Origin of the sequence: Limosilactobacillus reuteri (assembly GCF_002254085.1) — a bacterium.
In the GTDB taxonomy this organism is placed as follows: domain Bacteria; phylum Bacillota; class Bacilli; order Lactobacillales; family Lactobacillaceae; genus Limosilactobacillus; species Limosilactobacillus reuteri_K.
In genome coordinates, this window is sequence record NZ_NGPY01000033.1 from 1 (window position 1) to 57,671 (window position 57,671).

Genomic DNA, 57,671 nt, shown 5'->3' on the forward strand with positions numbered 1-57,671 from the left:
GGAATGATAAAATAGTGGTGCCCATTAAGGTTCTTCTTTCTAATGGAATGTTGTGGTAACACCATTAAAGACCTTGATGGGTTTTTCTGTCCACTTAAATGTTCAACTTAAATTTTACAATCTGCCGTTCATATTTCTTTATTTGTTCTTCCCAGTTATTATGCGATAACATAAATTCACGTCCCCTCTTGTTAGGTAATTGACGAATAAATAATACAAATTAACAGTGCACCGTACAATACCCACATAACTTGTTTACATTTACTAATATATAGTTTCTAAGAAAAAAGGCAACCTATTTATTAAGAATTTAAAAAACGCGCTTTTGTTAATTCTGCTTATTTATCGATAAATCCTTGATATATCAACGTTTATCTTTTTGAAAAAAATCAGACTTTTTGTTAAACATTTTAAGAAGATATGAAGAAAATTTCATTCGATCACAAAGGTGAATTGTTCGTTTTTTATTTATCGCTAATAAAAATTATATTAATCACGTCGAGTCCATCATATCAAGCACGCTAAGAACTATTTTTAGAAATTTAGTCCCTTTTCTCTTTCAGCTTAGCCCTTATCCCCCTATCTCTCACTAATTATTTTATCGTTATATAAATAACAAAAGAAGTGCGGACACTCACCATTTTGATGAGCGTTCGCACTTCTTTAGTTCAGCGCTTTTAATTAAGTTATGTCTTTCAGGGGGAGAAATGATGTTATCTTAATTGTTTATCAGCTTTGCGTTTCTTATCGTGACCCGCGAAGCCAAAGAGACTTGCGAAAGCAGCAAGACTCAAGCCAGCTAATGCACTGAACTTAGAAGAATCATTACCAGTTTGTGGCAATGTCTTCGCTGGTTGCTGGCTAGTACTGTTAGTTGCACTATTTTGTGTTTGACCAGTTACGTTTTCGATTACTGAACCGTTATTAATTTCAGTACCGTTTTGATGATCAATTGAACCATTACCGGAGTTCGTGTTTCCGCCATTATCGGGGTTTATAGCATCTACATGAACATTAACAGTTACTTCATAGGTAGTTCCGTCTGGGAAGTGAACTTCAACTACACCAGTGTGATCACCAGGAGTAGAAACATCAGACTCTTGCTTCCAAGTGTAAGTTGTTCCATCTGGCATCTGATCTTTGTTCTTAATTGCATCTGCAGGGTTAGGGAGTTTACCTTGATCAGTTGTAATATTTTGTCCCTCAGGTGCGGGAACATTAACAGTTACTGTAACCGTATCTTCTGAACCGTCTGGATAACGAACAGTAATTGTTTCAGTATGTGAACCAGGCTTCTTGACATCTTGTGCTACTTGGTCTGGGTTTGTCCAAGTGTACTTGGTGCCATCGGGGAGATCAGCCTTGTTCTTAATACCGTCGGCTGGATCTGGAACCTTACCTTCCGGAGTAGTAATTGGTTGCGTTTCTGGTGTGTACTTGTCTGCATCGGTTGTTGGGTTGGTTACGTGGATGGTTACTGGTACTTCGTCCTTTGAGCCATCTGGGTAGCTTACAACAACAGTTGCTGGCTTGTCTCCGGCTGTCGTTACATCTGGGGTGTCCTTCCATGTGTACTTAGTGCCATCTGGTAAGTCACTCTTGTTCTTGATACCTTCTGCTGGATTTGGTACAACGCCGGTCTTGGTATTTACATCTTGACCTTCTGGTGTGTACTTGTCTGCATCAGTTGCTGGATTCGTAACGTGGATGGTTACTGGTACTTCGTCCTTTGAACCATCTGGGTAGCTTACAACAACAGTTGCTGGCTTGTCTCCTGCAGTAGTTACATCCGGCGTGTCTTTCCATGTGTACTTAGTGCCATCTGGTAAGTCACTCTTGTTCTTGATACCTTCTGCTGGATTTGGTACAACGCCAGTCTTGGTATTTACGTCTTGGCCTTCTGGAGTGTACTTGTCCGCATCAGTTGCTGGGTTGGTTACGTGGATGGTTACTGGTACTTCGTCCTTTGAGCCATCTGGGTAGCTTACAACAACAGTTGCTGGCTTGTCTCCTGCAGTAGTTACATCTGGAGTGTCCTTCCAAGTGTACTTAGTGCCATCTGGTAAGTCACTCTTGTTCTTGATGCCTTCTGCTGGATTTGGTACAACGCCAGTCTTGGTATTTACATCTTGACCTTCTGGTGTGTACTTGTCCGCATCAGTTGCTGGGTTGGTTACGTGGATGGTTACTGGTACTTCGTCCTTTGAGCCATCTGGGTAGCTTACAACAACAGTTGCTGGCTTGTCTCCTGCAGTAGTTACATCTGGAGTGTCCTTCCATGTGTACTTAGTGCCATCTGGTAAGTCACTCTTGTTCTTGATGCCTTCTGCTGGATTTGGTACAACGCCAGTCTTGGTATTTACATCTTGACCTTCTGGTGTGTACTTGTCCGCATCAGTTGCTGGGTTGGTTACGTGGATGGTTACTGGTACTTCGTCCTTTGAGCCATCTGGGTAGCTTACAACAACAGTTGCTGGCTTGTCTCCTGCAGTAGTTACATCTGGAGTGTCCTTCCATGTGTACTTAGTGCCATCTGGTAAGTCACTCTTGTTCTTGATACCTTCTGCTGGATTTGGTACAACGCCAGTCTTAGTGTTTACGTCTTGGCCTTCTGGTGTGTACTTGTCCGCATCAGTTGGGTTCTTAGTTACAGTTACGGTAACCGGAACTTCAACAGTTGAGCCACCTGGGTAAGTTACTACAACTACAGCTGGTTTATTACCTTCAGTAGTTACATCTGGAGTGTCTTTCCAGGTGTACTTAGTGCCATCTGGTAAATCACCCTTATTGGCAATTCCTTGTCCTGCATCTGGTACTTCGCCAACCTTAGTAGTTACATTTTGACCAGTTGGGGCTACTGGAGCATAGTTAATGTCAACAGTGACATTCTTAGTTTCAGCAGTAACTTCTTCAGCAGCTACTTTAGCTTGACTTGGAGTATATCCTTTAACTGTTGGTGCATTAAATTCTGCCCACGTACCATTTGCTTGGTTAAGGTCACCTGCCACATGCCATGCGTTCCAAGTAATCTTGCCAGTCACTGGATCAGTGTAACCGGCATTACCTTGAGCATCTTCACGAGTAAAGTGAACGGTTTGATCATGACTTACTGGATCTTGATCCGGTTCATGAACCACAATCGTACGAGTTACGTACTGGTTCATGTCATCGTTTACGCCTTCTTGACCTGGCTTGTATGGTACTGGAGTATCAGCTTGCTTTTGGTAACTTACGGTGACATTTGCACCATTTTGTGGTTCGCCATCTTTTTCTGTTACTGCAGCTGCTGGTACTTCGGTTGACTTTGTACCATCTACGTATGAATCATAACCTTTAATTTGTTCTACACTAGCTGAAGCAAATTCTGCTTTACCACTCTTAACGTGCCATGCGTTCCAAGTAATCTCGCCAGTCACTGGATCCTGGTAACCTGCGACGCCATTAACATCACGAGTGTAGTCTACGGTTTGCGTTACTGGGGCAATTGCTTCATGTCCTGCTGGTACTTCGTAGTTAATGGTACGAGTTACTGACATGTTCATATCCTTGTTTGAAGGATCATATGGTACTACCGTATCAGCTTGCTTTTGGTAACTTACTGTGACGTTTGCACCATTTTGTGGTACTCCATCTTTTTCTGTTACTGCAGCTGCTGAAACTTCAGTTGCCTTTGTACCATCTACGTATGAATCGTAACCCTTAATTTGTTCTACACTAGCTGAAGTAAATTCTGCTTTACCACTCTTAACGTGCCATGCGTTCCAAGTAATCTCGCCAGTTACTGGATCTTGGTAACCTGCGACACCGTTAACATCACGAGTGTATTCTACAGTTTGCGTTACTGGGGCAATTGCTTCATGCCCTGCTGGTACTTCGTAGTTAATGGTACGAGTTACTGACATGTTCATATCCTTGTTTGAAGGATCATACGGCACTGGAGTTGCAGCTTGTTTTACATAAGTAATGCTATCAGTAATATTGCTTGAATCCGGATTTACTGTTACTGCTGCTACTTCGGTTGCCTTAACACCATTTACATAGCTGTCATAGCCCTTTTGTTCTTTAATGTTGTAAACTGGGAAAGTTTCGCTGTTTGAGTTCCATGCGTTCCAAGTAATCTTCCCAGTTACTAAGTCCTTCACACCAGTACGTTCAAATTCAACTGAATCAGTTCTTACAACATGCATATCGGCATTAGTCTTACCAGCTGGTACTTCTTGAATGGTTTGGGTAATCTTCCGGTAAGTATCTTTGTTATTCTTGTCAACTGGAACAACTTCAGTTCCGTGTTCAACTTTGTAGTCTACAGGTTGTGGATCATTTGATCCGAACTTGTAAGATCCGATAACTTGTTGCTTTGGAACTAGTTTCCAGTTAGTTGGAACATGTCCAAGTACATCAACATTAACAGTTTCATTAGTCTTACCAGGAACATTGTAAGTACCTACCACAGTGCCATTACCGTCAACATAATTAATTACTAAAGTATGTTCGTTAGCAGTGTAAGTTACATTAACAGTTTCATTTGATGAATCTGGAGTAATTGGTGCTGAAGCTGGAACATATTGCTTACCATCAACAGTTTCAATAGTTGCACCAGTTGCAGTAGCAGTGTAGCCAGGTTTAGTTACTTCATATTGTGGGAAGTTCGTTACTGCTTGACCTTCACTATTCTTAGCAGCTGCCCAATCAGTGTAACTGATTTGTTGACCTGCTGGCTTAGAAAGATCAGTTATCTTAGCACGACTGTAAATTACGTGTTGAACAACTGGAGTACTTTCGCCTTCAACATTAATCGTACGAGTAATATCACGATAAATGTCGTGGTTAGTCTTATCATCAACACCTTGATCAACCTTGATTACATTTACAGCTACTGGAACATCAAGATAACTACCATCAGTGAAGTTAATTCGGACTGTTGCAGGAGCCTTAGCATTAGCTTCAGCAAGACTTGGTAAAGTTTGCCAGTTAACTGAACTAATTTCAGAATTATGATCAGCAGTTAAATCATTAGTGTTTACAAGCTTTGAAGCATCCCCTAAAGCAGCCTTCAAATCAGTAACGTCGGAGTTAACACTTGGAATAGTACCATTAGCTTCTGCACCATAAATATAAACTGATGGGAATGGATAAGTTGATACTGGACCTTTACCATAAATTGGCCAGTTTACACTCGAGCTGTTAACAACAGCTGAATACTTAGGATAACCAAATTGATTATTGACCCAGTTAGTATAAGTAATCGTCTTGGTTCCACCATTGTTGTCTGATACTAAGCTTGATGGTTGACCATTACCTTTGATTGCACCTAATGCATTATTGAATAGAACCTTGCCTGCTTCAGTCCAACTAATCTTAATGTCACTAGCATTAATAGTTTGTGGAGCATTAACAGTTACACCAGCCGGATTATCACCAGTTTGGGTAAGAACATATGCAGTCTTGTCGGCATTCAAAGTGTAAATGTATGGCTTACTGTAGTTTTGACCACCTTGGTAATAACTTAACTTGAAGTTTTCAATTACGGGCTCACCAATGATGTTCTTGTCAGAAGTCTTGTGAGTTACAACATTATTGGCATGAAGGCTGAAGACATGGCCATTATCGATAACAGTAACATCTCCTTGACCATTTACAGCAACCGGAATTGTTACTGTTTCAGTAGTACCATCTGGATAAGTTACAGTTGCCGTGCCAGTAGTTGCACCCAGTTTTGAAGTATCTGGTTTAGTAGTCCAAGTTGCGCTTGTTGGATAGCCATCAACTGGAGTAGTACCACCATTATTCAAGTTGGCAATTCCTTCAGTGGCAGCTGGATCCCCACCAACAGTAGTAGTAATCGTCTTAATTTCTGGCTTAGCATTAACAACTACATTAGTTGGAACTTCGTCCTTAGAACCATCTGGGTAAGTTACTACAATAACTGCTGGTTTCTTACCTGGAGTAGTAGTGTTTGGAGTATTTTGCCAAGTATAAGTTGTACCATTTGGTAAAGTATCTGGATTCTTAATGCCCTTTTTAGCATTAGGAACTTCTCCAACCTTAGTTGAAACATCTTGCCCTTGTGGGGTATTGGTTTCTGCATCAGTAGTTACCTTGATTGAACTTGCTGGAATGTTAACGTTCAAGTAAGTTGGATTACCATTAGCATCCTTATCATTAAAAGTAATCTTGATTACGCCGCCTTGACCTTGTTCATCAGGTTTAGTTGCCCAAGTAGTACTTGCAATTTCGTCAGTTGGGATCTTGTTTTCCACTAATTGATTAAATTGTTCATTAGTTAAGGCTGAGCCAAGTGCCACATTAACTGGAGTAGCGACATTTTTAGCACCTGCACCTTTAGCATCAATAGTAAATGGATTAGTAGTTACAACACCATTCTTTGAACCTAAGATGTTCTTTGCTGCATCGTTATTAGTGAAGTCAACAGTAACACTGGCAGTGATTTCCTTACCAGCTGCAGTTGCAGTCTCAACATTAGTATTTGGAGTTGTAGTCCAGCTAACAGTTGATGGATCAATCGTAATTGGCGTAGCAGTAGTTGAAATCTTACCATCTGTTAATTCGTAACCTTCTGCAGTTACAACAGTTGCTGGAGAAAGTACTTGTGAATTTTCAGTAGTTTCGTGAGCGTTAAGTTTAGAAGTATCAACGCTAGTTACAACTGCACCATTATCGCCCCAAGTTACTGTTTGGCCAGCTTTAGTGACAATTACTGGTACAGTAGTTTCATCAGTACTCTTGTCTGGGTAAGTTACCGTTACTGGAATATTGTAAGCACCAGGAGTTACATCGGTATTTGGTTTAACAGTTACAGCACCATTTGATGGATCAATAGTTGCCCAATCAGGTGTATCAGTACCCGTAGTAAATGTAGTTCCAGTTGGAGCAGTAGTATCCTTACCAGCTTGATCAGTAAATGCTGGATCATCAGTAGCAGTTTGACCTTGTTCAACAGTTACTGGTTTATATGATGGAGTGTAAAGCTTTGCCATTGGTTCAGTAATCTTCAATGGAATATTTGCAAAGTCAACAGAACCATCAGTATAGGTTACTTTTGCCCAAGCTGAAGTATCAGTAGTCTTAAGATTGCCGGTTGGGTTAGTTGGTTCTTTTTCGTCGCCCATTACGCTCTTCCACTCATTGGCATCAGTAGCTGCATCATACCAACCTACGCTCTTAACAGAAGAAAGATCAGTTGTTACAGTACCATTGCTAGAAAGCAAGCCCTTAATACCAGCTTTAGCAGTTAAATCCTTTAAAGTTTGGTTAGTATTACCATCAATAGTTTGAACTACTGGTTGATACTTTTCTGAATCAGTTGGTGTTACTTTAGTTTCTAGGTTAGTCCCCATAGAAATTTGTTGTGGTGTCCACCAATTAAAGTTATTCAAGAATTTATTTAAGTATGGCGTTTCATAATGTACACCAGGATTTGGTTGGGCTTTAGTAATTGTACCGTCAGTGTATTGATATTGGTTTAAACCTGCTTGGCTACCACCCATGGTAACAGTACCGTTGGAGTGAAGGAACTTAGCTTCCCCGGTCTTATTTGCACCAGCAGTTTGACCTTGTCCAGCAAAACCACTGATTGAATTGTTCCCCCAGTTGTTATGCGATGTAAGGTTATTAATGTACCAGTAGTATGATGGATTGTTGTAGTTACCTTCGTCCCATTGTGCCAGTGGTAACGGATTATCACCACCATTACTTTGAACAGTAACATGGTTAGTCAAGTTTTCAAGACGTATTAAAGTACCTGTTTGCTTACCAGTCCGTTGTAAATTGACATAAGCCGGATTAGTAATATTAATGTTATTTGCAGTCGATGAACTACCTGAACCCCACATAGTAATTAAACCATATTTAGGAGTATTAGTAGTGGCACCTGCCATTGAAGATTGAGCTGAATCCTGAAGGTCCAAAGTTGCACCATGGGTAACGTTTAAAGTAAATGTACCTTTTACAACGGCAGCAGCTCCACTACCAAAAGAAATTAATGGTGAAGTTGAAGTATTGTCTCCACTACGTACAATCGTTAGTTTACCTTGGTTATCTAAAGTATTTGCATCAGCGTTTTGAAGGTTAGCTGCAAAACCAACACCCAGCGAAATTGGTGCAAAGTGGTAACCATTATAATTAGTTACACCGTTTGCACCATTACCATCATTGCTCTGCTTAGTGTTAATGTTAACAACACCAGCCTTACCAATGTTTAAGTTACCAGCCCAAATAGCCATTGAGTGACCATCAGCCATGTTAGCATTTAAGTTACCATCAACTTGTACGGTACCCGTAATAGCATTATTTACGAGCATTCCCTTAACATCAGTGGACTTACCATTTAAGGTAACAGTTGCACCTTGTTGTACATCAATTGCTGGATCGGTGTCTGTGTCGTCTTCAATCTTAGCACGTAAGATGTTACCACCAGCATTTTGGTCATTGTTGGTTTTCGCACTGCTTACATTAAAGACAGTATTAGTACCCTTTGCAAAAATAATGTGTGAAGCCGAAACTGCACTGGAATAGTTATCCAATTGATTTCCAGCAACATTTACAGCTTCAACAGTAATGTTATTATTGCCCTTGAAAGTTACTGTAGTGTATGGATTATCAGTAACTTGTTGAGCCATAGTGGTGTTATAGAAAGCACCGTTCTTAACATCAGCAGTTACATTTTCAAATGTAACTTTGTTTTGAGCTAAAAGACTAGTGTCAATATCATCTCCGCCCATATAAATTGGACTAAACGCACCACCATAATTAGACCATGAATTATCATAGCCATCAGCATTAATAGTTAAATTCTTGAAAGCAATGTCCCAAGGATTACTATTCTTTTGATTATTAGTATCAAAGCTCAGATAATTAGCGCCAAAATTAATGGTATGATTTTGACCATCAATATCTAATCCCCCAGAAATGTTAGAGCCAGTTAAATTCATCTTTCCGCTGTTTACAACTGGATTAGGGCGCCTAATACCATTAATGTTAGTACCCTTGTTAGCAACGGTAATATCGCTAGTTAACTTAATGGTACCAACGCTAGAATCGTTCATAGCGTTAACAAAGCCTTGCCAATCTGATACATCTTGGGTTTGTGTACCCCGCAAAGTCTTTTGAGTTTCTTGCGTAGCAGCTACAGGTGTCGTTTGAACAAAAAAAGAAGCATTTAATAATGAAGCTTGGTTTTGTTCGTTAACATTGTCCGCATTAGCTTTAACATTAAAACTAGTCATCCGCTGATCACTTGCCGAACTTGCTGGAGAAGCAGAAGATGAAGTTGGCGTTGTTACTGAAGCGCCACCACTCTTTGCGGCAGCCTTAGTAGCTTGATCAATTGCATTAGAAACAGCATTTTCATACTTTTGTGCCGCTGTTTCTGAAGCAGGTGTAGAAGAAGCAGCTTGCTTATCGCTTGATTGAGTAGGGGTAGTCAATAATGCTTGACTGCTAGTTTGATTAGAAGCACTACTCTGCGCATCTGCTACTGGTTGACTCCCAGCTTCACTATTTGCTCCTGCAGTTGTACTAGCAGAAGCATCCATCCCCATGAATGTAAAACCAATAAGGACTGAAGCAACTCCGACAGTGAGCTTTTTAATTGCAAAACGTTGCTTTTTCGGCTCTTGTTTCCGGAATTGTTCCTTTCGATTATTCTTCGATAACATACAATTATCCCTCCTAATAATAAACTATAACTTAATTTATTAGTTTACGCCCTGAATTATATGCGTTTTTTTTTTTTTTTTTTTTTCGGCAAGCCTCGCAGATATTTATAGAACTATTGCGAGAGTAAGGAGGAGAAATTTTTAAAAATATTTTATTACATGAAAAACTAATCATGTAATAAGCAAAAAAGCGTAGGTAAACATTTCGTTTACCTACGCTTAAATGAAATTAAATTTTATTCAAAACCAACATTTACCATTGATTCATCATTATGAATAAAGATAGCGCCACGGTTACCAGGACGTGCTTCCCAGCCTGTGATTGGTTCACCATTGAAGAAGAGTCGCTTAGCCTCAATTTCACCCATTACCGATTGATCAGTAAAAACAGTCACGCTGCTCAAATCAGTCTCTAACGGATAGCCTGTTCGCGGATCTAGTAAATGGTGATAACGACGACCATTTTTGATCAAAAATCGTTCATAAATCCCAGATGTAACTGCCGAACAAGCCGGCTCGCGGACAGTTGCCAAATTTTCACCACGATGCAGTTGCGGATCCTGCACACCGATGATCCACTGCCCATCATCCCGCCGTGGTGACTTACCAACAAATAGGAGGTTACCCCCTAAGTCGATAATTCCCGCGGGAACTCCGGCTTCAATCCAAAGATCACGAATACGGTCCGCAATATAGCCCTTTGCAATCCCGCCAAGGTCTAATTCCATCCCCGGCTCTTCTAAATATACCGTCCGCGCATCTCGGTTTAGCAATACTTTATAAGGATCGATCAACTTTAACCGCTCCTTGATCTCGGCATCACTTGGCACGTGTGCTCCCACAAAGCCGATTTTCCATAGTTTTACTAACGGACCAATCAACGCATTAAAGCCGAAATTTTCGCGACTATATTTCACTGCCAGTTCAATTAGATCAAAAGTCGTTGACGATACCATTTTCGGGGTTTTACCTGCACCATGGTTCACCGACATTACTTCTGATTCATTACGGTTAACTGTTAGTTGATCCTCATAATGATCAATTAGGTCCATCGACTTCTTTAGCAACGAAAAATATTCGTTACCAAAAATCGTTAAATTTATGCAAGTTCCGAGAGCATGATGAGTCATCACATGCCGTTGCGCCATCAATTCATTATTCATAATTAGTTTTCGGATGCACCTGTTGTCGCATCTGCCTCGTCATCATTTGCGTCTACGCTGCCCGCATCGGATGCGCCTGTTGTAGCGTCCGCATCAGTATCGTCATTTGCTGCTGGTGCTGGGGTCGCAACCACTTCACTAGTATTGTCAGTGTTATCATCATCACTTGATTCTGAAGCACCAGTTGATGCGTCTACGCTGTCAGCTTCTTCACTGTTGTCGCTAGCATCTTCATGCTTAGAAGCACCAGTGTTACCATCAGTACTCCATGCACCATTTTCGAAGAGGTTAAGAATGTATTCCACACTACCAGTAAATTCGATGGTGCCAAGGTAATGACCATTAACATCACGTAAAGCGTAGTATTGAATCAATGAACGGTGACCATTCATCCATAATGGACGGGTAACAACGTCTTTTTCACCATTTCGGAAACTGTTAATAATCTTCATAACAGCCGGAACAGCCAACGGTGGATGACATTCTTGAACAGTTTCCCCGAGAGAAGCTACATTCCGAACGTGTTCCCGATTTGGCTTGTCAGAGAACCATGCGAAATGGTCGGTACTGTCAATTAAGTCAATTTCAAATGGGATTGTACTGAAGATTTGTTGAACTTCTTTTAATGTCAACCGACCAGTAGGGAAGTTAATGTAGGCTTCACTGATCGTTGGTTGTTTAATGGACATATCCAGTCCCTCCTTATTTACACTTTCAAAAATTTGAATGTATTCCACAAAATGGGTAAAGCAGTTTTCAAGGTTATCACGGGCTTCCGCATTAATTAACCGGCCATCCTTTGAGAAGGAATGGCTAGCATTACCAATCAAAACTTCATTTCCTGGCAACAAGTTAGCATCACAATCAGGAGAAACCAAAATCTGACGCATTTGAACTTGGGATCTTGCAGAAGCTTGACGTCCATAAGATACACCGACAACCATAACGGGCTTGTGCTTTAACACATCGGTCTTGTAGGAAAGCCATTCAACCGTACTCTTCAAGGCTGCCGGAATACCATGGTCATATTCAGGAGTAGAGAAGATAATCCCATCAGCAGCTTTAACCCTTTGCTTTAACTTCCATACCTCTGTTTGTTCAGAAAGAGGGGTATCAACGCTAAATGCGGGCAATTGGCTAATTTCAGCGATCTCAATATCAGCCATTTGACGGAAGTGCTTTTTCATGTATTTAAGCAAGATCCGGTTATATGAGAAATTGGCATTAGTTCCAACTAAAGCAAGGATTTTCATTACTTGTTCGCCTCCTTCTTTTCAGCAACCATGCGATTGATTGCCTTAGCGTAGCGTTTGAATTCACGCATACATTTTTCTAAGAAATGAATAGTCGTTTCGTTCGTGATGTCACCATCTTTATCAATGATATGAGCAGCATCACTCATAAAGAACTCTTCGTTTTGGAAAATATAAGCATTAACACCTGGTGAGATCAAAATATCTCGTAATTGAACTTGGGAGCGGGATGAGCCTTGGTCATGGGTAGAAGCCCCGATGATCATGACAGGCTTATTTTCTAATGGGTGAACTTCATAGGAAAGCCATTCGATTACACTCTTTAAAGCAGAGGTAACAGAGTGGTTGTATTCTGGGCTGGCAATAATAACAGCGTCGGCGCTTGAAACACGACGATCAATATCAGCAACAACCTCAGGAATCTTTCCCTTATAATTTTCATTAAACATTGGCACTTGACGAATATCAATCACATCAATATCATCATCACTAAAATGACGGGCAATAAATTCTAATAACATCCGATTGTATGAATGATTAGCATTTGACCCGGCAATTGCAGCAATTTTCAAACGTGTCACTTCCTTTAAGTTATTTATGCAACATTTCACATTGTTATTCTACTATATTTTACTCGTTCAAAAAACATATTATTAGTAATATGCACACTTAATTGACTATTCCCATAACAATTGATTATAAGTTGGGCTAAGTTATCATTCCGAGAATTAATTATGCGATTCTTCACCCCCGACATATTTATCCAGTAGTATTTGGAGATGTGCTAAAATATTAAACACATTGAATTAATAGAACGGAGAAATAATATGACACAAACTAAACAACATGAACAAGATGTTGATGTATGGGTTGGGAAACGCTTCCCCCTCACAATTCGTCGCCTAGGCGTTAACGGACACGGGATCGGCTACTATAAGCACAAGGTATGTTTTGTCCCTGGTGCTCTGCCAAATGAAGTCGTAGTCGCTGAAGTTACACGCGTTCTCCCACGCTATCTTGAAGCGAAAATTCACCGGATCCGGAAAAAGAGTCGGGATCGGGTAACGCCACGGGATGAGTATGCTGATATCGCTGGTGGTTTCGAACTTGAAAACCTCGCTTACCAACAACAATTAAAGTTTAAACGGCAAGTAATCATCGATAGTCTCGAAAAATTTCAACCATACGGCTACCGTAATTACGATGTTCGCCCAACTATTGCAGCCCCTGAAGAATACGGTTACCGTAACAAGGCCCAATTCCAGGTTCGGATGGTTAATGGCAAAGTAGCGGCCGGTCTTTACCAACCAAACAGTCATACCCTTGTTGATATGGAGACTTGTGCTGTTCAAATGCCCCGGATAATGGAGACGGTCCGAGCCGTTACGAAGATGATCGAAGACTTGCAGATTCCAGTTTATGACGAAAAGCACAATAGCGGCATCATTAAGACCTTAGCAGTTCGGGAATCATGGTCAACCGGGGAAGTCCAATTAACCTTCATTACTAATTCTGCTAAACTTCCTCACAAACGCGAACTGCTTGAACGCATCGAAAAAGAACTACCGGCAGTTGTTTCAGTTATGCAAAACGTTAACCCAGGTGATACACCCTTAGTTTGGGGTGATAAAATGATCCATCTCGCTGGAAAAGATTCAATTCTGGAAAGCTTGATGGGACTTGATTTTAAACTCTCAGCCCGTTCATTCTTACAACTAAATCCTGAACAAACAGAGGTATTGTACGAAGAAGCTTCTAAAGCCCTTGAATTGGACAAGGATGATACCTTAATCGATGCATATGCTGGAATCGGGACAATCGGTCTTTCCCTTGCATCGCGGGTGAAAGCTGTTCGCGGAATGGAAATCATCCCCGAGGCAGTTGCCGATGCTAACGAAAATGCCAAGCTAAATAATATTACTAACGCTAAATATGAAGTCGGCAAAGCAGAAGAAGTTCTTCCCCGCTGGCAAAAAGAAGGACTCAACTTTGATGCCCTTGTTGTTGATCCTCCACGAACCGGGTTAGATGACCAATTAATCAAGCAAATCTTAAAAGTTAAGCCGCGAAAGTTTGCCTACGTCTCATGTGGCATGGCTTCTCTCGCCCGTAACTTACGGCGGTTAACTAGTGTCTATCACGTTGACTACATTCAACCAATTGACATGATGCCCCAAACGGCTCGCTGTGAAGCAGTTGTAAAATTATCCTTACGAAACGGAAATAAATAGTAACTAGGTAGGCTGAAAGGAATTTTCTTTCGGCTTATTTTTGTTTTAAATAATAATTAAGCCCCATTTGAAAACGTTTACAAAGAGCTATTATTTTCTTATAATAGATTTAATAAGGAAAATAATAAAGGAAGCCCGATTATGAAGCCAACAATTAAAGATATTGCTCAACGGGCCCATGTTTCAACGGCCACTGTTTCTCGTGTTTTATCCAAAAAGGCGAAATCCTACCGTCCCGAAACTGCGGCTAAGATTGAAGCAATCGCTAAAGAACTAGGATACAAGAAAAACCTCGCAGCGGCTGAATTAGCAGCCAACAGTAGTATGTTAATTGCCGTCATCTTAAATAATACTCAAACGAATTTCTCAAATGATATCATCGCTGCTATTCAAGCAGAAACGGAGAAAGCTGGTTACCAAATGTTTATTCTTTATGCTGGGAACCATGATGCCCGACTGCTTAATCAAGCAATTAGCGTTGCCCTCGAACGACATGTTGCCGGCATTTTGCTAGTCGCAACCTCCCTCGACGAACAAGCAGCTCGCACCTTACAAGAAAGCAATACCCCTTGTCGGTTAGTATCGGTCTATGACGAAACGGATCCCCGATATATTGGATTTAAATTCACAAGTTCAAATAACGAGGAAATTGGTTATTCAGCCGCTAACTATTTAATTGAACGGGGACACTCCCGAATTGGATTAGCCGGCATTGATCGTTCTTCAACTGGAAAGCAGCGGCTTCATGGGTACCAACGGGCAATGACAGAACACGGCTTGATTCCTCATATGGAATGGGTTGAATATGGCGATTACAGTTTTGGTCCTCAACAAAACATGCTCAAAACACTAATGGATAAGGACCTCGATGCGATCATCACAGCTAGTGATATGGTGGCCGTTGGCATGATCAGAGAGGCTCATTTACTAGGCCTTGATATTCCGAAAGACCTATCATTTATTAGTATTGACGGAACCTTTCTCTGTGACATCACCATTCCAACCATTACAAGCGTAACCCAAGACTTTTATCAAATGGGGTTAATCGCGGTTAGGAGCCTATTGAACGATGATGACTCACAATTTATTCCAATCCATATCACACCGCGAAATAGCGTAAGATTCCTAGGCGAAAAATCATTAGAGCATTAAAAAGGTCGCGATCTTTTATTGAAACAAATCGCGGCTTTTTAATATTCTTTTTTTGCAAGCGGTTGCACAAAAATGATAAGTTTGTTATATTAATCGTGTAAGAGCTTACATTAGCTCAAACTGCAATTATTTTATACATTTTTCGTTAGGAGTTGTTTTTTCATGAGTCAAGATGAGTCTGTTGTTCTTAACCAAGACCAAGAAACTTCGACGAGTGGATTACCAATCTTACCAAAGAGTACCATCTGGATGATTAACTTTGGTTTCCTTGGTGTTCAAATCGCCTTTACATTACAAGGTTCGCAAATGAGCCGGATTTTCCAAACAATTGGTGCTAATCCTAATAATTTAGGATGGTTCTTCTTACTGCCACCGCTTGCAGGATTAATCGTGCAACCAATCATCGGTTATTATTCTGACCGAACATGGGCGCCAAAGCTTGGTGGTCGACGTCTTCCCTACCTGTTAATCGGGATGGTCATTGCCGTTATCGTTATGATTTTACTGCCTAATTCAGGAAGTTTCGGCTTTGGATACGGTTCGTTAGCGGCTCTCTGGTTTGGTGCTATTACCGTTGCCTTCCTTGATCTTTCATCAAATATGGCGATGCAGCCATTCAAGATGATGGTTGGTGATATGGTTAATGATGACCAAAAGAGTTACGCATATGGGATTCAAAGTTTAATCTGTAATACCGGTGCCGTTTTAGCAGCTATTTTCCCATTCCTCTTAACATGGTGGGGTGTATCAAATACTGCTAAAAAGGGTGTTGTTCCTCAATCAGTTGTAATTTCGTTCTATGTTGGCGCTGTTATTCTAGTTATCACCTGTCTCTTTACTATCTTCCGGGTTCACGAATATGATCCCGCAACATATGCTCGTTACCATGGCATTTCAGAGGAAGATAATAAAAAAGGCGGAAACTGGTTTACCCTCTTAAAGCACGCTCCACGGGTATTTTGGAATGTCGCATTAGTTCAATTCTTCTGCTGGTTCTCTTTCCAATACCTTTCAACTTATGCAGTTGGGGCCATCGCTAAGAATGTTTGGTTAACAACTGATGCTTCTTCAGCTGCCTACCAAGCTGCTGGTAACTGGTACGGTGTTATGACTGCGGTTCAATCAATTGCGGCCGTTGTATGGTCATATGTTCTGGCTAAAGTTCCTAATAACCACCACAAAGCTGGCTATGCTTTCAGCCTTTTGCTCGGGGCTATTGGGTACACATCAATCTTCTTTATCCATTCACAAAACGCCCTTATCTTCTCCTTCGTTTTGATCGGAATTGCTTGGGCTTCAATGAACACCTACCCATTAACAATGGTTACAAATGCCTTATCTGGTAAACACATGGGTACTTACCTTGGCCTATTTAATGGTTCAATCTGTGTACCACAAATGGTTGCCTCACTACTTAGTTTTGGTCTCTTCCCATTACTTGGTAGTTCCCAAGTCAACATGATGCTTGTTACTGGTATTTCTGTCCTCTTAGGTGCAATTTCAGTTCTCTTTATCAAGGAAACTTACCAAGCTTAATTATGGCCAACAAAATATCTATTCTAACATTTCTAATCTAATATCCACTTTTTGATGGGAGCTCAAACAAAGTAATCCGCGACTTCAGTTAAGCCTCCATAAGCAATAATAGACCTTCAGTGTTCGATTTATTTTACCGGGCAATGGAGGTCATTATTTTGTACTGCGTTATTCGCCTCTTGAAGTAACCGACTTATTGACACAGCCCGTTTTTGTGATCCAAAGGAATTGATACATTGGAGCTCCGTTAATATAGTATATTGGGCGGGATGAAGAATAGCATAAATAATAACTGCCTTCTTTTTAACAATCAAATAATCATTAAAAGCGAGACCGGATAGATTTCCAGTCCCGCTTTTCAACTATTCTATATTTAAGGAGAGATTTAATTAGTGTTATGCTTCTTTAACCGTTACCCCTTCATGAATTGCTTGGACAGCTAAAGCCCCAATAAGAAGGGAGATCCCACCAAGTAAAAGCATCATTGGTTGATTGTGACCAACAAGGGGGAAGAGGAAGAAACTGCATAGAGATGCAACGATTTGCGGTACACAGATTCCAACGTTGAAGAGTCCGAGGTAGGCACCTTCATTTTTACCGTTCAAAGATGAAGTAAGGAGGGTAAATGGAATCGTGTTGATACTGAAGTTACCAATTCCAAACATGATCATTGCAATGATTGAAGTAGTCTTAGTTGTTACAAAGGTCATCCAGATTAACCCTAAACCACCGACGATCATTCCAAATGTGTACCACTTCTTCCGTGAGCCAGCCTTGGCATGGGCATAAATTAATCCCCAAACAATACCAGCAATACTATAAACAGCAGTTAAAATCCCGTACCAGTTACCGGCAGCTTGATAACCAGCAGAAGTTACATCAGACGTATGCCAAATATTACGAGCACAGGTACCAGTTGTATATGTCCAAACATACATAATCGCAAACCAACTAAATAATTGAACCAGGTTAATTTCCCAGAAAGCGCGCGGTGCCGTCTTGATCAATTTCCAAAGACTGACTGACTTATTTTGTTCTTCAGGATCAATGTGGTGGTATTTTGCATATGTTTCCGGATCATATTCCTTAACATTAAAGACCGTCCATAATCCAGTGAATAGGAGAACCGCCGCTGCACAAAGGTATGACCAGATAACGGTATTTGGTACTACCCCTCGTTTAGCAGTATTGGACATCCCAAACATCGTAAAGATAAATGGTAAGATCGTTGCTAAAATTCCCCCGCCATTGGAAAAGACTTGTTGCCATGACCAAGCAAAGTTCTTCTGCTTGTTATTAACCATGTCACCAACGATCATCCGTGATGGCTGCATACAAATATTACTAAATAAGTCCATCAAACATACCGCCGTCGCAGCATAAATCATCGCGGCCATTGAACCATAGCCGAAGCCGAGGGAACCGGAGAACGGTAACATGATCAAAACCAATGCCGCAATTGGTGTTCCAAATAATAGGTAGGGCAACCGACGACCAAAGCGATTCCATGTCCGATCTGACATCTTTCCCATAATCGGTTGTACAATCATCCCCATCAATGGTGGAAAAATGAAGAAGAAACCTAGATTGTTAGGATTTGCCCCAATTGTTTGACAGATCCGACTCATCTGGGAACTCTGCAGTGAGAAAGCCATGTTTATTCCCAGAAAATCAAATGTAATCGCAAATAGCTCTTTCTTTGGCAAATCTGGCATCCCTGTATCCAGATCAACCTGTTTCGTTTCAACTTTTTGTTTCGAATTCGAAAGTGATTTATCCATGATTATTCATCCCCACTCTAGTATTGATAAACCTTAGCTTCGTATGGTCGGATAGTATCATTTTGATCATCCTCATAGTTGCTAATTAGTAACTTCGCATTAGCTGGCACATTATAATGACGGTTAACAGTCTCATCAGTATAATTCAAGATTACCAACAAAGTAGTGTCATCATCTTGCCGAGTGTATGCAAAGATCTGTTCATCTTCTTCATTACCAGGAACTAATGCATATCTTCCATTAGTAATTACTGGCATCGTGTGTCGTAGTTCAATCAATTTTTGATAGTAATAGAAAATCGAATTCTTATCAGCTAATGCATTTTTGACATTAATCTGCTTGTAATTCGGGTTAACCTTTTCCCATGGGGTATGGTCGGAAAATCCTGCATATTCGCTATCATCCCATTGCATTGGTGTCCGCGCATTATCACGTGAATGGATCGCAATATACTTCATCATCGTCTTGCCATCAAGTAAATGCTGGTCATCAACAAGTTGGTGATAGGCATTAATCGATTCAAGGTCGACGTAATCTTCAAGCTTTGGGAAATAGGCGTTAGTCATACCAATTTCTTCCCCTTCATAGATATATGGCGTTCCTTGCATCATATGAGTCATGGTTGCTAACATCTTGGCAGATTTAACTCGATAATCTTCGGTCTGGTCATTACCAAATCTTGATACAACGCGTGGTTGATCATGGTTATTCCAATAAAGCGAATTCCACGCCTTACCATACAATTTTTCTTGCCACTTCGTTAAGTTCGCCCGTAAGTCTTTGAGGCTCGTCTTGCGATCATCCCACTTACCAAGGGCTGGGTTAGGGTTACTATCAAGGCCCATATGTTCAAATTGGAAAATCATATTTAATTCTTTATTATCAAGGCTGGCATATTTCTCGGCATCTTCCGGTGTAGCACCGGGCGTTTCACCAACTGTCACCATTTTATGCTTACTCATAACATTCTTGTTCATTTCTTGTAAGAACTCATGAATGCGGTGACCGTTTGATACTAATGGTTCAACATTGGCGTATTTTTCATCTTCGTTCTTTTTAGCATCCGGCAATCCATCTGGCTTAGAAATGAGGTTAATAACATCCATCCGAAAACCATCGACACCTTTGGCAGCCCACCAGTTCATCATGTCATAAACAGAGTGCCGAACTTTAGGATTTTCCCAATTCAAATCTGGTTGTTCTGGAGCAAACAAATGAAGGTAATATTGGCCGGATTCATCATCGTATTTCCAAGCAGCTCCAGAGAAATACGACCCCCAATTATTGGGCTCTTCACCATCCTTACCGTTACGCCAAATATAATAATCACGGTACGGATTGTCTTTGCCTTTTCGTGATTCCTTAAACCAGTCATGTTGGTCAGATGTGTGGTTAACAACTAAATCCATGACTAATTTCATTCCACGTTCATGAATGCCATCAATCAATTCTTGAAAATCTTCCATGTTACCAAGAGTTGGATTAATTGCTTCATAATTACTAATATCATAACCATTATCAACTTGTGGCGACTCATAAATAGGGTTTAACCAAATAACATCAACGCCTAATTTTTTAATGTAATCAAGACGATCAATTATTCCACGAAGGTCACCAACCCCATCATGATTGGTATCTTGAAAACTTTTGGGATAAATTTGATAAACAACCGATTTATTCCACCAATGATTATTTTCCATAAAATAAAACCTCTCTCCATAAAGCTACTACACTTTTCCTTTTAGCCATCAATGTAAACGTTTACTTAACTTCAATTAAATATTAACACCTACATTTTTAATTGCAAGCATTTTATGTAAACGATTACATTTTAGTGGGAAATAAAATGCCAGGATAATCCCTCCTGACACTTTATTTTGCTATTAGAATCGCCGCAAATGACGCAACGAATGATTCGACCGGGTTGTATTTTGAAAACGACTGTGCCGGCGTGGTGGTCGTCGTCCCGGCATTGGTAGGGGTGCTGAGCTTGTCTCCTCTTCACTAACTTTAATTTCAACAGCATAGTCAGACGCTGCGGATTCTTCAGAGGTAGTAAGCTCCTCTTTCTCATCTGAAGATTCAGTTTCTTCTATAAGATCTTCGTTAGCCTCTGCTGGTGCCGCTTGAGGGGTGACGTCAAAGGAGATTGATAATTCATCCCCGCCGACTGCTGCATTGACTGCAGGAGCTTCCGCCTGATTTTCTTCTTGTTCAGTAGTAGCTACTGACTCTTCTTCATCAGCTGGTTCATCGTCTAAAATTGGACTTTGCGCGAAATCTTCTTGATATTCAACTTGCTTTTCTTCCTCAGCATCATTAAACGGGATATCCTCCAGATTTTCTTCGACCGGTGTTTCCTCTTCTTCCAATTGAGAACTAGATACCTGTTCCTGACTATCAGAAGCAAATGGAATATCAACTTCTTCTTTTGCTCCTTCAACTGCTGTAGATTCAAAAGGTTCTTCCACATTGACAAAATGTTCGTCTTGCTTCAAGTCTTCTGTTATGTCCACTGTCTCCTCCGCTAATTTCTCCTTAGAAATAGCATGACCACTTGCGATCATTGAAGTTCCAGTAGCTGTCGCAGCAGTAGAATTACTCATATAAACATTTTGCTGGTCCATCCCAAATAAACGAGCCCGCAATCGTACTGTTCCATCAAGTTCACCATTATATTGGCCAATTACCCTAATAATATAGGAGTCATTAGTGTGATCGGCGCCAAAATTCAAGCGTATCTTGTTATCAGCAAAGGACATTGTATAAGGTGTCTCGACAAGGTGATCACCTTCCACTACCGGGAATCGATTAGTAATATCCCGTAGTCGCTGAAGGTTTACCCCATATGATTGAGGTAATTTTAATCCCCGCGAATTACGATAAATCTCAATCCGCATTGTTGACGGTTTGACGATGGCATTAGATAATTCTTCCACTAGATCACTCGTATTAAAGACAATATAGGCATGATTAAGGTCTTTTTGTGCTGGATTAACATAGATAATGTCCTCAAAGAGCTGCTGATCCTTATCAAAATGCATCATCCGGCTAGAAATCCCGAGAAACATGTCGTTAGCAAGATCTGGATAGTCGATATCAATCGTAAAGTCTTTTCGGTAATCATCAATACTTATAAAACATTCCAAGCCAAATTCGTTCTCTGGAGTCGTTAGAGGATCAATTGCTAGTTCTCCCTCTAATTCACCAATTATTTGGCGATGCTCGGTTACGTAATTGGTAAAAGTATAGACAAGTTCGTGCTTATCCTGGTCATAAGCTCCCATTGCAATAACAGTCCCATTTTGATCACTAAAATCAGGAATTGGCTTTTCAGGATGACCATTAGGCGCAACCATCAAATTTGGCGATAGTTGAACAGTAAATTGATCGGCCGGACGGACATCTTTAGCAACCGTAAAACCAACATGCCACTTGACAGTATCTTCCCGGGTCGGATCGAGGAAAAAGTCTGATTGGGTATTAATTTTGACATTATGTAAAATATGACCATCTTCATAAAATGACCCAAATGCAACTTGATCACGATTTAATTGCTCATGGTCTTGGCTTAAATTCTCTTCTACAGTATGGTATGCCGTTGCTGATTGTTGATTTTTATCAGGTACGCTCTGTGCGATCGCCATTAGTATTTCGCATAAGTCAGCCTTAAAAAAACCGGCACGCAAATTAAGAAGTCCATAGTAAAAATTCATTGCTTGATAATTATCCATCATTCCGCCCTCATTTTCCGTCTTTAGATTATCAAAGGATAACGACCAAAGGCTTCAAAAACATTTGATTATTTTCTGCTTTTCGTCTTCTGAATATATTATAACCAATTTTGACTAAATAGCTGATAGTTGTTGCCATTGCTTCCAAGTTTTTTCTTCTGCCAATTGACCTAGGTTGTCATAGGCACCAGTGCTTAATCTTTGCAATTCATCTCGGTCTTGTAATAATTTGACAACGGTTTGAATAAACTGAGGTTGGTTATTTAAAGGAATGATCTCGCCATTTTTACCTGAAGTTACCATTTCACATGGTCCATAAAGGTAATCATAGGAAACAACTGGTACTCCATGGTTCAAGGCCTCGCCCATCGCTAATGGCTGTGCATCGATTCGACTTGCATCAACAAATAATTGAGCTTGATCATATGCCTCATCTAATGACACCTGATATCCGGCAAATTCAATTGTGCCCGCTAAGTTGAGATCCTTAACCTGCTTTTTATAGCTATCCATGTCTTCGCTAGTGCCATAGCCATAGAAAGTCAGTTTACTTTCAGGGACTTGTTGGTGAATCTGCGCAAACATATTGATTAGTTGACTAGTTTGCTTATCTTCTGCCAATCTTCCAACGTAAATCAATTGACCCGGTGTCCGATCAGCTTCATTAATCCGTGCATAGTTAGCAAGAACTGGGGCCCCATTAATTACATAGATTGGCACAGCATTGTGAATTTGTTGCTGGAGAATCTCCGCTTGCTTAGCAGTCATGACGATTACCCCATCCCAATTGGCCGCATCCGTAGTAACAGGGTCTTGTAGCATAGCATTTAAGGGACCATTTATTAAGTCCTGACCATCATTAACCTGGTTCATCGGCAGCCACAAGAATTTCTTTGCTTTTGTCATCATTGATTGAACTGGTTTGATCGCAACTGCTGGTCGATCAGCAATAAATATATTATCCTCACCATTCGCCTTATTCAATTCATCTAAAAAGAAGATAAAGAGGTCCTCTAAAGAATCAAAGAAGCGATCCTGTCCCTGATAATTACGTAAAACATTCAGCGAATTAATTGGGGTATTTTCAACTGATTTTACAAAATACCGTTCAAGATACGTTTCTCCATTGGGGCGATAATAACGCGCGTAGTATTCCTGTCCATCTTCACCAAAGAATTCGTCAGCTGCCTTAAAGCCACGAATATCATATTGTTGGCGAAGAGTCATATTACCAGCAATATCAAAGTAATCAACATGGTTAACTTGCCCAATCGTTCCAGCCGCAAAGTGAACTTCGCAAACGAGGCGGTCACCGTCTTTTACTTCACGATAGTTATTTCCAGTTCCTACTTGATAGTCAATTGGTAAAGGCAAATCCTCAGTGTGGAGCTTTTCGCCTTGGTAATCAGTCGTGTTTGCAAAAAAATCATACATATTAACAATCTGGTCGTTAGTTAAGCCGAATTTTTTGATTGTATCATGAAGAACAAGGTCAAAGTCACGGGTCACTAATTTAGCTTTTCCACCATGCTTTTTAAATAGGGCTAGTCGTTTTAATTCAGCATGTTCAACACTGGAATTGCTGCTTAACAAGTATTGATTTACAAAAAAGAACACTTTACTCTTCCCCCTTTTCCTTCATGTCATTAACTAGTTCATTCCATAGCTTCATCACGTTTGGTTCAGAATAACGCTCACTATCAGCATACGCATTTTCGCTCATCTGTGCTAATTGCTTTTGATCTTGCAATAAGCGAACGATCGCTTGAGCTAATCCATCAATATCGCCGTTCTTAGTCAGCAACCCATCCTGTTGATCAATCACCACATCTGATGGCCCATATTTTATGTCATTAGCAATAATCGGCAACCCATGGGACTGAGCCTCCACTAAAGATAGTGGTAACCCTTCAGCCCGACTTGGCAAAATGAGTAATTGCGCATCTTCGTAAACCGAATTGACATCATCCGTATACCCATGGAAGGTTACTGAGTTACTGATTTGTTCATCCTTTACAATCTTATTAAGCGTCTTGTCAAAGTCATCATTAGCATAACCCCAAAAATCGAGTTTGGCATCTGGAACAGCCGCTAGTACTTGTGGCCATGCTTTTAATAGGTGATCTTGCTGTTTTTCAGGAGACAAGCGGGCAACCATGACAACTTGTTTCTTCGTTCGTTTTTTAAATGGAATATGACGCTTATTAATAACTGCCGCCGGAACAATCGGGCCAGGGATCCGATAGATTTTTACGCCAAACTTACCAAACCGGTCTTGAAGATCTTCTTGTTGCTGCGGAGTTAGGGCAATAACCCCATCCCAATCTTGGAGGTGCTTAAGTCCCCAATCATAGTTATAATTAAGGGTAGAATGAAGCATATCATTAGGATTATTGACATGGTCATTATGCAGTTGAAGAACCCGAAAGACCCGGTGCTTCATGTGCAGAACCGCCCAGCCTAGTTCATACACCCGATCAACGACAAAGCCAACCGGACCTTCACCACAGATTTGCTTGTCAGTGACCAACTCATCGAGGAAAAACCGGGTTAACTGGTCAAAACCGCTGAATTGATAGTCACGACCATGGTAATTAAAAAGATGGTAAGTTTTAATTTCCTTTCCCCGCTTATCCTGCTGGTGGGCTAGCTGGATTGCTAGGGTTCCATCTGGACGGTAATAGTTTTCCGTTGCCATTTTTCCATCCCAGTCATAAAGTTGTTCGACCGAGATAAAACCGCGGCTGTCAAACCAACTAACTTTGAGAAGCTTTCCATAATGATCAAAATATTGAATATTAATTACCCGCCGATCAGCATCACTGCGCCGACGAATATAGAGAACACGTTTGCCATTTTGATAATAATTATAATTAATCCCATCAACCTTACGTTCCCAGTGGGGGTTAACCGGAATATCTTTAATCCGAATATCCTTTTGCGGAACCTCACAAGCCTCCTGAAAATAATCAAACAAGTTAATAAAGTTACGATCATCAATCCCTGCTTCTGCTGTTACCAAGTGTAATTCATTGGAATATTGCCGGGTAACAATCTTAGCCGGTTGATGATATTTTTCAAACAGATGCAGACGCTTAATTTGCGCATGCTCAATTCCTGATTTATTTCGTTGAATATTATCGTTTAGGAAAAAAAGCATTCTCTATTTCCCCTTTCATGGTTATCACTTTGAGTTTACCATATAATTGTTAATATTCCTTGAAAGCCTGGTAGAGACGTTTCCTATCCCTTGCGCAATGTGTTAATATTAATATTTATAGAAAGAAGTGGACGAGATATGCAAAACCCATTTGGTAATAACAATAATGATAACCAAAATCCGTTTAACTTAAATAATCTCCCCCTCCCACCAAACTACGCTAAAATCGTTAATGACCAGGGGGATATCCGAATCGCCAAAGTTGGCTTTTCTTGGACAACTCTTTGGTTTGGGCCCCTGCCAGCACTTTTTCGCGCGGATTACTATAATTTCATTTTAATGATTGTATTAACCCTCGATTATGCTTTGGTAGCTCTTTTCTTTGGATTTAACAGCCTGCTCCAATTCCCATGGCCTTCTGTTTTCTTTGGCTTTTTCTATAATATGATGTACTTCCGACACCTATTTAATAAGGGATATCGACCAGCTGACCAACGTTCACGGGAGTTACTGACCAGAGCCCGGTATTGGAAGAATAAGTAACATTTCTTTTATTCTTTTTTACAATGTAAAAGGAAGTAAAATCTAATAAAAAAGTTGGTAAATAAAAAGCCTCATGCCAAGAGTGATTTGTTCTCTTGAAGTATGAGGTCTTTATTTTATCATGTGTTTTGAGAATCTGTTATCGGCTGATTACAATTAAATTTTCCTATTATCCTTTAAAAACGTTGCTTCATTTAAAAACAAAATAACTAAACTTACTATTGCTATTACAATGTAGTAGAGTGAATTAGATAGAAGATTTCCGCCATTTAAATATACAAACCAATAACATACACTAATCAGTTGAATAGGTCTTACACTTCTAGTTAACCGACCAAACATCTCACATAATAATACAGTGGCAACAGCAAACGACAAGTATATTCCAAACATTTGATTCTTAATAATAGCAGGCATTAAAATTACAATTGTAATAAGAAGAGCTGCAATTGTTTCAGCAAAAAATTGATTATTACGCGCTTTATTTATCGAGCCTATAAAATTGAATATCCCTGTATTTATAATTGTTGTTCCTAAATGATCATAGTATTTAAGCCCTAAAAGAAAAAGAAATGCTAAAACTTCCATTGTAGATTTTGCAGGAACACTCCACGCAATAACCCAAATAATTATTAAAATAGCTTTTCGAATAGTACTAGTTCCATACCATTCTCGTTTTAATTCACCTAAAATCATACCTAAAATACTGGATTTCTTTTTATAACTGCTATATTTTTTTGCTTTATTTACTTTAATTGATGAATTATAAACTTCTTCATGACCCTTTATAATAGGTTGTGAATTATATATTGTAAAATCATGTAACGTATAGTATACAATACCTAACACTACTACCGCTAATAGCAATTGCAAAAGAAACATTATAGTATCTTGTGTTGTCAGTGCAATTGGGGAAAAAGCCAAATTATGTTTCTCCAAATTAGCATGTGTACTTGTTCCTAAGACCGAAATGTTAGCATTTACCACATTATTTTTTTGAGCATCATTGTGTATTAAATTAATAATTATCGAACTATCTGAAAAGTTTAAAAAATTCCAGAGTGTACTCTTAAAAGTTGTAGTTGCATATATTACAAAGTAACCTACTATCCCAATTACTGTCCCAAAAGTACCTCTTAGAGATTTGAAATTTTCAAATAGTAAGGCACAAGCTGCAATTGCTATTATCCCTGGTAAAAAGATTAAAAAATTGGGCAATCGAGATATTAAAAGAGATAGTTCATCAGGAAATTTGATTATGCCTATAATAGCGGTAACAAAAACAATTGTCAGCCATAATGATAATAAGATTATAACGTTTGATATAAATTTACCTACAACATAACTTTGTTTGTTTAATGATGTCGAAAACATCCAAGTATATATTCGGTTAGACCTATCTATTTCCTCGGCATTCTTTATAAAAACCCATTCTATAGGTGGCATCAGGAAGCCAAAAACAGTCATAACGCTCATTATAATCCATGTAACGTTATTCATTTGAGCAAAATAATTCGGACTAACTAATAACGTATAGTAACTAGCATTCGGTAAATCAACTAAACATACTGCAAAAATTAGGAAGATTATCATCCAAAGATAATTTGATTGGCGTAATCTATCTTTTACATCTCCACAAATTATACTTTTCATGCCTTATCCCCCTCGCTCTCTAAAAATAGATAAGCATCTTCCAAATGAGGTTTTACATTTATAGAATTAGCCGTTGGCTTTTGATTTGCTATAATTCTCGCTTGAATACCATCCATAGTTTGTACTATAGAACTTACTTTCCCTAATTTTTCAATTTCTTTTATTGAGGTTTGAGTCGGAAATGTCATTGACCATACATTTTTAGAAGCTTTTGACATCAAATCAATAGCACTTCCATCATATTTAACTTTACCATCTTTCAAAACAATAATTTTATTAGCAACTGCTTCTATATCAGAAATAATATGAGTAGACATTATTACTAATTTTTCGGTTGCTAATTCACTTAAAATATTTCTAAGATTGATTCGCTCTTCCGGATCAAGCCCTGCTGTAGGTTCATCCACCACAATAATTTGAGGATTTCCCATTAGTGCCACACACATTCCAACTCGTTGAATCATTCCTCCTGAAAAATGAGAAAGTGTTTGTTTTTTGGGGACAGTTAATAAATTGAATTTCGTTATTAAACTTTCAATTTCCATTTTCGCATTACGAGCTGGGATACCTTTTATACCTGCAATATAGTTTAAATACTCTTTCAACGTTAAATTAGGCAAAAAAGGAACTTTTTGAGGCATAAACCCCATATTTTTCTGCATCAAACTTGGGTTCTTTACAATATCTTTGTTATTAAGAAAGATTTTCCCAGTAGTCGGTTTCTGTAAAGTCGTTAAAATATTAAATAGCGTTGACTTTCCTGCTCCATTCGGGCCAATTAAACCAATTAGTCCACCAGATTGCAAGTCTAGTGAAACATTATTTAATGCTTTTTTATTTTTAAAGTTTTTACTTAAATTCTCAACCTTAATTTCCATAGACTCTTTCCCTCATTTCATTTATAGACATATATAAGAATATCATTCTTTTTTTCGTTGTAAATATAACAAAGGAATTTTACTTTTATGGCTTAAGTGCTAAAGTAACATTACCGTTGGCATATTCTTCAACAGCTTTAAGTTTAGTTTTAACGCTAATTTTGGTCATATAAAATACCCCCAAAGTTGATTTCCAACTCTGGGGGGGGTACACGTCAGTCAAAAATAAGTCAATAACTTTTTAGTAATTATTCACTAATTTAAATACGATTTATAAAGTTGAATCAATTCCACTGGTGACTTCGTCTGAACCAAACCAGCGATCGATTTAATTTCGTTAATACTTAAAGAATCTGGTGCAGCACCCCATAGCATTAATAAACTAACAATTGTATTAATATAGAGGGTTTTAATAAATGCAAATGGCAATGGTGACTTTACATTAGCTTCTTTAATATTTATATCTCCAAATAGATATGGAACACGGGCATCAAATTCGGTATTTGCTAAGTCAACAATCATTTGATAAAACTGCATATCGCCATTTGAAGAAAGCAAATTTGACAACGCATGCTTATTCTCATTACAAAAAGCCAACGTATGATTAAACGCAACTTCTGCTAATTCCTTAATTTCATCTGCACCTGGTAAACGCTTGACATCTTTTAGCTTCTCCCGATCAATTACGAGAGCTTCTTTCAGACCTTCCAAGAGATCATTTTCAATTTCACGAAGAAGATCTTGTTTATTTTGGTAATAATTATAGAAAGTTTTCTTACTAATTTCAGCGCTATCTACAATATCATTAGTAGTACATTCTGATAACTTTTTAGTATCTAAAACAGTAATAAATCCTTCCTTAATTCTATTTAACGTATTAATTTTACGAATATCCATCTTTTTTCTCCTATATAAACTCCAAACTATATTATCTTAGTATAAACAATTAGTAAAAATATAGTAAAATAACACTCTTATTAGAACAAAGTATATTCTTGGTATCACTTGTACACAGTGAGTGCATAATCTCGTAAAACTATTAACTATTGATAAATTACTTGGTAAAATATCATCGAATTGAAGCTTTAACATCAAAAGCAATTCGTGAAGAGATCAATTTTATTGCTTAATGACTTCTAGAGTGTCCTTAACTTTTTCTCATTTTACTAAAGGACAAGTATCGAATAAACTCCCAAGATTAAATTGTTCTTTCTTCTAGGGTAGTGCCAATAATTGTTTTTAGTTATTCGCCTCAATTGGACTTAACATTTACTAGTAGCAGATAATGTGCGATATCGGCTACTATTATTCCCTAAAATAATACGTTCAATGATTTGTGCAGTCATTGAGCGTTTTTTCTATTCTCCTATTTTACTCGTTCGTCATTTTCAGCTCGCTCACGACGCGTTAACCAAAATAAAATTAACGGTAAAATCACGAAACCAAAGACCATTCCAAAAATTGCAAACCAGTTTGGCATTAGATGTCCTGCACGATTAATACTAAACTCACTAATCCAATCATACCGCATTAATAAGAATAGTGTAATTACAACGGAAAGAATTGGCAAAATTACATCAGTAAAGAAATTTTTATGAGCTGGTAAAATTTTCTCACGATTTGTTCCCCGATAAAACCGAATCACTCCAAGCGGAATAACAATAAATTCAAAGAACCGCACCGTTGCACTAATCACAATGATTGTTGGCAAGTTATATTGAAAAGCCATTGGGATTCCAACCGCTAATACTAAAGTAATGATAAAGGATACTAGCGGAAAGTTCCGTTTTGTCCGTCGCGCAATAAATTGGGGGACTTGATTTTCGTTAGCCATCGCTTCCAAAACTCGGGGAGTATGGAAGGATGATGCCACGTTAATTCCAAACATTGAAATAATGGCACCAACTAAAATCACATCTTGCAAAACTTTATTATGAAAAATTGCAACAAGGGCAACTACCTGCTTCGTCGTTACCATCGCAGCAGGATTAACCATCATCGCTACTGCAATCGTACAAATATAGACAATTGCAATGACTAGGATAGCAAGAGGAATAGCTCGTGGAAGGTTTTTTTCTGGATCTTTCATATCTTCAGAACCAGTTGCTACCGCTTCAAAGCCAGTAAAAGCATAGAATGCTGAAATAACGGCCATAACGAATCCAGACGTTGTAAACGCAGGAATCAAGGACTTTCCCGTACTATCAGTTAAATGATTAAGTTCGTTAAAATGATTTTCACCAGTCTTAAGAAGGATAATAACTCCAGCAATAATAATTAATGCCAAAGCTCCTAATTTCCCGACTGTCGATAGGTCATTGATGATTGTAAAAATCCGTCTTCCCATCATATTAATTACCATGATAATCAGCATTAACACCACAAATCCTAAGGTGATATTGCCAAACGATTGATTCCAGCCAAAAATTGAAAAGGTAGTCCGGATAACCCCAACGGCCATTACTCCCCACGCAACAGATGCTGAGAAGAATCGCACCACTCCCATGTAAAAGCCCATGTTTTCACCATATGCAGCCTTTGCATAAGAATAAGCTGCCCCGCTTTTGTTTACATATTTTGCTGCCGCCGCAAACGTAATGGCTAAGATTGAAGCAAAAATTGCCGCAAAAAAGTAAGTAAGTGGCGCCTTAGTTCCAACCATTGAAACAACCGAGCCCGGTGTCAGAAAAATCCCCGACCCAATGATTGAATTAATCGCTAATAATACGATTGACCAAAAACCTAATTTAGTTTTTGTCATGCTTGTTAACCTTCTTTCATCGATTTAGTTATTAAATCACTAAATAATTTATTCATTTTCTGATCACTAGAATGAAGCATTTCTGGATGCCATTGAACGCCAAGCACTGACCCATCCCCATTTTCAATTGCTTCAATTACTCCATCCTTCGCTTTAGCAACTGGATGAAGATCTTTCCCCACTGTTTTAATTAATTGGTGGTGGAAAGAATTAACGCTCAGCTGCTCTTCACCAAATAAGCTTGCAAGGTAACTGTCAGAAGCAAGGATGATTGTCTGGGTTTCAAGGTTAGTAGTGTGTCCCTGACTATGCTTAAGCGTTGGTTCGTCACGGTAACTAATGTCTTGATAAAGCGAACCACCATGAGCGACATTGAGCAATTGTGCTCCTCGGCAAATTCCTAGAACTGGCCTATGGCGTTTTTCCGCTTCTTTAAGCAATAAGAGGTCAAACGCATCCCGTTGTGGCCAAATCTCGCCAATCTGAGGCAATGATTCCTCACCATAAAGACGTGGATCGATATCATGGCCACCAGACAAGATAAGCCCGTCAACGGTTGCAACTTGTGCAATTGTCACTTCTGGATCTTCATTAAATGGAATAACATAAGGAATTCCACCATTTTGAATCACTGCATTAACATAATCTTCATTTACATAGCTCCGGCGATAACCAGGAAGTGGCCCTTGTTGATCAATAATCCGTGAGCCTGATATTCCAATAATCGGTTTTGTCATCATTTTTCTCCTTCCCTAATTTTTATAAGATTTATGATAAATGTTTATAAAAAATAAGTAAATAACGTTTTTCAATTGATCCCATTTACTGATATGATATACTATTTCCTAAACAGATGTTCGATTAGAGGCTTTTATATGCGAAATATAATTCTTAATCCAACGAAGCGCCAAGTTCACAAAATCAATAAGCGGATCGAAAAGGTTTATCGTCCGCGACAGAAACAAGCATTAATAGTATTCACTACCAATATCTGTCATCATCCAATCTACAAGATTAGCCTTGATACATTTCCTGCACTGGGGACAGGGATTTCAATGACCATGGTTAGTGAGATTCCGGTAGATGATATTAGCAAGGAACAATACATCCTTCTTCTCTATGCCCTTTATTCTCACTGGAAAAACTTACCATTAGTATTCCGAGGATTTACTCCCAAACAAGTCCGGTGGTTTCAGAAAAAGTTTGGTACCCGAGTATTTAATGAGCATTCAACGGTGGATTGGTGGCGGAGGATAAGATAAAAGTGCAGTACATTAATGGCCTCCACCGCTCGGTAAAACCGAACGATGGAGGCCTGTTGTTACTTACGGGAGCTTTGCGTGGCTCCCTTTCTTTTAATTATGTTCAATTGTTACATCTTCATGGCCATCATATTCTTCAACTGCTACATGGACAGTTTCATTCATTGCAGTTGGAATATTTTTCCCGACAAAATCTGGCCGAATTGGTAATTCACGGTGTCCCCGATCAACAAGGACTGCTAATGAAATTCGGTTTGGCCGTCCCATATCCATTAAAGCATCTAAGGCCGCCCGAACTGTCCGTCCAGTGAAGAGCACATCATCAACCAAAATAACATGTTTGTTAGTAATATCAATATCTAATTGATCAGTTTTTACGGTTGGTTCTTGAGTATAGTCTGGTACATGACGGTCATCACGGTAAAGAGAAACGTCAAGTGCTGCCACGGGAATTTCTACATTTTCCAACTGATTTAGTCGCTTGGCGAGGCGCTTTGCTAAATATACTCCTCGCGTCTTAATTCCAACAAATACTAAGTTATCGACACCCTTATTTTGTTCGATAATCTCATAAGTAATCCGGGTCAATGCACGTTGCATACTTGAGCCGTCTAAGATCTCATGAGCCATCATGTCACTTCCTTAATTAATTTAAAATCTTTCAAAAGAATAAGACCCTCCGCTAATCTAAGGAAGGATCCAGCATTCACTTGAGTCTTTCCCTCATCCCTAACAATTTAACGGGAAAGCTCGCTAATTATTATTACCATTTTAAGGGTCTATCTTGTCGCTGTCAAACTCACTAATTGGCAAATTCATCTAGCCACTTCTGGACTTCTTGGCTAATGTTTCCCCAGATTTCTTGAAAATCACCCTTATTCTTTAAGTTATTGACAATCTTCGTCCCATTATCTGGGTTTTCCCGTACTTCATTAACGGTTTCATTAACTTGATTTAAATCTTGTTTTACGCTGCTGCTTTGCACTTGATCTTGCAAGTCTTGAGTTTGGCTTTGAATCTTATCAAGGCGACTTTCTAATGCCTGTTGATCGTGGTCTTTTTGATATTGTTGAGTTGCCCCTTTAAGTTCTGCCACTTGGTTAGCGAGACGTTGATTATCTTTTGTTAAATCGCTGATACTGCTTGAATTATTGCTTATTTGACTACTTTGCTGGCTATCAGTGGCCGCTTGGTTGGCTGCTTGCCGGTTATGAGAACTAATTGCCCACCATGCACATAAGATAACCACGATTACGATAATAACCCATAACCATCCCCGTCTTGACTTTTGGGGCGTTGCAGTTTTCTGAGTTGCATTCTGTGTCCGCATCGGTTGAATATTTAGGGTGATACTTACCTGAGTACTTTGCCCGTTATTATCCATTACACTTAACATCACAGGGTATTCTCCTGCTTTGTTAACATCTACTTGAGTTAGGTTCATCATCACCTTACTCGTTAAATCTTGGCCATTTTCATCGGATGCATGCACACCCAACTCATGCATTATGTCAACTTGATTTAAAGGACGGTTAAGTGGCCAGTTTAAATAATGTTTTTCTACTGTTAGTGTTGGCTGTGTCATCATCTTGCCTCCTATAACGTTTATTTGCCTCGATTATACCATAGAGGAGACAAGGAAAATAAAAAGCTCCCCATGCTTAAAGATTATTCAAACATTAGAAGCTTTCATCTATTTTATTTATGTGCTAATTTCCAAGGGTCTTTAACAATAATCGTTTGAATCCGGTCAGCACCAACAGAAACAGTTGCAAGTGGTGATTCCGACAATTCACTTACCCGCTTCAAGTAGTTTTGTGCATTAATTGGTAAGTCTTCAAACTTCTTTGCACCAGTAATATCTTCGTTCCATCCTGGAAGTTCTTCATAAACTGGTTCACAACGTTCAAGTTCCTTCAAACTAGCTGGGTAGTAATCAATTTGCTTACCATCAAGCTTGTATGAGGTGCAAATCTTAACGGTCTTCAAACCAGTCAAAACATCAAGCAAGTTAAGACTAAGGCAGCTAATTCCGGAAACCCGTCGTGCATGACGCATTGCAACACTATCAAACCAACCAACGCGCCGTGGTCGACCCGTAACAGTTCCATATTCATGACCTGTTTCACGAATCTGATCACCAATCTCATCAGTTAATTCAGTTGGGAATGGACCAGCACCAACCCGCGTAGAGTAAGCCTTGCAAATTCCAACAACTGTTTCGATCTTATTAGGGCCAACGCCAACACCAGTACATACTCCCCCCGCGATTGGGTTAGAGGCAGTAACATATGGATAGGTTCCTTGGTCAACATCAAGCATAACCCCCTGTGCCCCTTCAAAGAGGACCTTCTTATCTTGATCAAGGGCATCATTGACAATTTGAGCTGTATCAGTAACGTATTGCTTTAATTCTTGACCATATTCGTAGTAACTTTCAAAAATATCGTCAAAGCTAATTGGGTCAACGTGGTATAACTTAGTGAATAATTCGTTCTTTTCAGCGAGGTTACGTTCAAGTTTTTCCTTAAAAGTATCTTTTTCAAGCAAGTCACACATCCGAATACCAACTCGGGAAACCTTATCCATGTAAGTAGGGCCGATCCCATTCTTGGTTGTTCCCACCTTGTGATCACCTTTTGCCTCTTCTTGACATTTATCAAGAAGAATATGGTATGGGAAGGTAATGTGTGAACGACTTGAAATTCGTAAACCAGATATGTCGATCCCGTTGTCTTGAAGATAATGCAATTCTTTTAATAATGCTGGTGGATTAATAACTACCCCATTACCAATCACTGCTAACTTATCTTTAGCAAAAATCCCTGATGGTACTAAACGGAGGGCAAACTTTTTACCATCAAACGCAATTGTATGACCGGCATTATTACCACCTTGTGAACGAACAACAACGTCCGCTTCTTGGCTTAGGTAATCGGTCATCTTACCCTTTCCTTCATCGCCCCATTGACTACCAACAATAACAACTGATGACATTTATTTTCACCTCATAGTTATATTTTCTAAAATTAACGTTTTTACTTCGCCATTTTACCGGATTAATTTCTTGTCGTCAACAGTTTATCGAACTATTTTTTGGTATCATTCAGCAAATGTACGCTATTTTCATTGACGCTTCATCTATTTTAGCGCATAATAATGACGGTAAATTTTTAAAAAGGAGCTGCCCTAATGAAAACATTCGATTATGATGATATTCAATTGGTCCCAAACAAATGCGTGATCAAGAGCCGTAAGGAGGCAGATACAAGCGTCAAGTTTGGACCGCGCACATTCAAGATTCCCGTTGTACCTGCAAACATGGAAAGTGTCATCGATGAAGGTTTAGCGATTTGGCTTGCCCAAAATGACTATTACTACGTGATGCACCGCTTTAATCCAACAACACGAGCAGCTTTCATTAAAATGATGCATGAAAAAGGATTATTTGCTTCGATTTCAGTCGGAATTAAAGATAATGAGTATAAGTTTATTGATCAACTAAAATCCGAACAATTAAATCCCGAGTATATTACGATTGATGTTGCCCACGGTCATTCTGATTTTGTGATCAAAATGATCGAATACATCAAAGAAAAGCTCCCAGATACCTTTGTAACCGCGGGGAACGTTGCAACTCCCGAAGCTGTTCGCGACCTCGAAAATGCAGGGGCAGATGCTACTAAGGTTGGGGTTGGTCCCGGTAAAGCCTGCATCACTAAGCTAAAGACTGGTTTCGGTACTGGCGGCTGGCAATTATCCGCTATTCGTTGGTGTGCTAAAGCTGCGCGGAAACCAATCATTGCTGACGGCGGCATTAGACATAATGGCGATATTGCTAAGTCTGTTCGTTTTGGCGCTTCAATGGTAATGATTGGCTCCATGCTTGCCGGTCACCTCGAATCACCGGGACATATTATCACCATTGATGGCAAGCAATACAAACAATACTGGGGTTCTGCATCTGAGGTTCAAAAAGGTGCTTATCGAAATGTCGAAGGAAAGCAGATGCTCGTTCCCTATCGTGGCTCCGTTAAAGATACTTTAAATGAAATGCAAGAAGATCTACAATCAGCTATTTCCTACTCGGGTGGCCGTGATCTTGAAGCGATTCGTAAAGTCGATTATATGATTGTAAAAGATTCAATTATGAATGGTGATTTTTAAAACGAAAAAGGCTCAGAGAAAAACTTCTGTTATCTCTGAGTCTTGTCTTTTTTACGATTATTTTTCTAATTCAGCCTGCTTCTTTACCGCAGCTTGACCAAGAATATTTACATAGTTAAATGGACGATCAAAGTGTGGTTGGAAAAGCATATCAACAAATGCTAGATAATCAATTGTGTGCTTATCCTGAATACATAAGGAAATAATGTTAGCAGATTGAGAAACATCATGCTTACTCATGAATTCTCCCCCAAGGATTTTCCGAGTCTTCTTATCCCAAACTAATGTCATTAATACAGGAGTTGTTGTCGGCATAAATTCTGGACGGTAGTTGTCCTCAACTGTTACCGCGGTGGCATCAAAGCCCGCTTCTTTGGCATTCTCCAAAGTTAAGCCAGATGATACCATCGTTGTTCCATATAAGTTTAAGCCAGAACTAGATTGGGTTCCCATATCGCGCATCGTATTACCAAAAAGATTGGTCCCTACGATCGTCCCCTGGCGAATAGCGTTAGTAGCTAATGGAATGTATGCATCCTTGCCAGTTGGGTTATAGTGAACAGCCGTTGAATCTCCGGCAGCGTAAATATCTGGATCAGATGATTGCATGTATTCGTTCGTAATAATTGCCCCGTTATCATGCATCTTAACCTTACCCTTTAAGAGGTCAGTATTTGGACGGAATCCAACACAGAGAATAGCAATATCTGCCTCGTAGTTGCCCTTATCCGTCTTAACGGTTACACCATTTTCGTGGTTTTCAAATCCGGTTACTCGTTGGTCAAAGGCAAAATTAGCTCCGTGATCAACAAATTCTTGTTGAATCCGCTCAGTGTACTCGCGATCAAAGTATTTATGGAGCATCCGTGGCGAACCATCAATCAATGTTACATCCTTGTTTTGACGAGTGTAAGCTTCTACTAATTCAACCCCAATATAGCCCCCACCAATTACAACAATTCGCTGTGCATCTTTAGCAACGTTGAATAATTCTTTAGCATGGTGGTAATTCTTACACAAATAAACATGAGGACCATCTACACCCTCAATTGGGGGAATTACCGGCCAAGAACCAGTAGTATCAACCAACTTATCGTAGTGGTCGGTCTTTGTTTCACCTGTCACAAGATCCGTCACTGTAACTGTTTTAGTCTTAGGATCAATATCAGTTACATTATGTTGCATATGAACTGTTGCACCCATGGCAGCAAGTTGTTCGGGGCTTGAATAAAACATCGCATCTGGATCACCAACATCCCCACTCAAGTAAACAGCAATCCCACAAGAGAGGAATGAGACGTTATCATTTCGTTCATAAATTGTGACTTCTGTTTCCGGATGATTTTGTAAAATTTGCGTAGCAGTGATCGTTCCCGCGTGTGTACAACCAACGATAATAACCTTCATAAAACACACCTCATATCATGTTCTGATTTTCACAATTAATTATACGCATAATTTTTATTTAATCAATATATAAAATAGGAATATTTGTTATCAATTGAAAATCAATTATCACCTTTATTACATAATGTTTCAATGCAATTACCATTACATAAGATATTATGTTGATTTTTGTTTATATCAACAGATAAATAACGGTATAATTTTTTCTGAATTTTTTAAAAAATTATTGTAAAATTACTTACAATTGATTATGTTAGGAGTCTTAATATGGAATCTACTTTTCGATTACGGCGCTCAATTATTGCCGCAATGTTACTAGCACTAACGCTTATCCTCGGCCGGTTCTTTCTTATCCCTATTCCATGGACACACGGTAACGTTAACTTGTGTGATGCCGGGGTGTTCATCGCAGCTATGCTTTTAGGTCCAGGAGCTGGAACAATTGTCGGTGGCTTTGGCGGGATGTTCCTTGACCTTATTTCCGGCTTTCCCCAAGATGCTTTGTTTTCCTTTGCCGCTCATGGTTTAGAAGGATTTATCAGCGGTTGGATTTATAAGAAATACGGCAACACCACCTGGGGCAAATGGACTGCAATCGTAGCAGGAACAATTATAATGACCGCCATCTACTTTATCTGCAATACCGTCATGTACCATGTAATTACCGGTTTTTTGAGTTTAGGCTCAAACTTTATCCAAGGAATGATCGGTGGAATAGTGGCGTTAATTGTTATTAGGCAACTAAAGAAGCATCATGTTGGATAAAAAACACTCGAGAACAGCTAAGCCACTAAGGCGATTAGTTCTCGAGTGTTTTTTACGGTTCAATTCCTCCGCTTGTAGGAACAACAATGATATAGTTTAAAATTCGATTAGCATAACTTTGCTTACCAGTAAAATCTTTAATGGCCGCATTTAATTCCCCTAAATTATCGGTAATTATCCCATCAGCATGGTTATACATTGCTTGTTTCATAATGCCTTCTTCATTAACGGTCCACGCATATACCGGCTGCCGCTGCCAGTGAGCCTGGGTAATGAAATCTTGGTTTAAAGTAGAATATTCCATCGAATACCCATCTGCTGCTCCCTGTGGATTCCCAAAATTATAAGGCTGAATATATAAAACTTTTAACTTTGGATTAATTTTCTTCAAGCTGGTCACTACACTATAGTCAAGCGAATGAATTTGATCATGGTCACGCAAGATGCGTTTTCCATAACGCGCATTAAAGTTTCGAAGCATTTCTTTAGAATCACGGGGAGTGGATTTTATTTCAATTAATAATTTTTGATGACGTTTTTCAGCAGCTGCAAGGTATTGGTCGAAACTCGCTACCTTAGCATGATAGCCATTTTCATGTGCTGTTAGCTGGGTTAATTGGTTAAGTGTTAATTCATGCGGTGTTTTATCTACTCCAGTAAGTTTTTTCAAATTTTCATCATGCATCACAACAAACTGGTGATCCTTTGTTTCATGCAAATCCATTTCAACATAATCAGGTCTAAGTTTACTCGTTTTTTCCATTGCTGGAATAGTATTCTGCACCCCGTTTTTTTCAGCGACTCCTCGGTGAGAGATAGTTACTGGTCGTCTTATTCCGTGGCCCATCAAGTAAAAAGTATTATTGGCAATTGTCGTTAGCCCAATTACAAGTAATATTAAAGTGAAAATTTCTATTAAGCCCCGTGACACATGCTCCGGAGCAATTGAAAGCTCACTTATTTTAACTAGCGGGTTAACGACCACCAATAAAATAATCGTCCCGGCCCAGATTGCAAGTAATTCGCCACCTAACTGTAAGAAGGATAGGTTGAAAATTGCAGTAAGAAGAGGTAATTTCCCGGGTAATAAATCTAATCCTAATTGAAACAGATAGATCAATGCATAGAAACAAACTGTAAAGATACTAGTAAAGATGGTTACAAAAATTATCTGCTCAAGAAGCGTTGCCCATTTGAACTTACTTGTCATTTGCCAACTGCGATGCATTGCAGTCCTTAAGTGAAGGTGTTGATAAGCCATCAACGGCATTGTTAAAATTAAGCGAATTCCGAGCACCGTCATCAACACATAGAACAACAATAGACCGCTAATTAACCATCCATTACGCGTCAAATAATCAATAATAAATTGTGGAATCTGAATCTTTGCCAATAACGGCGTACGAAAAATAATATCCGCGAATGGAATTACTAGCAGAAAGTACCCTAATAATAAAATTAATGATCCAAGATTTAGTAAGGATAACGTTTCACGAGTCTGCTTAAATATTCGTTGCCATCGAAAATTAGGCAAGCCTATTTCACGAAATCCCGTCAACAAGAGCATAAATTCCCCATAGATAATAATTAGTAAACATCCTAATTCAATCAACAAACTAATAACAACTAATGGGTGCTTCGTCAAAATAGTTATTAAGTTTTGATATGAAACAAACGGAATTTCTCCGGCTTGTAACACAAAGGTTGTTATCCAGCGAAAAAAGGGAATTACTGCAAATTGATTTACAATATCAAGACCACCAAATAATATTAAGTATTCCAGCCAATTTTTCCTGAATTGACGTGAATATTGTATAAACGCACGATAAGCATTCTTCATCTTTTTAACTCTCCCACCGAAACTAGTTAAGAAGATTATACCAAAAAAGCCTTATCCATTAGTAATGGTTAAAGGCTTCATTCAGTTAACTTTGCTATTTTAACTTTGATTTAATTACCATGACTTCGGTATCTTCAATTGCTTTTAAATAATGATGTTCATTAGGATGAAGTTGGACAATATCACCTGGTACTACCACTTCTTCACGTTTCTCGGTGACATCCCCAAAGATGGCCTTACCCTTAATTGGAACCACAATTACATCATAATCAACGAAGTGTTCCGGAACATTTTTTCCAGCAGGAATCACTAGATGAGTTACCACTTGGGATTCTGTTTCAATAATATTTTCAAAAAGGTTAACATCTGTATCAGTTTTAATAAATTTCATGTCTCTAATCCTCAATAATCAACCTCATCCGGGTCAGCACATTGTCCACCAAGATTTGGTAATAAACTAATTTTGCGCATATCCTCATCCGTTAATTCGAAATCAAATATATTTTGGTTGCTTATCATCCGTTCTTTATGGACAGACTTCGGTAATGGAAGAATCCCTTGTTGGAGAACCCAACGTAAGCAGACTTGTGCTGGCGTTTTTTGATACTTATCAGCGATTTGAATCATGGTTGGGTTAGTTAATACTTTAGCACCTTGACCACCTAAAGGAGCCCATGCCTCAACTAAGATATTGTGTGCTTGTAGGTATTTAACTTCTTCCGTATGTGGCCAACCTGGATGAACCTCAATTTGATCAACTGCTGGCGCTACTTTGGCCGTTTTCATTAATTCCGCAATATGGTGAGGCATAAAATTGCTTACCCCAATTGCCCGGATTTTACCTTCATTGTAAAGATCTTCCATTGCGCGCCATGTTTCAGCATTAATCTTAGCAGCATCATCTCCAAACTGCTTTTCATTAGCGGGCCAGTGAATTAAGTAAAGGTCTAAATAATCCATCTGTAAACGATCAAGCGTCTCTTGAAAAGCCTTCTTCGTTTGTTCATAGCCACGATTAGTATTCCATAACTTGCTAGTCACAAAAAGGTCTTCACGCTTAATTCCTGAATCCTTAATACCTTTACCTACTGCTTCTTCGTTTCCGTAAACAGCCGCAGTATCAATGTGTCGATAACCAGTTTCAATTGCTTCTTTCACGGCCTGTTCAGCTACATCTGCCGGAGTCCTAAATGTACCATATCCCACACAGGGAATCTTGACCCCATTATTTAAGTTGAACGTCGAGTTAATATTAGTTAATTCAAGCATCTTTACATTCCTTCTTTCATCTTCTATTATATCTTTTTTATTAAAAATATTGATTGCTATTCCAAATGAATTATGCTTTGATTATAATATCATGAGAACTAAATGAGGAGGGGTTATATGCATCCACGAATTGCTATTCCTGCAGATACATTAACTGAAGCTACAAACATCATTAACGAGCGAAATGCTGCCTTCGCACCTCGCCCATTAATAGAAGCCATTATCAAGTCAGGAGGATTGCCCGTTATTCTCCCTAGTGTTGCTGCTTCACTAGCACCATCCTACCTTGATCTTTTTGATGGGATTATCTTTGCTGGAGGAAGTGATGTCGATCCAACCTTTTTCAACGAAGAACCGCACCAAAAATTAGGTCCCACATATCTTAAACGAGATCAATTTGAAATTAGTCTTGCTACAGCTGCATTTAATGCTGGAAAACCAATGATGGGGATCTGCCGTGGAATGCAGGTATTAAATGTTGCGCTTGGCGGGACTTTATACCAAGATCTTTCGGAAAATCCCCATCAAACACTTAAGCATTCTCAAGATGCCCCAGGAAATTTTCCTTCCCACCACGTTAATACAGACAAGGCAAGTCGATTATTTAACTTAGTAGGACCCAGACCATATGTTAATTCACGTCATCATCAATCACTAAATCAGATTGCTGAACCACTTCATGTAACGGCATGGGCTGATGATCAGGTGCCAGAAGCCGTGGAAACCATTAACTCTGATCAAATCTTAGCAGTTCAATGGCATCCAGAAAACATGTTTAAACATTATGATTATTCACGCGCTATTTTTGCTGATTTAATTGCTAGAGCGAAAAAAGCGGTTAAATAAATAATGGATGGGCTGTGACATAAGTTAAGTTACTTTCAAAAAAACAAATAACGCAGTACAACAATAGGCCTCCAACACCCGGTAAAACCGAACGTTGGAGGCCTATTATTGCTTGCGGAGGCTAGCTTCTCCTTGAAAAGGTTACAATGTTAATTCTTTTCGAAGCTCATCAGCAGTATAGATTCGTCCATCTTCAAACCCTTTGAAAGGATGGATTGTTTCCTGTGCCGCTTGTTGGTAACGTTTAGCACGACGCAACGCATACTCGGTGAGCGAGCCATCCTTTACATAGTTTAAAAGTTTAGCACTCGGGGTAGTTAGTGGATTCTCTACCCGATCTTCTAAGTCTTCCAGAACTTCGGAATATTCTGGACCGAGTTGAATTTGATTGGCATACCGCTCTAAACTTTTGAGGACAGCACGAGCTTTGGCCTGATATCTACAAGTTGCTTGGGGATTTTCCTCGGCCACAACTTCATTCATTTTATCGGCAGTCACCAACATTTCTTCTACTTCGTTTTCTTTTAATGGCGGCTGCATGATCAAGTAGCTTGCTAACAAACGAATAAATCTTAGTGTACCAGTTCGAACCCCTACTGAACTGCTAGGATCTAAATCAAGCATTCGTAATTCTAAATACTCAATTCCATGTTCAGGCAACTTTTTTAAATCCGTGTTTCCTTTGAACCTCACTGGACCATGAAATTCGTAATCCGATGTTAAAATCCCTGCTTTAACTCCTTCTTCAATCCGTGCAATGTAACGATCGAGATTAGTAAAATCACCGGTAAATTTGGTTCCAAAGCCGTATTGACTTTGCCGCACGCTCCGAATCGGATGAGGCAACTCTTTTCCCGGTTCAAAATAATTTTCTTCAACAATTGGGCTTGCACCATAAAGGTACGTAAGAAGCCACCTATACCGGACAAACCCTTGTGCCAGGATAGTATATAGATAATTCCGCACCTCGCGCTCACTATTAAAGCGCTCCGGAAAAGCATTGAGTACTAACTTAATAATGTGCTGATCAATGCTCAAATTAATATGCGCTCCACAAGGTGTTCCTTGCGAGTATCCATGACGTTTTGCCCATTCCTTCAAATAGGCTTCTTTTTTTGGTCCCATTTTAGCTAACCGCAATTTAGTCTTATCTTTGGGAAGTCGCGGGGGCATTGATAACGGCCATAATAACTCGCCGGGAGCAAGAGCTGATCGCAATGTATTATTGATAACGTACAAATAATGCATTGCATCAAGCGCATGTTGGGCAGAAGGAGTTACCATTTCAGCCATTGTTTCTAAAAAATCATTGGTAATCCATGGATTAGTCTTCTCATCCCCAATCGCTGCCGGATATGGCTCAAGACTTAGGTTGCCATCTTCGTCTACTCGTTGCATCTCAATTTCAAGACCCATTGTAAAATCAGAAGTCTTTGCAACAGCTTCATTATCAAATATTAATTGACCAATTCTGCTAAACACATTATCGCCCCATTCTCTAATCGTTTTTTAATAAAGATACAGGATTTTTCTCATATAAACAACTAGATATTAATAAAACGAAATTTAAATAATTTTTCATGCTTAGCAAGTACTCGATCTTCCTTGTTATACAAAAGATATTAAAGATTTCCTATTCACTAGCAGGAAAAAGTTTAATAATCCTTCTCCTTAAAAAAACTGGCAAAAATGATTACAGGAGTTAGCCTAACCGCTCCTAATACAAGCCCTTACATGCTTATTTTCCCACTTCTTTTAGCGTCACGATAAAGTTTAATTTACCATTTGTATATTTCGCCGTAATTTTCCCCTTAAATTGTTTAATAATATATTGAGCCATGGAAAGCCCAATACCAAAGCCATCCTTTTTCCCTTGGGTATGCGATTCATCAACCCGATGAATTTTGGCCGTGGTTGTGGACTTGACTGTGTTTCATCTTGAACTGGCTGAGGGGAAGGCCGATTAAAGTTAATTGTAACTACTACCCATAAGCAACTAATTAAAATAATGATTGTTATAATTACTTTTCTTTTCATAACTTCACATAAAAAAGGCGCACCTAGATTATTCTAAGTACGTCTTTACGGATTGTTAAAAGAGAGAAATTGGATCTTAATCCATTTGCGCTTTAATAGCAGCTAAGGATACGTCGCCAGTCTTATCGAACTTAACATCAGCATCCTGCAAATCAGCACCAAAACCAATTGATAATTCACCAGCACGGTTAATTGATTCAATTCCGGCTTGGGCATCTTCAAGTCCTGCTACTTGGTCAGCTGGAAGATCCATTAATTTAGCTGCTTCTTGGTAAATTTCTGGATCTGGCTTACCATGGCTTAAGTTTGCTGGATTAACGATTCCTTCAAAGTAATCAGTTAATTGCAAATACTTAAGAACCTTTGGCGCATTTTTAGAAGCAGAAGCTAATACAATGTGATAACCATTAGCTTTCAATTCATCTAAGAAGTCTTTCATTCCTGGAAGAATATCGGCAGGTGTTAGAGTTTCAACTAATTTAATATAGTTATCATTTTTTTCAGTTGCCAAAGCTTCTTTTTCTTCTTGAGTATAGTCATTTTCATGGCCGCCAGCCTTCAAGATTAATTCCAAAGAATCCATCCGACTAACACCCTTTAATGCGTCAGCCAATTCTGGAGTCCATTCAGTTCCAACCTTGTCAGCTAATTGGTGCCATGCTTGACCATGAAAACGAGCAGTGTCAGCAATAACACCGTCAAGGTCAAATGCAAAACCTTTCAAATCTTCAAACTTCATCTCAAATGCCTCCAAGAATTACTTTAATTCAAGCTTCTTACCGTCAAGGTCGATAGTAATTGGGTCACCTGATACGAGATCGATCTTAGTACCATGCTTGTCAACCTTAACCTTCAAGATCCGACCACGGAACATTTGACGGAATTGGTATGAATCCCACTTCTTAGGTAAGAATGGTGCATAGTGCAATTGACCATCACGAACACGCATACCAGCAAATCCTTGAACAATATCAAGCCATGAACCAGTCATTGAAGTGATGTGAAGTCCATCAGAAGTATCGTTGTTGTAGTTATCAAGGTCAAGACGTGCTGAACGTTCATACAATTCAACGGCCTTGTCTTCGTAGCCAATATCAGCAGCGATAATTGAGTAAACGGAAGCAGAAAGACTTGATTCGTGAACAGTAAATTGTTCGTAGAAGTCGAAGTTGTTCTTCTTTTCTTCCTTAGTAAAGTCATCAATGAAGTCCCAGAGACCTTGGATAACGTCACCTTGTTTTACGTATGGTGAACGTAAGATCTTATCCCATGACCAGTGTTGGTTAAGTGGTAATTGGTCACTTGGAATTTCAGAAACTGGAGTTAAGTCCTTGTCCATGAAGCCATCGTTTTCTGGGAAGATGTCCTTTTCCTTGTCGTAAGGAAGGTACATGTTGTCTACAATTCCCTTCCACTTACGCTTTTCGTCTTCTGAAACATTAAGCTTCTTAGCTACCTTTTCATCTACTTGGTCTAAGATGTCAAGGGTGTATTGAAGAGTCCAACGACAAAGAAGGTTAGTGTACCAGTCGTTGTTTACGTTGTTGTCGTATTCGTCAGGACCAGTTACGGCATGAAGCATGTACTTGTTCTTGTTTTGGGAGTAGTGAACACGGTCTGCCCAGAAACGTGAAATTTCAGTAAGAACTTCTGCCCCTTCGTTAAGAACGTATGACTTGTCGCCAGTGTACTTAGTGTAAAGGTAAATAGCAAAAGCAATGTCCCCGTTACGGTGAATTTCTTCAAAGGTAATTTCCCATTCGTTGTGACATTCAATACCGTTGAAGGTAACCATTGGGAATAATGCACCATCAAGTCCTTGTTCCTTAGCGTTAACAAAGGCGCCGTCTAATTGCTTGTAACGGTACATTAATAAGTTACGAGCAACTTCTGGGTCTGCAACCCCAAGGTAAACTGGAATACAGTAAGCTTCAGTATCCCAGTAAGTAGCACCACCGTACTTTTCACCAGTGAATCCCTTTGGACTGATGTTAAGACGGTAATCTTGACCGTAGTAAGTGGAGAAGAGTTGGAAGAGGTTGAATCGAATACCCTGTTGAGCTCCTTCGTCACCTTCAATTTCAACGTCAGACTTAACCCAACGATCTGCCCATTCTTTAATATGTGGATCGAGTAAATCGTCAAAACTTTGATTATCAAGTTGGTCGCCCAATACATCCAAGTTCTTTTCAATATCTGCTTGGGAGTCGTAATCACGAGAGGTCATTACGATACTGCGCTTTTCAAAGTTAACTTCTTTACCAGCAGCTACAGTACCAGCAAATGTGTTGTAAGCGTGCTTTTCGTCAGTGCCGTCACCCACGTGGTCAAGGTTAGTCTTTGAAGTAGTCTTCATTCCAACGATGAATTGTGGAGTGCCAAAATCATTCTTCTTAGTCATAGAAGTTAATTCAGCATGTTCGCCATCAGCAGACTTGCCTAAAACGTTCCAGAATTGTTCATCGTAGTTAGCGTCTTCGTTGTATACATCAGCATCAATCATGCTAGTAATTTCAACCTTAGCATCACTGTCGCCACGGTTCTTAATGTGGAGACGTTGACCAACTAATTCTTTTTGGGTAACACTAACAAAACGTTCAAAATTGAAGTACATTTCAGTACCACCAATTTCAACAGTAAAGCGCCGTTCTAAGACACCACGCTTCATGTCAAGATCAAGCTTAAAGTCTTTTGGTGTTTGCTTTGCTAAGTCGAGCTGTTCACCATTAACCTTAATGATTAACTTCATGAAGTTGACAGCGTTGATCATCTTACCAAAGTACTTAGGATAACCATTCTTCCACCAACCAACACGAGTCTTGTCAGGGAACCAAACTCCACCGAGGTAGATACCTTCCATGTGGTCACCACTGTAACCTTCTTCAAAGAAGCCACGCATACCAAGATTTTCATTGGCTAAACTAGTCATTGATTCTTGTAAACGCTTGTCTTGTGGGTCCCATTTGTGAGTAGCAACATGCCAAGGGGCAATATCAAATGTACGTTTCATTGAAATCTCAATTCCTTTCATCTGAAATAAAGGTAGTCTTTAACCTGCCCTTATTATAACTTAATTAATTTATTTTATTAAATAACTCCTATTCAGCATAAGTTTCCTTGATTGTGGCAACTGAAAGAGCCCCAAGAGCCATTACAATACCAGCAAGGATAAACATGTGAACTTGTGAGTGTCCAAATAATGGGAATAAAGCAAAACTCAATAATGAAGCAACAATCTGTGGTAAACAAATTGAACCGTTGAATAATCCAAGGTATGTACCCATGTGCTTACCAGTCAATGCGTTTGTAACAATTGTTAATGGGTAAGTGTTCATCGCAGCCCAAGCAATTCCGACAAGGGTGTATGAAACAATCAACGTCCATTGATCATGAACAAAGAACACTGAAATGAACCCAAGAGCACCAAGAAGTAAACTACCACCGTAACCAAGCTTGTGGTACTTGTTTGGCACCTTAGCTAAAACGTATGACCAAATAACCGCAGCGATTGATTGAACAGCCGCAAGCACACCGTACCAGTTACCAGCAGCCTGATAACCAGCAGAGGTAGCATCAACAGTATTCCAAACGTTTTTGGCAATAGCCCCAGCTGAGTATGTCCAGAGGTATTGGAATGCAAACCAGCAGAAGAATTGAACAAGGGTAACTGTCCAGAATGCCTTTGGTGCATGCTTTAAGAGTGTGAACCAATTTCCACCCTCTTTGTTATCATCTTCAGAAATACCATGGTACTTTGCGTAAGTTGCTGGGTCATATTCATGAACCCGGAAAACTGTAAATAAACTAGTAACAACTAACAAGGCTGCCCCAACGTAGAAGGCGATAATAACTGAATCTGGAACAACGCCTCGTTTTGCAGTGTTACGAACCCCAAACCAAGCAGTTAAGATAAATGGGAAAACAGCAGCTAACACAGCACCTGTGTTAGATAAGAAACTTTGAATCCCATAGGCATAACTCTTTTGGTCATCATTAACCATATCACCAACCATCATCTTAAATGGCTGCATAGCCACATTTGATGAAAGGTCAAGCAAAGCAACAGTAATTGCACCGAACCAAAGCGCAGCAAGCGAACCATACCCGAAACCGAAACTTCCTGAATTAGGAAGTAAAATCATAACGATAACAGCCACAATCATTCCCAATAGCAAGTATGGTAACCGCCGACCACCTAATTTTGGTGCCCATGTACGGTCTGAATAATAACCAATGATTGGTTGAACAATCAAACCAGCTAATGGTGGTAAGATGAAGAACCAGCCAAGGTTGTTAGGGTCGGCCCCAATAGTTTGGAAAATCCGACTCATTTGAGAACTCTGCAGAGTAAAAGCTGTCTGAACACCAAGGAATCCAAAGTTGATCATCCAGATGGTACTCTTTGAGAGAGTAGGTAATCCAGCCCCCGTGGACTTTTCTTGACTCATTGCTAACAACTCCTTAACTTATAAAATAGTTCTAAAAGACACTTGTGATTATTGTAAGCGCTTCATACATTATTGCAATATTAATAATATCAAATTTGAAAAATTTGCGCAACCGCTTGCGCAAAATTTTAGAAAACGGTTGCAGATTTTTATAATTTAAAGTTCTTACTGTTTAGTTTCTGCAAAGCAGGTCCGTTATAGTTAATTATTTAAAACATATTCAGCTTAATAAAATAAAGAAGGCAAGTAATAGAGAAAAACTTCAAGTTTCCTCAATTACTTGCCTTTTACGATGAAAGTTATTCTTGGTACTAAATTTTCTTAAGCAGAACCGCTTCCCCCATTCCGCCCCCGACACACAGCGAAGCAATGCCGAGTTCATGATTATCCCTATGCATTTCATTAATCATCGTGACGATAATTCGTGCTCCTGAACACCCAACAGGATGGCCTAATGCAATTGCCCCACCCCAAGGATTGACAGCACTAGGATCAAGATGAAGCAAGTTCTGACAGACAAGGGCTTGGGTCGCAAACGCTTCATTAATTTCGTAAGTTTCTACGTCATCTGCCGCCATCTGCTGGTTTTTTAAGAGCTTATTGATTGCATAATATGGTCCCAGACCCATCAATGCTGGATCAAGACCAACCAGTGCAGATCCTTGCCACTCAGCCAATGGAGTTAATCCTAATCGGTTGACTGCACTTTCAGAAGCAAGAACTAAGGCAGCTCCACCATCATTAATTCCCGAGGCATTCCCTGCAGTCACACTTCCGTCAGATTTAAAAGCTGGTTTTAATTTTGCTAAAGCCGCTAGTGAAGTATCTGGTCGTGGAGCTTCGTCAACAGTTACAGTCACGGTTGTTCGTTTCTGCTTAACTTCAACTGGTACAATTTCTGAATCAAAATAGCCTGCTTTTTGAGCCTTTACCGCATGTTGGTGGCTCATCAAAGCAAATTCGTCTTGTTGGTGACGAGTAATCTGATACTTATCATTGATATTTTCAGCAGTAATTCCCATTGGATAACCGCCATAAACGTCATTTAAAGCATCACTTTGCATTGCATCAAGCAAGGTCCCGTTCCCAAACCGATAACCATTCCGTGCTTTAGGAAGAACATATGGGGCTTGGGACATACTTTCCATCCCCCCAGCAACAATTACATTAGCCTGTCCTGCGCGAATTAAACTTGCTGCCAGGTCAACACTGGACATTCCCGACGCACAGACGTCATTAATCGTTATTGCCGGAACCTGCTCACCTAATCCAGCGGCCATTGATGCTTGGCGCGCTGGATTTTGTCCAGTCCCTGCTTGGATAACATTCCCCATTAACACTTGGTCAATATCATTTCCACTGAGCTTTGCCTTTTCAACAGCTGCTTTAATTGCAATCGCTCCTAATTCAACTGCAGACTTTGAAGCTAACTGACCGTTAAACTTACCAATTGGTGTTCGCTGAGCAGCAACAATGTAAACCTTCTCCATTCCGATTTCCCTCCATGTAAAAATAAGAGAGGACCGTGGCAAGTAATTCCGTGGTCCTTTCTATCAACTATTTATTTTAAAATCAACAATCCGATACTGTTCTTCTGAATTAAAAAGCAATTCGACCGCTTGCTGACCCAATTTGCGGGGTTGTAAGTCAACCTTTTCTTCTTGATTAATTAACATCCCCATCAACCGACTATTGTTAAAACAAATAGTTGGTAAATTAAATTCTTGTAGTTGCCGTATTAATCGTACCAGCAACAAGTCATCAACACAAACAATCGAATCGATTTGCGGATGTTGTTTAATAAAATCTTTAACTGCGGTCCCCGTTGGTGAATATTGCCAGCTAAGAGCAGGAAGTTGGTGATTTTGCATACTCTGCTCATAACCTTGATGTCTATCTTGTTCAAATGCCCAATTACTTGCAGATTGAAGAAAGACGGGGTGGCTGACCTCCTGATGATTCATCAGATAATCAGTCGCCGCTTGCCCTGCCGCTACATTATCATTGTCGACAAAACGATCTTGAGCCTTATCCGGGTGACCGATTACCACAAAATTAAGGTTATTTTGGCGCAGGTAATTAGTAATGGGATCATCTTTAACCGTATAAAGTACTAAAAAGTTATGCACCTTCGACTGTTCGACCATCGATTTTACGCTTTGTAAAAGGTCGGTCGTAGTTGGCGCAATTGCCACAACCATTTCATAGTGAATCGGCTTTAATGCCATGCTAATTCCCCGTAATAAGTCAATATGGAAAGGGTTAGCAGGCGCAGTATCACTGGTTACCGGAAAAATAATTCCAACCATGTTTGATTCGCCCCGTGTTAGGTTCTGTGCATTGTAATTTGGTTGATAACCCAACTCTTTAGCAATCGTCGCTATTCGTTGTCGTGTTTTTTCACTAATTCGTGGATTATGGTTTAAAGCTCGAGAAGCAGTTGAAACCGATACCCCTGCTTTTTGTGCAATATCTTTAATTGTCGCCAACTAATCACCCTCTTTTGTAAATAACACGAACTCTCCTAATTCTAACAGGTAAAGCCCCATTTGGACAACTGGAATCCCTTCCATTAGGTTCAAAGCTTCTTTGTAGAGCTCTAATTGTCCCCGGTATCGGTCCTTTATCCGTGCCAGATCAAAGTCGCGGTAATCTTTATTAAGGTGATCGGTCTTATAGTCAACTAGAATAATTCCCTCGTCAGTTCTTAAGTAGCCATCAATGATTCCGTGAATTAAAATACGCTCATCATCGCTAACATTTACCCCTTTAAATAATTCATGACCATTCATAATCATTGAGAACGGGACTTCGCGATGATAATCTGTCGGATGCTTTAAGATGTTCTGGCCAACAGCGGTCTGATAAAAGGCCACTATTCCCTCACGATTGATTCGTGCTGCCACAACCGGATTGATCAATTTTTCTCCTACTAATTTTTGAATTTCTTGGTCAACAAATTCAACGTTAATCGGACCTTTATCAAGTGGGAGTTTCTGGAAAACAAGGTGCGTTGCTGTTCCGATTTCTGTTGCTACTGGTTCATGAGTAGTCTGTTGGATGAAAGCCGGGACATCAAAGTTATTATTTAAGTAAATTCCTTGTGTCTTTACCTTTTGTTGTTGACCATAATCCCACCGCGCCATATCACGTGTATCAGGATCTTCAAAGACTCGTTTTACATCAGTAACAGATTGGTAAGCAGTTGTTTTAGTAGCGACAAGATGGGGGTAACGATAGCGCAAAATTTGCTCAATCTTTTGTTCAGAAGCATCAGTTGCGACTATATTGTTCTTTTCCGTTACATTAGCACTAGCATTTTGCCCAATTCTTGCTAATCCATCGCTAACATCAAGCGCGGTATATGTTTTTGCAATAAAGTGAGGATCAGCAGCCAAACCAGTAACTTTAGTATCAGCAAGCGTGCTTTCTTCTAACGTGACATTTCCACGACTCAATTGTTGCGCGTTGAATTCTGGATAACGAGCCAGGGCAAGGCCAACCCAGTCCATAAATGAATTTGCAGTGATCCGTGGCTGCGGGCCAATTAATAAATTCTTACTCTGATAAGCTTTTTGCCACCGCTGCCATGACCCAGCAAGACTTTGTGTCCGCATTTCTTCATTAAAGGATCCCGTAATAACTAATCGCTGTTCCGCACGGGTCAGTGCAACATAGAGAACCCGAAGATCTTCTGCCCGTTCGCCGCGCTGAATTTCTTCAATCACTGCTTGCCGTTGTGGCGTATCATAAATAACCCGTTGATCATCCATGTAACGAATCCCTACCCCCGCAACGGCATCGACAACTGCATTTTCACGAGTTGCTCCTTTGTTAAAGCCATGTGTGGCATCAATTAGAAATACCACAGGGAATTGCAGACCCTTACTTCCGTGAATCGTCATAACATTAACCGTATTTGCAGTTAACTGTGTCGGTGCTACGCCTAAATCTTTATCATGTTCCTGCATCTTCTCAATAAAGCGAATAAATTGATAAAGACCCTTAAAACTGCTTTGTTCATAGGAGTGTGCACGTTGATAAAGGGCATGGAGGTTTGCTTGCCGTTGGTGGCCTCCTGGCATTGCTCCAACGTAATCAAGGTAACCTGTTTGGTCATAGATTTGCCAAATTAAGTCAACGAGGGTTTGCTGTTGGGCTGTTTGTCGAAAGACACGAAGCAAACCTAAGAAGTGATCTGCTTTTTCATAAAGGGCATTTACCTGTTCAGAAGTAAGAAGCGATTGATGGCGAAGCGCCTTTCGCTGGTAATTACTCATGAATGTTTGCAAGGCGGCGTAGTAATCGACAGATCGATTCTGAAGACGGATAAAAGCTAATTCTTGGTTAGTTAACCCGACAATCGGTGACCGCAAAACAGCAACTAATGGAATATCCTGTTGTGGATTATCAATTATCTTCAACAAGGACATCATTACTCGCACTTCAGTAGCTTGAAAATAACTTTCAACATCGTGAACTGTCAATGGAATATTAAGTTTATTAAACTCTTCCATCAAAGAATTATTGATTGCCTTTGTCCGTTCAAGCAAAACAATATCACCGTACTGAATTGGATGCATCTGTCCATCTTCTGGATGAAAAATTAACTCTTGATTTTCGACCATCTGCTTAATTCGCATCCCGATCATCCGAAATTCTCCAGCTAATTTATCATCCTCATGTTCAACATCTTCTTTTTCTGGATCAAGGGCATTCGCGTCATACAGTAACACTTCTGTTGGGTGAACCTTATTAGCTTGATTTTCTTCGTAATAAGTGGCGGCATATTTTAAATGGGCATCTTCGTCGTAATCAATTTCACCAACTTCCCTATCCATCAGTTGTTCGAAAAGGACATTAGTAAAGCTTGTCACATTAGTCATCGACCGGAAATTTTCCCCTAAAACAATCGCTTCCCCGTCGTTACCTTGACGATAGTTTTGATATTTCCCAAGAAATAATGTTGGATCAGCTTCACGGAACCGGTAAATCGATTGCTTAACATCCCCTACCATAAATAGGTTCTTGCGTTCAGGAGATGTTAACTTCATCAAAATACTTTCCTGAAGGCGGTTCGTATCCTGATATTCATCAATCATAATTTCCTGATAATGATTTTGCAGATCTTTGACAAGGGTTTGCCAGTTTGGCTGGTCGTCTGGCGGCGTTAAAATGGCGTACGCGTAGTGCTCCAAGTCACTAAATTCAAGGACATGCCGATTCAGCTTAGTTTGTTGGTATCGCCGACGGAAATTAATCGTTACCGCGCTCAATTCGCGTAGAAGTTCCTGAGCATGCGTTGAAATTAATCGAAATTGGTCTTCACGATAATTAAAAAAGCGATCGACTAACTGATCAAATTGCTTCTTTATTCCTGTGCGAGCACTTCCCAGTGATTTATATACTTCCTCAGCTAACTCATCATCTTTCGGTTTACCGCCCATTCGTGCAAATTTAGCATTAGCAAATAAGTCTCGAATAGTATTCCAAGTAGGTGGCTGCAATAAGTCTAAAAGCTCCTGCATCATCTGCTGGTCTTTTTGCAATGAATCAACAGTTTTAGCGTCTAATTGACTTTCAGTTGCTTTGCTTAACAAGTCTGTAAATTGATCACGGAAAGTCGTTAGCTTAGTTAGCAGCTCTTCTTTTGCAATTGGTTCCTGTGCTTCCTGCTTTCCCAAGTAAGTACTAACCATTTGTTCCCACTGCTTCTTTAGCTGATTACGCTGCTTTTGAATGTCTTTAAATACATCAATCCGTGGATCATCTGCCGCTGGTCGTCCCCGAAAACTACCAAACTTTTGCTGCGCCATCATTTGGCAAACATCACTGACGGTAATCCCCCCTAGTGAAGAAAGAAGTTGGTGCATCAACTCTTTATCACTCTTAATAACCTCGGCTGCTTGGTCTAGTCCATTATCATTAGCTCTTGTTGATAATTCACGATAATCTTGAATGAACTGATTGAGCTTTTCAATGACAAGGGGCTTTAGCTGTTGTTGATAAAAATTAGATTCTAATAGTGAGCCCGACCCTAAATCATAATTATCTGGTAATTTTTGGAGCCACTTTTCGGGATCAGGCTGGGCATTAGCAATTTCATATAACCGTAAAATCAAGTCGTCGAGTCCTTGGTCATCACGGTCACTAGAAAAGTTGAGAACTAGTTCGCTAAAGGAAGCTCTTCCCGAAACTTTTTCTTCAGCATTTTTATATAATTCTTCGCTAACTTCATGCCAGACATCTTCTTGAAGTAATAATCGCTCTGTTTCATCAGTTAAGAGCCGAAATTGTGGGTCAAGATCAATTAAGTAGTAGTAGCGCTTTATTAACTTTAAACAAAAAGCATGAATTGTACTGATATCTGCAGCCGCAAGCCGGTTAATTTGATTACTCATCCGGTCACGTAAATCTTTGGGATTAGCTGAATCTTGTACTATTTTCTGCAAGGCTGCCCTGATTTTATCCCGCATATTCTTTGCTGCTGCGTCCGTGAATGTTACGAGCAGCATTCGATCAATGCTTTGCCCTTCTTTAATCAATTCAATTGTCCGATTTACTAGCACAGCCGTTTTTCCTGATCCCGCGGAAGCTGAAACTAGGATATTTTCTCCACGGTCATTTATCGCCTTGGATTGAGCAGGCGTTGGTTTAAATCCAGCCATTACTTCTTATCCTCCTCATCATCGTCTTGGACTACATTATCAAATGCTTCTTTTGCTAAATTAGGATTTAAGTCGCGGTAGTTTTGCTGGTCAAGCATATTATCAAACTGAAATACATCTAAAAAGTCACTATAATCAAGTCCTGTGCGGCGGTTGCTTCCAGTTAATAACCGGTAAGGGTTCAGTTTCAAGTCACCACTCAAAATTTGATTACCCGCATTAATCACAAGTTTCTTATTCATATTTTGCAGCCAATCAAGTTGTTGCGGTGTAACGAGAAGCGCTTCTTTATTAGCTTTGATTTTTCCATTCTTATATTCCTTAAGTGGGTATAAGAATGCTTGTTTATCTAAGCTCTTATCTAACTCCCGCAATAATTGTGGATCATTCAAGAGGATTCCCTTGTATTGGTGTTCTTTTAATTTCAAATCATCAAGGGAACTTTTCTTTAACTCGGCAACCTTAATTGTCGGATTATTCAAACGAAGATATAATGCCCCTGCCAGTCGAGGATTATTCGTTTCCAATTCAGTTAAGTTTGCCTGTAACCCGTTAAGATAGGTTAAAAGTTGGAGAGAGAGTCCATAATAAGCTGAAGTGAGGTCAAAAAGATGATTACTCGACTTATAGTCAACGACCGTCAAGAAATTATCGTTTCCTTGCTTAAGATTATCGATTCGATCAATTCGTCCCCGCAGATAAATATGATGATTATCTTTAAGCGGATAATCAAGAGAACCAAGGTTGCCCGGCTGTTGGTTACCAATTCGTCCAAACTGAACTTCGGTTTTTACTGGCTGCGAGCCGGTATATTCAGCTTGGCGGCATAATGTAATTAACATTGTTTTAACGATTGCGGTTAATTGCTGATATTGGAATTGGGCTTGGGCTGAAGAATTAACGAGCCGCAATAAAGTTGGCTGATTCTCTTGGGCTGTAACTAATGCATGGTCAATCAGCTGGTCACGTTGCATCTGATTATCTTTGTGGGCAAGGTCTGCAAATGACAAATTATTTTCTCGAATTGTTGTAACAAAAGTCTCCATTGCTTTATGGAAGAAGGTACCGATACGGTCATTAGATAAGGTTAACTCATCTCGTTTTTGCAACCTCAAGCCATACTTAAGGAAATATTCGTACTGATTAATATAAAAATCTTGCAACTGCGAAATCGAGGCATATAATACCCGCCCGCGCTCATCATCTGGAGCTGCCCGGAGATAAAGTGCCTGAGCCAATTTATTTCCCAGGGAATCAATCTTATTTTGATAATGGAAACCAGCAGCAACTAAAGATAGACGCTGACCTAGTGATATTCCTTCTGCTTGAACCTTAGCATCCGCTGATTGTTGCCATTGCTTAGCTAACTTAACTAACGATTCAGCAACTGTTTGCCATCCAACGGGCATGATCGGTTGACAATCAATGCCAACCCCTTGC

The 57,671-nt window shown here is 39.6% G+C and carries 38 protein-coding genes and 1 pseudogene (1 of these 39 running past the window's edge); 8 read left to right on the forward strand and 31 right to left on the reverse strand.

The genetic code is table 11. The features are described from left to right. Nucleotides 1-713 precede the first annotated feature (713 nt). The 4 genes from CBG10_RS06710 to CBG10_RS06725 form a co-directional block, all read right to left on the reverse strand. Nucleotides 714-9,677 (reverse strand): Rib/alpha-like domain-containing protein, encoded by an 8,964-nt coding sequence (locus CBG10_RS06710; protein WP_094512094.1) that lies wholly within the window; start codon nucleotides 9,675-9,677, stop codon nucleotides 714-716. 236 nt (nucleotides 9,678-9,913) lie between these two features. After that, nucleotides 9,914-10,840 (reverse strand): FAD:protein FMN transferase, encoded by a 927-nt coding sequence (locus tag CBG10_RS06715; protein ID WP_094512096.1) that lies wholly within the window; start codon nucleotides 10,838-10,840, stop codon nucleotides 9,914-9,916. 2 nt (nucleotides 10,841-10,842) lie between these two features. Next, complete coding sequence (locus CBG10_RS06720) at nucleotides 10,843-12,093, reverse strand: NAD(P)H-dependent oxidoreductase (protein WP_094502683.1); 1,251 nt, start codon at nucleotides 12,091-12,093, stop codon at nucleotides 10,843-10,845. Then, nucleotides 12,093-12,665: an NADPH-dependent FMN reductase gene (locus tag CBG10_RS06725; RefSeq protein ID WP_019252503.1), complete on the reverse strand. Its 573-nt coding sequence runs from the start codon at nucleotides 12,663-12,665 to the stop codon at nucleotides 12,093-12,095. The genes CBG10_RS06720 and CBG10_RS06725 overlap by 1 nt, the downstream gene beginning before the upstream one ends. A 255-nt stretch (nucleotides 12,666-12,920) precedes the next feature. On the opposite strand from CBG10_RS06725, the gene rlmD reads away from it, so the two are divergent. The 3 genes from rlmD (at nucleotide 12,921) to CBG10_RS06745 (ending at nucleotide 17,012) form a co-directional block, all read left to right on the forward strand. Then, entirely contained in the window at nucleotides 12,921-14,324 is a 1,404-nt protein-coding gene (gene rlmD, locus CBG10_RS06735) for a 23S rRNA (uracil(1939)-C(5))-methyltransferase RlmD (RefSeq protein WP_094512098.1), read from the forward strand. 141 nt (nucleotides 14,325-14,465) lie between these two features. Next, entirely contained in the window at nucleotides 14,466-15,476 is a 1,011-nt protein-coding gene (locus CBG10_RS06740; RefSeq protein WP_094512099.1) for a LacI family DNA-binding transcriptional regulator, read from the forward strand. 162 nt (nucleotides 15,477-15,638) lie between these two features. Further along, complete coding sequence (locus CBG10_RS06745; protein WP_094512101.1) at nucleotides 15,639-17,012, forward strand: SLC45 family MFS transporter; 1,374 nt, start codon at nucleotides 15,639-15,641, stop codon at nucleotides 17,010-17,012. A 395-nt stretch (nucleotides 17,013-17,407) separates the two neighbouring features. Here the strand turns inward: CBG10_RS06745 and CBG10_RS06750 are convergent, their stop codons facing one another. From CBG10_RS06750 to asp1, 5 genes are all read right to left on the reverse strand, one after another. Further along, the gene (locus CBG10_RS06750; protein ID WP_094512102.1) at nucleotides 17,408-18,793 is read right to left on the reverse strand and encodes an SLC45 family MFS transporter; all 1,386 of its coding nucleotides are present in this window, start codon (nucleotides 18,791-18,793) and stop codon (nucleotides 17,408-17,410) included. 17 nt (nucleotides 18,794-18,810) lie between these two features. Further along, complete coding sequence (locus CBG10_RS06755) at nucleotides 18,811-20,493, reverse strand: alpha-glucosidase (protein ID WP_094512103.1); 1,683 nt, start codon at nucleotides 20,491-20,493, stop codon at nucleotides 18,811-18,813. 183 nt (nucleotides 20,494-20,676) lie between these two features. Then, entirely contained in the window at nucleotides 20,677-22,530 is a 1,854-nt protein-coding gene (locus tag CBG10_RS06760; protein WP_094512104.1) for a fibrinogen-binding adhesin SdrG C-terminal domain-containing protein, read from the reverse strand. 111 nt (nucleotides 22,531-22,641) lie between these two features. Then, nucleotides 22,642-24,144 (reverse strand): glycosyltransferase, encoded by a 1,503-nt coding sequence (locus CBG10_RS06765; protein WP_094512106.1) that lies wholly within the window; start codon nucleotides 24,142-24,144, stop codon nucleotides 22,642-22,644. Between the two features lies 1 nt (nucleotide 24,145). After that, nucleotides 24,146-25,687 (reverse strand): accessory Sec system glycosyltransferase Asp1, encoded by a 1,542-nt coding sequence (gene asp1, locus CBG10_RS06770; protein ID WP_094512107.1) that lies wholly within the window; start codon nucleotides 25,685-25,687, stop codon nucleotides 24,146-24,148. A 138-nt stretch (nucleotides 25,688-25,825) separates the two neighbouring features. Between asp1 and CBG10_RS06775 the strand changes: the two genes are divergently transcribed. Further along, nucleotides 25,826-26,230, forward strand: coding sequence for a hypothetical protein (locus CBG10_RS06775; protein WP_094512108.1), 405 nt, complete (start codon nucleotides 25,826-25,828; stop codon nucleotides 26,228-26,230). Nucleotides 26,231-26,386: 156 nt separating this feature from the next. Here the strand turns inward: CBG10_RS06775 and CBG10_RS06780 are convergent, their stop codons facing one another. From CBG10_RS06780 to CBG10_RS06805, 6 genes and pseudogenes are all read right to left on the reverse strand, one after another. Further along, on the reverse strand, nucleotides 26,387-27,883 hold the full coding sequence (locus CBG10_RS06780) for a hypothetical protein (RefSeq protein WP_094512110.1): 1,497 nt from the start codon (nucleotides 27,881-27,883) through the stop codon (nucleotides 26,387-26,389). Then, a complete protein-coding gene (locus CBG10_RS06785) occupies nucleotides 27,880-28,761 on the reverse strand; it encodes an ATP-binding cassette domain-containing protein (RefSeq protein WP_094502673.1) in 882 nt (293 codons plus the stop codon). Before CBG10_RS06785 ends, CBG10_RS06780 begins: the two co-directional genes overlap by 4 nt. 97 nt (nucleotides 28,762-28,858) lie before the next feature. Then, nucleotides 28,859-28,945: pseudogene (locus CBG10_RS11510) on the reverse strand (helix-turn-helix domain-containing protein); the annotation flags it as partial. 71 nt (nucleotides 28,946-29,016) lie between these two features. Further along, a complete protein-coding gene (locus CBG10_RS06795; RefSeq protein ID WP_094512111.1) occupies nucleotides 29,017-29,658 on the reverse strand; it encodes a TetR/AcrR family transcriptional regulator in 642 nt (213 codons plus the stop codon). A 469-nt stretch (nucleotides 29,659-30,127) separates the two neighbouring features. Then, nucleotides 30,128-31,522, reverse strand: a complete 1,395-nt coding sequence (locus CBG10_RS06800) for an APC family permease (RefSeq protein ID WP_094508142.1) — start codon at nucleotides 31,520-31,522, stop codon at nucleotides 30,128-30,130. A gap of 5 nt (nucleotides 31,523-31,527) precedes the next feature. Beyond that, entirely contained in the window at nucleotides 31,528-32,259 is a 732-nt protein-coding gene (locus CBG10_RS06805; RefSeq protein WP_179225385.1) for a gamma-glutamyl-gamma-aminobutyrate hydrolase family protein, read from the reverse strand. A gap of 138 nt (nucleotides 32,260-32,397) precedes the next feature. Here CBG10_RS06805 and CBG10_RS06810 point away from each other — a divergent pair, with 138 nt between their 5' ends. Next, nucleotides 32,398-32,784: a hypothetical protein gene (locus CBG10_RS06810; RefSeq protein ID WP_094502671.1), complete on the forward strand. Its 387-nt coding sequence runs from the start codon at nucleotides 32,398-32,400 to the stop codon at nucleotides 32,782-32,784. 93 nt (nucleotides 32,785-32,877) lie between these two features. On the opposite strand, the gene pyrR is transcribed toward CBG10_RS06810, so the two are convergent. The 3 genes from pyrR to CBG10_RS06825 form a co-directional block, all read right to left on the reverse strand. Beyond that, nucleotides 32,878-33,414: a bifunctional pyr operon transcriptional regulator/uracil phosphoribosyltransferase PyrR gene (gene pyrR, locus CBG10_RS06815; protein ID WP_003670286.1), complete on the reverse strand. Its 537-nt coding sequence runs from the start codon at nucleotides 33,412-33,414 to the stop codon at nucleotides 32,878-32,880. A gap of 172 nt (nucleotides 33,415-33,586) precedes the next feature. Further along, nucleotides 33,587-34,372: an immunoglobulin-like domain-containing protein gene (locus CBG10_RS06820; protein WP_094502670.1), complete on the reverse strand. Its 786-nt coding sequence runs from the start codon at nucleotides 34,370-34,372 to the stop codon at nucleotides 33,587-33,589. A gap of 110 nt (nucleotides 34,373-34,482) precedes the next feature. Beyond that, nucleotides 34,483-35,781 (reverse strand): adenylosuccinate synthase, encoded by a 1,299-nt coding sequence (locus CBG10_RS06825; RefSeq protein ID WP_094512112.1) that lies wholly within the window; start codon nucleotides 35,779-35,781, stop codon nucleotides 34,483-34,485. Between the two features lie 195 nt (nucleotides 35,782-35,976). On the opposite strand from CBG10_RS06825, the gene CBG10_RS06830 reads away from it, so the two are divergent. Continuing rightward, complete coding sequence (locus CBG10_RS06830) at nucleotides 35,977-36,951, forward strand: GMP reductase (protein WP_019252109.1); 975 nt, start codon at nucleotides 35,977-35,979, stop codon at nucleotides 36,949-36,951. 57 nt (nucleotides 36,952-37,008) lie between these two features. Here CBG10_RS06830 and CBG10_RS06835 read toward each other — a convergent pair whose 3' ends face one another. Beyond that, entirely contained in the window at nucleotides 37,009-38,358 is a 1,350-nt protein-coding gene (locus CBG10_RS06835; RefSeq protein WP_094512114.1) for an FAD-dependent oxidoreductase, read from the reverse strand. 267 nt (nucleotides 38,359-38,625) lie between these two features. Between CBG10_RS06835 and CBG10_RS06840 the strand changes: the two genes are divergently transcribed. Continuing rightward, the gene (locus CBG10_RS06840) at nucleotides 38,626-39,123 is read left to right on the forward strand and encodes an ECF transporter S component (protein ID WP_094512115.1); all 498 of its coding nucleotides are present in this window, start codon (nucleotides 38,626-38,628) and stop codon (nucleotides 39,121-39,123) included. A 52-nt stretch (nucleotides 39,124-39,175) separates the two neighbouring features. On the opposite strand, the gene CBG10_RS06845 is transcribed toward CBG10_RS06840, so the two are convergent. The 3 genes from CBG10_RS06845 to CBG10_RS06855 all read right to left on the reverse strand — a co-directional run bounded on the left by CBG10_RS06845 (nucleotide 39,176) and on the right by CBG10_RS06855 (nucleotide 42,232). Beyond that, nucleotides 39,176-40,963, reverse strand: a complete 1,788-nt coding sequence (locus CBG10_RS06845) for a glycerophosphoryl diester phosphodiesterase membrane domain-containing protein (RefSeq protein ID WP_094512116.1) — start codon at nucleotides 40,961-40,963, stop codon at nucleotides 39,176-39,178. Nucleotides 40,964-41,057: 94 nt separating this feature from the next. After that, nucleotides 41,058-41,354 carry a cupin domain-containing protein gene (locus tag CBG10_RS06850; protein WP_003665339.1) on the reverse strand — a complete coding sequence of 99 codons (297 nt, stop codon included), beginning with the start codon at nucleotides 41,352-41,354 and terminating at the stop codon, nucleotides 41,058-41,060. Nucleotides 41,355-41,365: 11 nt separating this feature from the next. Continuing rightward, nucleotides 41,366-42,232, reverse strand: a complete 867-nt coding sequence (locus tag CBG10_RS06855; RefSeq protein WP_035168997.1) for an aldo/keto reductase — start codon at nucleotides 42,230-42,232, stop codon at nucleotides 41,366-41,368. Nucleotides 42,233-42,349: 117 nt separating this feature from the next. Between CBG10_RS06855 and CBG10_RS06860 the strand changes: the two genes are divergently transcribed. Beyond that, nucleotides 42,350-43,078, forward strand: coding sequence for a gamma-glutamyl-gamma-aminobutyrate hydrolase family protein (locus CBG10_RS06860; RefSeq protein WP_029507880.1), 729 nt, complete (start codon nucleotides 42,350-42,352; stop codon nucleotides 43,076-43,078). Between the two features lie 141 nt (nucleotides 43,079-43,219). Here the strand turns inward: CBG10_RS06860 and CBG10_RS06865 are convergent, their stop codons facing one another. The 9 genes from CBG10_RS06865 to CBG10_RS06905 all read right to left on the reverse strand — a co-directional run. Further along, nucleotides 43,220-44,560, reverse strand: a complete 1,341-nt coding sequence (locus CBG10_RS06865) for a glutamate--cysteine ligase (protein WP_019252103.1) — start codon at nucleotides 44,558-44,560, stop codon at nucleotides 43,220-43,222. A gap of 256 nt (nucleotides 44,561-44,816) precedes the next feature. Next, nucleotides 44,817-44,981, reverse strand: a complete 165-nt coding sequence (locus tag CBG10_RS11790) for a hypothetical protein (RefSeq protein WP_371824003.1) — start codon at nucleotides 44,979-44,981, stop codon at nucleotides 44,817-44,819. A gap of 210 nt (nucleotides 44,982-45,191) precedes the next feature. Beyond that, nucleotides 45,192-45,854 (reverse strand): beta-phosphoglucomutase, encoded by a 663-nt coding sequence (gene pgmB, locus CBG10_RS06875; RefSeq protein ID WP_003665334.1) that lies wholly within the window; start codon nucleotides 45,852-45,854, stop codon nucleotides 45,192-45,194. 18 nt (nucleotides 45,855-45,872) lie between these two features. Continuing rightward, on the reverse strand, nucleotides 45,873-48,125 hold the full coding sequence (locus CBG10_RS06880; RefSeq protein ID WP_029507879.1) for a glycoside hydrolase family 65 protein: 2,253 nt from the start codon (nucleotides 48,123-48,125) through the stop codon (nucleotides 45,873-45,875). Nucleotides 48,126-48,213: 88 nt separating this feature from the next. After that, the gene (locus tag CBG10_RS06885) at nucleotides 48,214-49,563 is read right to left on the reverse strand and encodes an SLC45 family MFS transporter (RefSeq protein WP_003670259.1); all 1,350 of its coding nucleotides are present in this window, start codon (nucleotides 49,561-49,563) and stop codon (nucleotides 48,214-48,216) included. A 311-nt stretch (nucleotides 49,564-49,874) separates the two neighbouring features. Continuing rightward, nucleotides 49,875-51,053: an acetyl-CoA C-acetyltransferase gene (locus tag CBG10_RS06890; RefSeq protein WP_035154888.1), complete on the reverse strand. Its 1,179-nt coding sequence runs from the start codon at nucleotides 51,051-51,053 to the stop codon at nucleotides 49,875-49,877. A gap of 63 nt (nucleotides 51,054-51,116) precedes the next feature. Next, entirely contained in the window at nucleotides 51,117-52,052 is a 936-nt protein-coding gene (locus CBG10_RS06895) for a LacI family DNA-binding transcriptional regulator (protein ID WP_094502664.1), read from the reverse strand. Continuing rightward, on the reverse strand, nucleotides 52,053-56,231 hold the full coding sequence (gene addA, locus CBG10_RS06900) for a helicase-exonuclease AddAB subunit AddA (RefSeq protein WP_094512118.1): 4,179 nt from the start codon (nucleotides 56,229-56,231) through the stop codon (nucleotides 52,053-52,055). After that, nucleotides 56,231-57,671, reverse strand: the 3' end of a protein-coding gene (locus tag CBG10_RS06905) for a PD-(D/E)XK nuclease family protein (protein WP_094512119.1). It continues 2,342 nt past the right edge of the window; only the last 1,441 of its 3,783 coding nucleotides appear in the window; its start codon lies off the right edge, out of view; its stop codon occupies nucleotides 56,231-56,233. The genes addA and CBG10_RS06905 overlap by 1 nt, the downstream gene beginning before the upstream one ends.

Coding starts and splice junctions, on each gene's coding strand:
- CBG10_RS06710 (WP_094512094.1), bottom strand. CDS start 9,677: ATGTTATCGAAGAATAATCGAAAGGAACAATTCCGGAAACAAGAGCCG.
- CBG10_RS06715 (WP_094512096.1), bottom strand. CDS start 10,840: ATGAATAATGAATTGATGGCGCAACGGCATGTGATGACTCATCATGCT.
- CBG10_RS06720 (WP_094502683.1), bottom strand. CDS start 12,093: ATGAAAATCCTTGCTTTAGTTGGAACTAATGCCAATTTCTCATATAAC.
- rlmD (WP_094512098.1), top strand. CDS start 12,921: ATGACACAAACTAAACAACATGAACAAGATGTTGATGTATGGGTTGGG.
- CBG10_RS06740 (WP_094512099.1), top strand. CDS start 14,466: ATGAAGCCAACAATTAAAGATATTGCTCAACGGGCCCATGTTTCAACG.
- CBG10_RS06745 (WP_094512101.1), top strand. CDS start 15,639: ATGAGTCAAGATGAGTCTGTTGTTCTTAACCAAGACCAAGAAACTTCG.
- CBG10_RS06750 (WP_094512102.1), bottom strand. CDS start 18,793: ATGGATAAATCACTTTCGAATTCGAAACAAAAAGTTGAAACGAAACAG.
- CBG10_RS06755 (WP_094512103.1), bottom strand. CDS start 20,493: ATGGAAAATAATCATTGGTGGAATAAATCGGTTGTTTATCAAATTTAT.
- CBG10_RS06760 (WP_094512104.1), bottom strand. CDS start 22,530: ATGATGGATAATTATCAAGCAATGAATTTTTACTATGGACTTCTTAAT.
- asp1 (WP_094512107.1), bottom strand. CDS start 25,687: ATGCTTTTTTTCCTAAACGATAATATTCAACGAAATAAATCAGGAATT.
- CBG10_RS06775 (WP_094512108.1), top strand. CDS start 25,826: ATGCAAAACCCATTTGGTAATAACAATAATGATAACCAAAATCCGTTT.
- CBG10_RS06780 (WP_094512110.1), bottom strand. CDS start 27,883: ATGAAAAGTATAATTTGTGGAGATGTAAAAGATAGATTACGCCAATCA.
- CBG10_RS06785 (WP_094502673.1), bottom strand. CDS start 28,761: ATGGAAATTAAGGTTGAGAATTTAAGTAAAAACTTTAAAAATAAAAAA.
- CBG10_RS06795 (WP_094512111.1), bottom strand. CDS start 29,658: ATGGATATTCGTAAAATTAATACGTTAAATAGAATTAAGGAAGGATTT.
- CBG10_RS06800 (WP_094508142.1), bottom strand. CDS start 31,522: ATGACAAAAACTAAATTAGGTTTTTGGTCAATCGTATTATTAGCGATT.
- CBG10_RS06805 (WP_179225385.1), bottom strand. CDS start 32,259: ATGACAAAACCGATTATTGGAATATCAGGCTCACGGATTATTGATCAA.
- CBG10_RS06810 (WP_094502671.1), top strand. CDS start 32,398: ATGCGAAATATAATTCTTAATCCAACGAAGCGCCAAGTTCACAAAATC.
- pyrR (WP_003670286.1), bottom strand. CDS start 33,414: ATGGCTCATGAGATCTTAGACGGCTCAAGTATGCAACGTGCATTGACC.
- CBG10_RS06820 (WP_094502670.1), bottom strand. CDS start 34,372: ATGATGACACAGCCAACACTAACAGTAGAAAAACATTATTTAAACTGG.
- CBG10_RS06825 (WP_094512112.1), bottom strand. CDS start 35,781: ATGTCATCAGTTGTTATTGTTGGTAGTCAATGGGGCGATGAAGGAAAG.
- CBG10_RS06830 (WP_019252109.1), top strand. CDS start 35,977: ATGAAAACATTCGATTATGATGATATTCAATTGGTCCCAAACAAATGC.
- CBG10_RS06835 (WP_094512114.1), bottom strand. CDS start 38,358: ATGAAGGTTATTATCGTTGGTTGTACACACGCGGGAACGATCACTGCT.
- CBG10_RS06840 (WP_094512115.1), top strand. CDS start 38,626: ATGGAATCTACTTTTCGATTACGGCGCTCAATTATTGCCGCAATGTTA.
- CBG10_RS06845 (WP_094512116.1), bottom strand. CDS start 40,963: ATGAAGAATGCTTATCGTGCGTTTATACAATATTCACGTCAATTCAGG.
- CBG10_RS06850 (WP_003665339.1), bottom strand. CDS start 41,354: ATGAAATTTATTAAAACTGATACAGATGTTAACCTTTTTGAAAATATT.
- CBG10_RS06855 (WP_035168997.1), bottom strand. CDS start 42,232: ATGCTTGAATTAACTAATATTAACTCGACGTTCAACTTAAATAATGGG.
- CBG10_RS06860 (WP_029507880.1), top strand. CDS start 42,350: ATGCATCCACGAATTGCTATTCCTGCAGATACATTAACTGAAGCTACA.
- pgmB (WP_003665334.1), bottom strand. CDS start 45,854: ATGAAGTTTGAAGATTTGAAAGGTTTTGCATTTGACCTTGACGGTGTT.
- CBG10_RS06880 (WP_029507879.1), bottom strand. CDS start 48,125: ATGAAACGTACATTTGATATTGCCCCTTGGCATGTTGCTACTCACAAA.
- CBG10_RS06885 (WP_003670259.1), bottom strand. CDS start 49,563: ATGAGTCAAGAAAAGTCCACGGGGGCTGGATTACCTACTCTCTCAAAG.
- CBG10_RS06890 (WP_035154888.1), bottom strand. CDS start 51,053: ATGGAGAAGGTTTACATTGTTGCTGCTCAGCGAACACCAATTGGTAAG.
- addA (WP_094512118.1), bottom strand. CDS start 56,231: ATGGCTGGATTTAAACCAACGCCTGCTCAATCCAAGGCGATAAATGAC.